Origin of the sequence: Subtercola vilae (genome assembly GCF_004923255.1) — a bacterium.
Classification (GTDB): Bacteria; Actinomycetota; Actinomycetes; order Actinomycetales; family Microbacteriaceae; genus Subtercola; species Subtercola vilae.
On sequence record NZ_QYRT01000033.1, the window covers coordinates 1 to 41,344 of the forward strand.

Annotated in this window: 43 protein-coding genes; 13 read left to right on the forward strand and 30 right to left on the reverse strand. The window is 61.7% G+C overall.

The window, feature by feature from the left end:
* Positions 1-169: 169 nt before the first annotated feature.
* A complete protein-coding gene (gene acs, locus D4765_RS14280) occupies positions 170-2,260 on the reverse strand; it encodes an acetate--CoA ligase (RefSeq protein ID WP_136642975.1) in 2,091 nt (696 codons plus the stop codon).
* A gap of 472 nt (positions 2,261-2,732) precedes the next feature.
* Here acs and D4765_RS14285 point away from each other — a divergent pair, with 472 nt between their 5' ends.
* From D4765_RS14285 to D4765_RS14310, 5 genes are all read left to right on the forward strand, one after another.
* Positions 2,733-3,977, forward strand: a complete 1,245-nt coding sequence (locus tag D4765_RS14285) for a TadA family conjugal transfer-associated ATPase (protein WP_136642976.1) — start codon at positions 2,733-2,735, stop codon at positions 3,975-3,977.
* Positions 3,970-4,956, forward strand: a complete 987-nt coding sequence (locus D4765_RS14290; RefSeq protein WP_136642977.1) for a type II secretion system F family protein — start codon at positions 3,970-3,972, stop codon at positions 4,954-4,956. The genes D4765_RS14285 and D4765_RS14290 overlap by 8 nt, the downstream gene beginning before the upstream one ends.
* Positions 4,957-5,245: 289 nt before the next feature.
* Positions 5,246-5,524: a DUF4244 domain-containing protein gene (locus tag D4765_RS19760; RefSeq protein ID WP_237280455.1), complete on the forward strand. Its 279-nt coding sequence runs from the start codon at positions 5,246-5,248 to the stop codon at positions 5,522-5,524.
* Positions 5,525-5,528: 4 nt separating this feature from the next.
* Positions 5,529-5,894, forward strand: a complete 366-nt coding sequence (locus tag D4765_RS14305; RefSeq protein WP_136642980.1) for a TadE family type IV pilus minor pilin — start codon at positions 5,529-5,531, stop codon at positions 5,892-5,894.
* Positions 5,895-5,971: 77 nt separating this feature from the next.
* A complete protein-coding gene (locus D4765_RS14310; protein WP_161580453.1) occupies positions 5,972-6,349 on the forward strand; it encodes an Rv3654c family TadE-like protein in 378 nt (125 codons plus the stop codon).
* Positions 6,350-6,436: 87 nt separating this feature from the next.
* Here the strand turns inward: D4765_RS14310 and D4765_RS14315 are convergent, their stop codons facing one another.
* Positions 6,437-6,709: a hypothetical protein gene (locus tag D4765_RS14315; RefSeq protein ID WP_136642982.1), complete on the reverse strand. Its 273-nt coding sequence runs from the start codon at positions 6,707-6,709 to the stop codon at positions 6,437-6,439.
* A 249-nt stretch (positions 6,710-6,958) separates the two neighbouring features.
* On the opposite strand from D4765_RS14315, the gene topA reads away from it, so the two are divergent.
* From topA to D4765_RS14350, 7 genes are all read left to right on the forward strand, one after another.
* Positions 6,959-9,937 carry a type I DNA topoisomerase gene (gene topA, locus D4765_RS14320; protein ID WP_136642983.1) on the forward strand — a complete coding sequence of 993 codons (2,979 nt, stop codon included), beginning with the start codon at positions 6,959-6,961 and terminating at the stop codon, positions 9,935-9,937.
* On the forward strand, positions 9,934-10,551 hold the full coding sequence (gene tmk / locus D4765_RS14325) for a dTMP kinase (protein WP_136642984.1): 618 nt from the start codon (positions 9,934-9,936) through the stop codon (positions 10,549-10,551). Before topA ends, tmk begins: the two co-directional genes overlap by 4 nt.
* A gap of 36 nt (positions 10,552-10,587) precedes the next feature.
* Positions 10,588-11,787 (forward strand): DNA polymerase III subunit delta', encoded by a 1,200-nt coding sequence (locus D4765_RS14330; RefSeq protein WP_136642985.1) that lies wholly within the window; start codon positions 10,588-10,590, stop codon positions 11,785-11,787.
* On the forward strand, positions 11,784-13,355 hold the full coding sequence (locus tag D4765_RS14335; protein WP_136642986.1) for an alpha/beta hydrolase: 1,572 nt from the start codon (positions 11,784-11,786) through the stop codon (positions 13,353-13,355). The genes D4765_RS14330 and D4765_RS14335 overlap by 4 nt, the downstream gene beginning before the upstream one ends.
* A gap of 118 nt (positions 13,356-13,473) precedes the next feature.
* Positions 13,474-14,130 (forward strand): TetR family transcriptional regulator, encoded by a 657-nt coding sequence (locus D4765_RS14340; protein WP_136642987.1) that lies wholly within the window; start codon positions 13,474-13,476, stop codon positions 14,128-14,130.
* Between the two features lie 275 nt (positions 14,131-14,405).
* Positions 14,406-15,248: a tyrosine-type recombinase/integrase gene (locus tag D4765_RS14345; RefSeq protein ID WP_136642988.1), complete on the forward strand. Its 843-nt coding sequence runs from the start codon at positions 14,406-14,408 to the stop codon at positions 15,246-15,248.
* A gap of 293 nt (positions 15,249-15,541) precedes the next feature.
* Complete coding sequence (locus tag D4765_RS14350; protein ID WP_136642989.1) at positions 15,542-15,781, forward strand: hypothetical protein; 240 nt, start codon at positions 15,542-15,544, stop codon at positions 15,779-15,781.
* A 116-nt stretch (positions 15,782-15,897) separates the two neighbouring features.
* On the opposite strand, the gene D4765_RS14355 is transcribed toward D4765_RS14350, so the two are convergent.
* The 24 genes from D4765_RS14355 to D4765_RS14470 form a co-directional block, all read right to left on the reverse strand.
* Positions 15,898-18,822, reverse strand: a complete 2,925-nt coding sequence (locus tag D4765_RS14355) for a right-handed parallel beta-helix repeat-containing protein (protein WP_136642990.1) — start codon at positions 18,820-18,822, stop codon at positions 15,898-15,900.
* A 64-nt stretch (positions 18,823-18,886) separates the two neighbouring features.
* Positions 18,887-19,237 (reverse strand): hypothetical protein, encoded by a 351-nt coding sequence (locus tag D4765_RS14360; RefSeq protein WP_136642991.1) that lies wholly within the window; start codon positions 19,235-19,237, stop codon positions 18,887-18,889.
* A 27-nt stretch (positions 19,238-19,264) separates the two neighbouring features.
* Positions 19,265-19,777, reverse strand: a complete 513-nt coding sequence (locus D4765_RS14365) for a hypothetical protein (RefSeq protein WP_136642992.1) — start codon at positions 19,775-19,777, stop codon at positions 19,265-19,267.
* A 30-nt stretch (positions 19,778-19,807) separates the two neighbouring features.
* Positions 19,808-20,677: a GH25 family lysozyme gene (locus D4765_RS14370; RefSeq protein ID WP_136642993.1), complete on the reverse strand. Its 870-nt coding sequence runs from the start codon at positions 20,675-20,677 to the stop codon at positions 19,808-19,810.
* A 9-nt stretch (positions 20,678-20,686) separates the two neighbouring features.
* Positions 20,687-21,307, reverse strand: a complete 621-nt coding sequence (locus tag D4765_RS14375; protein ID WP_136642994.1) for a hypothetical protein — start codon at positions 21,305-21,307, stop codon at positions 20,687-20,689.
* 9 nt (positions 21,308-21,316) lie between these two features.
* Positions 21,317-22,201, reverse strand: a complete 885-nt coding sequence (locus tag D4765_RS14380) for a hypothetical protein (protein ID WP_136642995.1) — start codon at positions 22,199-22,201, stop codon at positions 21,317-21,319.
* The gene (locus D4765_RS14385; protein ID WP_136642996.1) at positions 22,201-23,265 is read right to left on the reverse strand and encodes a hypothetical protein; all 1,065 of its coding nucleotides are present in this window, start codon (positions 23,263-23,265) and stop codon (positions 22,201-22,203) included. The genes D4765_RS14380 and D4765_RS14385 overlap by 1 nt, the downstream gene beginning before the upstream one ends.
* Positions 23,266-23,341: 76 nt before the next feature.
* Positions 23,342-24,109 (reverse strand): hypothetical protein, encoded by a 768-nt coding sequence (locus tag D4765_RS14390; protein WP_136642997.1) that lies wholly within the window; start codon positions 24,107-24,109, stop codon positions 23,342-23,344.
* A 77-nt stretch (positions 24,110-24,186) separates the two neighbouring features.
* Positions 24,187-26,916: a hypothetical protein gene (locus tag D4765_RS14395; RefSeq protein WP_136642998.1), complete on the reverse strand. Its 2,730-nt coding sequence runs from the start codon at positions 26,914-26,916 to the stop codon at positions 24,187-24,189.
* Between the two features lie 219 nt (positions 26,917-27,135).
* Positions 27,136-27,585, reverse strand: coding sequence for a DUF7426 family protein (locus D4765_RS14400; protein ID WP_136642999.1), 450 nt, complete (start codon positions 27,583-27,585; stop codon positions 27,136-27,138).
* A gap of 69 nt (positions 27,586-27,654) precedes the next feature.
* Positions 27,655-28,356 (reverse strand): phage tail tube protein, encoded by a 702-nt coding sequence (locus D4765_RS14405; RefSeq protein WP_136643000.1) that lies wholly within the window; start codon positions 28,354-28,356, stop codon positions 27,655-27,657.
* A gap of 106 nt (positions 28,357-28,462) precedes the next feature.
* On the reverse strand, positions 28,463-28,918 hold the full coding sequence (locus D4765_RS14410; RefSeq protein WP_136643001.1) for a phage tail terminator protein: 456 nt from the start codon (positions 28,916-28,918) through the stop codon (positions 28,463-28,465).
* Positions 28,918-29,268: a hypothetical protein gene (locus tag D4765_RS14415; protein WP_136643002.1), complete on the reverse strand. Its 351-nt coding sequence runs from the start codon at positions 29,266-29,268 to the stop codon at positions 28,918-28,920. Before D4765_RS14415 ends, D4765_RS14410 begins: the two co-directional genes overlap by 1 nt.
* A 329-nt stretch (positions 29,269-29,597) precedes the next feature.
* Positions 29,598-30,047, reverse strand: coding sequence for a hypothetical protein (locus D4765_RS14420; protein ID WP_136643003.1), 450 nt, complete (start codon positions 30,045-30,047; stop codon positions 29,598-29,600).
* 11 nt (positions 30,048-30,058) lie between these two features.
* The gene (locus D4765_RS14425; RefSeq protein ID WP_136643004.1) at positions 30,059-30,349 is read right to left on the reverse strand and encodes a hypothetical protein; all 291 of its coding nucleotides are present in this window, start codon (positions 30,347-30,349) and stop codon (positions 30,059-30,061) included.
* Complete coding sequence (locus tag D4765_RS14430; RefSeq protein WP_201799326.1) at positions 30,349-30,735, reverse strand: hypothetical protein; 387 nt, start codon at positions 30,733-30,735, stop codon at positions 30,349-30,351. The genes D4765_RS14425 and D4765_RS14430 overlap by 1 nt, the downstream gene beginning before the upstream one ends.
* A gap of 18 nt (positions 30,736-30,753) precedes the next feature.
* Complete coding sequence (locus D4765_RS14435) at positions 30,754-31,599, reverse strand: major capsid protein (RefSeq protein ID WP_136643005.1); 846 nt, start codon at positions 31,597-31,599, stop codon at positions 30,754-30,756.
* 18 nt (positions 31,600-31,617) lie between these two features.
* Positions 31,618-32,250 carry a hypothetical protein gene (locus D4765_RS14440; protein ID WP_136643006.1) on the reverse strand — a complete coding sequence of 211 codons (633 nt, stop codon included), beginning with the start codon at positions 32,248-32,250 and terminating at the stop codon, positions 31,618-31,620.
* Between the two features lie 117 nt (positions 32,251-32,367).
* Positions 32,368-32,628 (reverse strand): hypothetical protein, encoded by a 261-nt coding sequence (locus D4765_RS14445; RefSeq protein WP_136643007.1) that lies wholly within the window; start codon positions 32,626-32,628, stop codon positions 32,368-32,370.
* A 10-nt stretch (positions 32,629-32,638) separates the two neighbouring features.
* Positions 32,639-33,700 (reverse strand): phage minor capsid protein, encoded by a 1,062-nt coding sequence (locus tag D4765_RS14450; protein WP_136643008.1) that lies wholly within the window; start codon positions 33,698-33,700, stop codon positions 32,639-32,641.
* Positions 33,678-35,342 (reverse strand): phage portal protein, encoded by a 1,665-nt coding sequence (locus D4765_RS14455; RefSeq protein ID WP_136643009.1) that lies wholly within the window; start codon positions 35,340-35,342, stop codon positions 33,678-33,680. The genes D4765_RS14450 and D4765_RS14455 overlap by 23 nt, the downstream gene beginning before the upstream one ends.
* A gap of 55 nt (positions 35,343-35,397) precedes the next feature.
* Positions 35,398-36,888 (reverse strand): terminase large subunit domain-containing protein, encoded by a 1,491-nt coding sequence (locus D4765_RS14460; protein WP_136643010.1) that lies wholly within the window; start codon positions 36,886-36,888, stop codon positions 35,398-35,400.
* Positions 36,889-37,268: 380 nt separating this feature from the next.
* The gene (locus D4765_RS14465) at positions 37,269-37,760 is read right to left on the reverse strand and encodes a hypothetical protein (protein WP_136643011.1); all 492 of its coding nucleotides are present in this window, start codon (positions 37,758-37,760) and stop codon (positions 37,269-37,271) included.
* A gap of 436 nt (positions 37,761-38,196) precedes the next feature.
* Positions 38,197-38,553: an HNH endonuclease gene (locus D4765_RS14470; RefSeq protein WP_136643012.1), complete on the reverse strand. Its 357-nt coding sequence runs from the start codon at positions 38,551-38,553 to the stop codon at positions 38,197-38,199.
* Positions 38,554-38,599: 46 nt separating this feature from the next.
* Between D4765_RS14470 and D4765_RS14475 the strand changes: the two genes are divergently transcribed.
* Positions 38,600-38,812, forward strand: coding sequence for a hypothetical protein (locus D4765_RS14475; RefSeq protein WP_136643013.1), 213 nt, complete (start codon positions 38,600-38,602; stop codon positions 38,810-38,812).
* A 508-nt stretch (positions 38,813-39,320) separates the two neighbouring features.
* Here the strand turns inward: D4765_RS14475 and D4765_RS14480 are convergent.
* The 4 genes from D4765_RS14480 to D4765_RS14495 are packed head-to-tail and all read right to left on the reverse strand — an operon-like array spanning position 39,321 to position 41,208.
* Complete coding sequence (locus tag D4765_RS14480) at positions 39,321-39,971, reverse strand: DUF7341 domain-containing protein (protein ID WP_136643014.1); 651 nt, start codon at positions 39,969-39,971, stop codon at positions 39,321-39,323.
* Positions 39,964-40,158 carry a hypothetical protein gene (locus tag D4765_RS14485; RefSeq protein ID WP_136643015.1) on the reverse strand — a complete coding sequence of 65 codons (195 nt, stop codon included), beginning with the start codon at positions 40,156-40,158 and terminating at the stop codon, positions 39,964-39,966. Before D4765_RS14485 ends, D4765_RS14480 begins: the two co-directional genes overlap by 8 nt.
* The gene (locus D4765_RS14490; RefSeq protein ID WP_136643016.1) at positions 40,151-40,864 is read right to left on the reverse strand and encodes a hypothetical protein; all 714 of its coding nucleotides are present in this window, start codon (positions 40,862-40,864) and stop codon (positions 40,151-40,153) included. Before D4765_RS14490 ends, D4765_RS14485 begins: the two co-directional genes overlap by 8 nt.
* Positions 40,861-41,208, reverse strand: a complete 348-nt coding sequence (locus D4765_RS14495) for a hypothetical protein (RefSeq protein WP_136643017.1) — start codon at positions 41,206-41,208, stop codon at positions 40,861-40,863. The genes D4765_RS14490 and D4765_RS14495 overlap by 4 nt, the downstream gene beginning before the upstream one ends.
* Positions 41,209-41,344: the final 136 nt, after the last annotated feature.

Consider the following 41,344-nt stretch of genomic DNA (forward strand, 5'->3'; position numbering starts at 1 on the left):
CCTCCCGCCCCCGCCCCCCTCTCGCTCGCGTCTCATCGACTCGGCAAAGTTTGCGGGTGATAGAGCCGCGCACCCGCAGACTTCGCCGACTCGGCGGCGGGAGAGGGCGACCGACCGCCAAGACGGGCGTCGGCCGGGCGGAGGGGCGGCGGGGCTGGCGGAGTGGCGGTCAGCGTGCGATGCTGCCGCTGATGATGTTCATCACCTGGGTGTCGGCGAGGGTGGTGGTGTCGCCGATCTCGCGGCCCTCGGCGAGGTCGCGTAGCAGGCGGCGCATGATCTTGCCCGAGCGCGTCTTGGGCAGCTCGGCGACGATGAACACCTGCCGGGGCCTGGCGATCGCGCCGATCTGGGTTGCGACGTGAACGCGCAGTTCGGCTGACAGCACATCGATCTCCTGCACCAGATCGCCTTCCTGGCTGGCCCGAACGATGACGAAGGCAACGACAGCCTGGCCCGTGGTCTCGTCTGACGCGCCGACGACGGCGGCTTCGGCCACGCGCGGATGCGATACGAGAGACGACTCGATCTCGGCCGTCGAGAGGCGGTGGCCCGACACGTTCATCACGTCATCGACGCGGCCGAGCAGCCAGATGTCGCCGTCGCGGTCGAGGCGGGCACCGTCTCCGGCGAAATAACGGCCAGGGAACTGGCTGTAGTAGGTCTCGACGAAGCGGTCGGGGTCACCCCAGATTCCGCGGAGCATCGACGGCCAGGGCTCGGCAACGACCAGCAGGCCACCGGAGTTCTTCGGTACAGGGTTGCCCTGGTCATCCAGAACCTGAATGTCGAGGCCGGGCAGCGGCACCTGCGCCGAGCCGGGCTTCAAGGTGGTGACGCCTGGGAGCGCGCTGATCATGATGGCGCCCGTCTCGGTCTGCCACCAGGTGTCGACGATGGGGGTCGTGCCGCCGCCGATGACGTCGCGGTACCAGACCCACGCCTCGGGGTTGATCGGTTCGCCCACCGAGCCGAGCAGGCGCAGGCTCGTGAGGTCGAATGCGTCGGGAATCTGCCGGCCGAGTTTCATGAAGGTGCGGATGGCCGTGGGGGCCGCGTACAGGATGCTGACCTTGTATTTTTCGATGATCTCCCACCAGCGGCCCGGGTGCGGGACGTCGGGAGTGCCCTCGTAGATGACCTGGGTGGCACCGTTCGCCAGCGGGCCGTAGACGACGTAGGTGTGGCCGGTGATCCAGCCGACGTCGGCGGTCGACCAGTAGACGTCGGTTTCGGGATGCAGGTCGAAGACGTTCTTGTGGGTGAAGGCGGCCTGGGTGAGGTAGCCGCCGCTGGTGTGCAGGATGCCCTTGGGTTTGCCGGTCGTGCCGCTGGTGTACAGGATGAAGAGGGGATTCTCTGCGGGAAACGGCTGTGCTTCGTGCTCGGGGTTGGCATTCGCCAGCTCGTCGTGCCACCAGAGGTCGAGGTCGGGGTTCCAGTCGACGGGGTTGTTGCCGCGTTTGACGACGAGCACGTTGGTGACGGTGTGGGTGCCGGGGGTGGTGTCGCCTGTGCCTGTTGCCGTGTTCGTGCCGGGCAGGGCGAGTGCGGCATCCACAGCCGGTTTGAGGGGGGAGACCTTGCCTTTGCGCCACCCGCCGTCGGCCGTGATGACGAGTTTTGCGCTCGCGTCGTCGATGCGGGCGCGGAGGCTTTCGGCGCTGAAGCCGCCGAAGACCACCGAGTGCACGGCGCCGATGCGGGCGACGGCCAGCATCGAGATGAGGGCTTCGGGAATCATCGGCAGGTAGATGGCGACGCGGTCGCCCTGGCCGATACCGAGACTGATCAGCACATTCGCTGCCTTCTTGACCTCGGCCGTGAGCTCGGAGTAGGTGAAGCTGCGGCTGTCACCGGGTTCACCCTCCCAGTTCAGTGCGATGCGGTCACCGTTGCCGGCCTTGACGTGTCGGTCGAGGCAGTTGTAAGCCACATTCAGCGTGCCGTCGTCGAACCATTTGGCGAACGGGGGGTTCGACCAGTCAAGTGTTCTGGTGAACGGGGTGTGCCAGTGCAGAAGCGTCTTCGACTGCTCGCCCCAGAATGCGGGCCGGTCGCCGGATGCCCGCTCGTAGAGTTCTTCGGTCGCCACAGCGGTGGCACGAAACTCGTCGCTGGGCGCGAAACGGCGGGTTTCGTGCAGGAGGTTGTCGATGTTCGTGCCGGCGGGGGTGGTGTGGGTGTCGCGGGTGTCGTGGGTGTCGGTTTGTGTGTCGGCCGGGGTGGTGCTCGTGCTGGTGCTCGTCTTTGAGGTCATGGTGCTCCTTCGCTTCCACAAGGATGCTAGTGGGTTTCAGAATGGGGCACGCCAGGTTGCGGCGAATTGCGGGTGGCCCCCGTTCTTTCGTGGAGTACCCCAGTTCGAGTTTTTTTCTGAGAATCTTCTGAAATCGACCGCGTTCGATTTGCGGCCATGTTTCGGATGGGTAAACTCTTTTCTACCAAGCTGATTCTGGTTTGGATGCAACGCAATACTGATTCCCCCCAATCATGCGTTGCTACGGCGGCACCTTTTCCCCCAATAGGTGCCGCCCCCTTCAGTTAACCGGTAGTTTGCGCTTCGCCGCCGCAATGGCGTCCTCTGCCGTCGGTTGTCGCGAGGCTTGGCCCGTCGCGGAGTCTGTGGGGTTGCTCTGGGCTTCTCCTCCACAGCGAGCACCCCGAGCAGTCTCTGCACAGTTCACGGGCTCCCGGATGCCCGAAGCGCTGCCCACTCGTACGGTCGGCAGATGGCAGAAACGGTTGACAGCAGGTATGTGGCGCGCCGGCGCCCTCTTCCCGGGCGCGCGGGCGCCGACGAATTCGGGCCCCTCGCGCGTTTCGTGCGAGACGAGAGCATCACCGACATCTTCGTCAACGGCCCCGCCGACCTCTGGGTCGACCGCGGTTCAGGCCTCGAGCGTGCCGACGACTGGCGGTGCCCCAGCGAAGCCGAACTCCGCGCGTTGGCCGTGCGACTCGTGGCGCTCGGTGGCCGCCACATCGATGAGGCTCACCCGTGCGTTGACGTTCGGCTGCACGACTCCATTCGCCTACACGCGGTGCTGCCGCCCGTGGCGCCGCGGGGCACCCTGCTGTCGATTCGCATACCGGCCCTCTCGATGCTGCACCTCGATGAACTCGAGCTGGCCGGGTTCTTCGGGTCGCCCGCCATTCGGCTGCTCGTCGACGAAGCGGTGGCGAAACGCTCGAACATGCTCGTCACCGGTGCAGGTGGAGCAGGCAAGACGACCTTCCTGTCGGCGCTACTGGGCAGTGCGCCGAAGGAGGAACGCATCGTTGCGATCGAAGACGTCGCCGAGCTGAGGGTCGACCATCCACATTTCGTCTCGCTCGAAGCGAGGCAGCCGAACCTCGAAGGTGCGGGTGGCATCGGGCTCGACCGGCTGCTGAGAGAAGCGCTTCGAATGCGGCCCGATCGCCTGGTGCTCGGCGAGTGCCGGGGGGCCGAGATACGGGAGCTGCTCTCTGCGCTGAACACCGGCCACGATGGCGGCGCCGGAACCCTGCACGCCAACACGCTGCTCGATGTCGCGACTCGCATCGAGGCGCTTGGCGCGCTCGCGGGGTTGAGCCCCGAGGCCGTGGCCCGGCAGGCGGTGAGTGCGATTCACATGATCTTTCACGTCGAGCGCCGAGCTGAAGGGCGGAGGTTGACCCAGGTGGGCCGGTTCGAGCTCGACGGGCAGGGGCGGTTGCGCGTTCGGGAGGTGCGGCCTTCGGGGCAGGAGGTGCTCCCTTCGGGTCATCAGGCGCACAGCGCGGGCCGGGAGGCGTTGCTCGTGGGCGGGGAGGTAGCGTCTGCCAATGATGTCGCCATCGGCGACCGCGCTGTGGGTGTACCCATATCACCCCTTCACGTGATGGGGCTGGTTGCCGGGGCATCTCCGGGGCTGCCGGAGGAGCGGGCGTCCCCGCTTGCCGAGGGCGTGCCGCTCGCCTTCCTGAGTGGCCGGCGGGGGCGGCATGGCTAGGCGGGGTGGCGCCACCAGGCGGGGCGCCACGGCGGTCGGCCACGGCCAGGTCGACGAGGTTGCCGCCGTCGTGCAGCGGCTTGCCGTTCTGCTCGAGGCCGGTGTCGCCCCGACGAATGCGTGGGGCTATCTCGCCGAAGGGGCCGGGCGAGCCGCGGTCGGGCGACGCGGTTCGGTTGCGAGCGCGGTCGGGCTGATCGCGCGGGCGGTGCAGGCGGGGGTTGCTGCCGACAGGGCGATCGGCTCCGCATCGAAGGTCGGAGACCCCCGAACACGCCAGGCCTGGCTGGTGCTTGCCGCCGCGTGGCAGGTCGCGAGCGTGAGCGGAGCCCCGCTCGCGGTCTGCCTGCGCGAAGTGGCGCGCACACTGCTCGAAGTGGGAGAAGTGCACCGATCGATCGACGTCGCACTGGCGGCTCCCATCGCGACCGCCCGGCTCATGGTCTTCCTTCCCCTGGTGGGCATCGGGTTTGGCGCGCTGATGGGGTTCGATTCGCTGCACACGCTGTTCGCGACTCCGCCCGGCGTGGCTTGCCTGGTGGCGGGAGTCGGCTTGCTCGTGGTGTCCCGGCGGTGGAACTCAGCCCTGGTGCGCGCTGCCCAACCGAAAACCATGGTGGCGGGGGTGGCTGTGGAACTGATGGCGGTGGCGATGGGTGGTGGGGCATCCGTCGACCGCGCGCGGCAGGTGATGACCGACGCACTCGAGCTGTATGGCCTGCGCGAGCCGGGTGCAGGTGAGCGAGTGGATGCTGTGGTCGAGCTCTCTCGTCGTGCGGGTGTTCCTGCAGCCGAACTGTTGCGGGCCGAGGCGGCTCAGGTTCGTCGGGCCGCCGTCACCGCCAGCCAGAAGAGGGCGGCCGCACTTTCGGTGCGGCTGATGGTTCCGCTCGGACTCTGCGTGCTGCCCGCCTTCATGCTGCTCGGCGTTGCTCCGCTGCTGCTGGCCGTGATCACATCGACCTTCTCGGCCCTGTGAGAGTGGGCCGTTGGCTCCGCCGGGGTTTCGAATTGCGCAGAAGAAAATTCGGTGACGGTGACGGTGACGGTGACGGAGGTGGCGGTGGCGGTGCCCGGCGTTGGTGGTGGCGGTGCGCTTACGAATTGACCGCTGCGTGCACCGCGGCCCCACTAGCACGGGTGCATAACTCCTCCACAATGCGCGCCATAGCTCGAGTTTCTACCGATCCGGGGTTGGCCGACGAATGCAGCTCGCGCCGGGGCGAAAGTGGAGTCGTCCGGTGAGAAACGACGAGCAGGGAGCACGAATGAGCAGGGTGAAATGGTCGGCGACGGCGACGGCGACGGCGAGGGGGACGGCGAGGGCGAGGGCGACGGCGACGGCGAGTGTCGGCAATTTCGTCAGAGGGATCATGATCGGCGCGAACGAGGCACTGCATGACGATCTGGGGTCGGCGACGGCCGAGTACGCGATAGCCACGATGGCGGCCGTCGGGTTTGCTGGGGTGTTGGTGGTCATCCTGCGAGGCGACGAGGTGCACGCGATGCTGGCCGACATCGTGCGACACGCGCTGACGGTGGGCTGACCGCATGCACAGCTCGAGACTGCGCGCGCTGGTTCGGGATGACCGGGGTACGGTCACGGCCGAACTCGCAGCCGCGCTGCCGGCCGTTGTGCTGGTGCTCGTGCTGGCGCTGGGGGCGTTGCAGGCCTCGGGGTTGCAGGTTCGCGTGGTCGATGCCGCGGCGGTTGCCGCGCGCAGTCTCGGCCGCGGCGATTCGCCGGGCGACGCCGAGGGGCGGGTGACCGCTCTGATCGGGCCGCACGAGCTTTCGAGCGGTGTCGATGGCGAGTTCGTCTGCGTGAGAGTTGCCGCCCCGGTTGTGTTCGTCGCCGGCCGCGTGCCGGGGCTTGAGGTATCGGCTCGATCGTGTGCGTTGACGGGTGGGCGATGAGAATGCGGAGGGGGAGCGCGCAGAGTGGGAGCGTGCCGAGTGGGGGTGCGCAGAGATGGAGAGTGCACAGACAGAGCGTGCAGAGAGGGAGCGCGCGGCGGGCGTTGGCCGATGAGACGGGAGCGGGTTCGGTGCTCTGCGTTGCGATAGTCGCGGTGGTTCTGCTCGTGATCGCGTTGTTGCTCTCGGTGACGAATGCTCTGGCGGTGAAGCACCAGGTTCAGACTTCGGCCGATGCGGCGGCGCTCGCGGCAGCCGATGTTGCGGCCGGGGTTGTGTCTGGGTATCCCTGCGAGGTGGCGGCAGCAGTTGCTGAGAGAGAGGGCGTGGTTCTGGGTTCGTGCCAGATGCAGGGAATGGTCGCCGAGGTCACGGCATCGCGTGTGGTGCTCGGAATCGAGGTCGACGCCAGGTCGCGAGCGGGGCCAGCCGACGGCCGAGCCCCGCCCGTTTGAGAGCCGACGGCCGAGCCCCGCCCGTTTGAGAGCCGACGGCGCCCTGAGCCTTTTCGGCGCGGGGTGCCGAGCCCGGCCCGACGGGTTCTACTCGAAGATGGCCTGCACGAAGCGGTACTCCACCGCCGTCGGGCGTGCCGGGCGGGCGGGTGACGACCCGTTCGACGAGCTGGCATCGTCGCTGCCGTACTCGAAACCGTTGCCCCTGATATAGAGGTACTGTTTGGCGGGCGAATCGGTGGGAATGGTGATGCGGGGTTGAGGCTCGCCCCCGTTTGTGAAACCGGTACGGATGGTTTTGCCCTCGAGAGGCCCGTCGGTCAGCTTTGCGGTGTAGCTCTCAGATGTGGTTGTCGACACTGTGGCCAACTCCTTTCTTTCACGCTCTGCATTGAGCGTCAGCCTTCATCATCCTCCCGAAGCGGCAGAACGCAACCGGGTGAGCTTTCAGGTTCACTGAGCGTTGCCTGACTGTTGAATTAGGTGTTGACGGGTTGATGGTGTGTATGGTGTGCCTGATGGGCCCGTGTGTTCATCAGGCTGGTCACTGCTTCTTACCCTTTATAGGCAGCGTCTAGCCGAAGCAATTCTTAAACCGCAGGGAGCAGAGTGCCAGGCCCGAGAAAGCTCGTCATCGTCGAGTCACCCACCAAGGTGAAGTCCATCGCGCAGTACCTGGGCGAAGGGTATGAGGTTCAGGCCTCAGTAGGTCACATTCGCGACCTCGTCGAGCCAAAGAACCTGCCGCCCGAGCTGAAGAAAGGCTCGCTCGGCAAGTTCTCTGTCGATGTCGAAAACGGCTTCGCTCCCTATTACGTGGTGTCTGCTGAGAAGCGCAAGACGGTCGCCGAGCTGAAGAAAGCGCTCGCGAACGCCGACGAGCTCTACCTCGCAACTGATGAAGACCGCGAGGGCGAAGCCATCGCGTGGCACCTGCTCGAAGTGCTGAAGCCGAAAGTTCCTGTGCGGCGCATGGTGTTCCACGAGATCACGAAAGAGGCCATCGAGCACGCCAGAGACAACACCCGTGACATCGACGAGGCCCTCGTCGATGCGCAGGAGACCCGCCGAATCCTCGACCGTCTCTACGGCTACGAGATCTCTCCGGTGCTGTGGCGGAAGGTCGGCCCCGGCCTCTCGGCGGGCCGCGTGCAGTCTGCCGCGACGCGCCTTGTTGTCGAGCGCGAACGTGAGCGCCTCGCCTTCACCGCCGCGAGCTACTGGGATCTGAACGCCGTACTGGCCGACGCCACCGCGCGTGACGTCACGTCGGCCGACAGCGTGCACTTCGGTGCTCGGTTGGTTCGGGTCAACGGTGAGCGTATCGCCACCGGCCGCGACTTCGACGAGTCGGGTCAGCTGAAGAGCAAGGCGAGCATGCTGAGCGAGCCACAGGCTCGCGCCCTGGCTGATGCTCTCGCAGACCCGCAGGTGGGCATCCACGTGTCGAATGTCGAGTCGAAGCCGTACACCCGGCGACCGGCAGCGCCGTTCACTACCTCGACGCTGCAGCAGGAGGCCGCGCGCAAGCTCCGCTTCTCGGCACGCCAGACCATGAGCGTGGCGCAGTCGCTGTACGAGAACGGGTACATCACCTACATGCGAACCGACTCTCCGTCGCTGTCGCAGCAGGCCTTGAACGCAGCGCGCACGCAGGCCCGCGCCTTGTACGGCGCTGAAACCGTTCCCGACAAGCCCCGCCTCTACACGGGTAAGGGCAAGAATGCCCAAGAGGCCCACGAGGCCGTGCGCCCGGCAGGCGAGACATTCAAGACGCCCTCGCAGGTCGCCGGTGTTCTGCGCGGCAACGACTTCAGGCTCTACGAACTCATCTGGAAGCGAACCGTCGCCTCCCAGATGGCCGACGCCAAGGGTTCGACGGCTTCGGTGACCATCGAAGCGGGCCCGACCCCGGTTGAGGGTCTCACGAAGACGACCACCGCCGAGTTCTCGGCGAGCGGTACCGTCATCACGTTCCGCGGCTTCATGCTCGCCTACGAAGAGAGCCAGGACGAAGAGCGAAACGCCCCCACCGAGCCCACCGAGTCGAAGCTACCGCCGCTGACAAAGGGCCAGGCCCTCACCGCGGTCAGTGTGGATGCGGCCGGTCACGAGACCAGCCCGCCCCCGCGCTACACCGAGGCCAGCCTGGTGAAGACGCTCGACGAGCTCGGAATCGGGCGCCCCTCCACATACGCCTCGATCATCTCGACGATCATCGACCGCGGCTATGTCACGCCGCGCGGCCAGGCGCTCGTGCCCAACTGGATCGCCTTCTCAGTGGTGCGCCTGCTCGAGGAGTATTTCGGCGAACTCGTCGACTACGACTTCACCGCAGAGCTCGAGTCAGACCTCGACAAGATCGCCGGCGGCGAAGAAGACCGCATCGACTGGTTGAACGGTTTCTACTTCGGCACCGAAGGCCACAAAGGTCTGCGCGATGTCATTGACAACCTCGGCGACATCGACGCGCGAGCGATCAACTCGATCGCGCTGTCAGACGACATCACCCTGCGCATCGGCAAATACGGCCCCTATCTCGAGGTGCTCGAAGACGTCGACACGGCCACCGGTGAGGTCACGCCGCCCCGGCGCGTGAACATTCCGCCGGAATTGGCACCGGATGAACTGACCCTCGCCAAGGCCCAAGAACTCATCGACGCCCCCGTCGTCACCGACCGCGTCATCGGCATCAACCCCGAGAACGGCAAAAGCATCGTGGCGAAAGACGGCCGTTTCGGTCCCTACGTCACCGAGCTCGAACCCGAACCGGTAGTCGACATGGAGGCGACGGTCGCGCTCGCCGCCGCCACGGCGGGTCTGCTCGCCGACCCCGCCGCAGCGCCGATCGCCGAGCCGGCAACCGTCACCAAGCCGCTGACCAAGGCTGCCGCAGCGAAGGCTGCGAAAGCCGCAGCAGCAGCCGCGCTGGCCGGAGAGGCCGCCCCGGCGGCCGACTCCAAAACCAAGGCTCCCGCAAAGAAACCGGCCGCCAAGAAGGCTGCTGCCCTGCCCAAAGCCCGCACGGCATCGCTGTTCAAGACGATGGATCTCGCAGCCATCGACCTCGACACCGCGTTGAAGCTGCTGTCGCTGCCCCGCACCGTGGGCGACGATCCCGAGCTCAGCGAAACGATCACGGCGCAGAACGGCAAGTTCGGCCCGTACCTGAAGCGCGGCACCGACACCCGGTCGCTCGAGAGCGAAGACCTCATCTTCGAGATCGACCTGCCAGGAGCACTGGAGTTGTTCGCGCAGCCGAAGTATGGCGCTCGCCGGGCATCCAGCGCCCTCAAAGACTTCGACGAGCCCGACCCCGAGAGCGGCAAGCCCATCAAGATCAAAGACGGCCGGTTCGGCGCCTACGTGACTGACGGTGTGACGAATGCCACGATTCCGAAGGCCGAGACGATCGAGGAGATCGACTTCGACCGCGCTGTGCAGCTGCTCGCTGACAAGCGCGCGAAGGGCCCGGCGAAGCCGAAGGTCGCCGCGAAGCGCGCCACGACCACGCGAAAGGCTCCCGCACGCAAGGCTGCTCCCAAGGCCACCATAAAGGCAGCCACGAAGGCCGCCCCCAAGAAGTGACGGGTCTCTTCGTCACGATCGAGGGCGGCGACGGTGTGGGCAAATCGACCCAGGCCGCGCTGCTCGAGGAGTGGCTCACGGCGGCGGGGCGCACGGTTGTGCGCACGCGCGAACCCGGGGGCACCGACTTCGGGCTCGAGGTACGCGAAATCGTGCTGCACAGCCGCGGGCACATTACGGCGCGAGCCGAGGCGCTGCTCTACGCAGCAGACCGGGCGCAGCACATTGCCACGAAGGTTCGTCCTGCGCTCGAGGCGGGCGATGTGGTGATTCAAGACCGCTACATCGACTCATCGGTCGCCTACCAGGGTGCCGGTCGGGTGCTCGGCGGCGACGACATCAGAAGACTCTCAGAGTGGGCGACCGAAGACCTGGTGCCCGACCTGACGATTCTGCTCGACCTCGACGAGACAGCGGCTCGCGCGCGATTGAACAGTGACAACAAGCGTTTTGATCGGCTTGAGGCCGAGAAAAACGACTTTCATCGCCGCGTACGTGACTCCTTCCTCGCAATTGCCGCGGAGAACCCTCACCGGTTTCTGGTTGTCGATGCAGCCCAGCCACCGATGGTCATCGCCAGGCTCATTCGCGAACGGCTCGAGCCCTTGCTCTGAACGCTGATTGTCAGCACCGCCGGGTAGGTTGTCTGTATGAGCGTGTGGGATGAACTGACGGGCCAGTCGGAGGCCATCGATGTGTTCCGTGCTGCCGCCAGCGGCGCGGCGGCGCCCGTCGACCACACCGCAACCCATGCCTCCACCGGCTCGGGCGCCATGACGCATTCGTGGTTGATCACCGGCCCGCCCGGTTCGGGCCGGTCGAATCTCGCGTATGCCTTCGCCGCGGCCCTGCTCTGCCGCAACGGCGGCTGCGGCGTCTGCGCAGACTGCCGCCAGGTGGCGGCCCGCACGCATCCCGACCTCGCCGTTCTCAGCACCGACCGCGTCATCATCTCGATCGAAGAGGTTCGCACCCTCGTCTCGAGTTCGCAGTACTCGCCCTCGGTCTCCCGCTACCGCGTGATGGTCATCGAAGACGCCGACCGCATGGCCGAGCGAACCTCGAACGTTCTGTTGAAGGCGCTCGAAGAGCCGCCCGAGCGTACGGTGTGGATCCTGTGCGCCCCCAGCGAAGCCGACCTCCTGCCAACGGTACGGTCGCGGGTGCGTTCGGTGCGGCTGCGGGTGCCGAGCGCCACTGACGTGGCCGGTCTGCTCGAACGGCGCGACGGCGTCGAGCCGCAGACGGCGGTTCGTGCGGCCCGCGAGGCGCAGAGCCACATCGGTATGGCGCACCGGCTCGCGACGAATGTCGATGCACGGCAGAGGCGCGCGTCGACGCTCAGCGTCGCCCTGGGCATCCGGAGCGTACCCGATGCGATCATGGGCGCGGCCCGCCTGCTCGAGCTCGCGAAGGCCGATGCCGAGGCCATCACCGAAGAGCGCGATGCCGAAGAGCGCGAGAGCACCCTGCGAAGCCTCGGTGTCGAGCCCGGTCAGGCCGTACCCGCTGCCCTGCGGTCTCAGGTGAAGACGCTCGAAGAAGACCAGAAGCGTCGCGCGACGCGAAGCCTGCGCGACGGTATCGACCGCATTCTCGTCGACCTGCTCTCGCTCTACCGAGACGCCCTGCTCATTCAGCTGGGCGCCGGCCTCGAACTCATCAACGTGGCCATTCAGGGTGAGCTCGACGCGTTGGCTGAGCGCACAGAGCCGGCCGAGACGCTCGCCGTCATGGATGCCATTGCCATTGCTCGTCGCCGCATCTCGCACAACGTCACGCCGGCCCTCTCGCTCGAGGCCATGCTGATCACCCTGACTCACAGCACCAACCGAAAGGCAACACCGTGACCGCACTGTCGTCGAAACGTGGCCGACGCACCCTCGGCATCGTTGCCGTGGCAGCCGCAGCCGCCCTGGTTCTCACCGGATGCTCGACCTGGTTCGGCTCCGGCACGGGCAGTGCCACGGGCCAACCTGCCGCGGGGTCTTCGCCCACCGGTGAAGACGTGGCCGCCAACCTGAAACCCTTCTACGACCAGACTCTCTCGTGGAGCGACTGCGGAGGCGGTTTTCAGTGCGCGAAAGCGACGATGCCGCTCGACTGGGCGAAACCCGGTTCTGACACCATCTCTATTGCGCTCATCAAGCAGCCGGCCAAGGGCAGTACGCGCCTCGGCACGCTCTTCGTGAACCCGGGCGGCCCCGGCGTCTCGGCCATCGACTTCGTGAAGGGCAACGTCGATTTCGCCGTCGACCCGTCGCTGCAGCAGCAGTACGACATCGTCGGCTTCGATCCGCGCGGGGTCGGCGCGTCGACGGCCGTCTCCTGTGTCACAGCGAAGCAGATGGACTCGTACCTCTACGACATCACCCCCGGCGCGCACGGCTCGGCCGAGTGGATCGCTGCGGCCACAGCGACGGCGAAGGCCTTCGGCGCTGGCTGCGCGAGCGGCACCGGCGCGCTTCTCGGCCACATCGACACCGAGAGTACGGTTCGTGACCTCGACGCGCTCCGGGCGGCGGTCGGCGATGCTGGCCTCAACTATCTCGGCTACTCGTACGGCACGTTCATCGGCGGCGAGTACGCGAACCTCTTCCCGAAGAAGGTCAACCGACTCGTGCTCGATGGGGTCGTCGACCCCACCTCGACCGGGTTCGACTCGACCATCGGCCAGGCGAAGGGCTTCGAGGGGGCGCTGCGGGCATACCTCGCCGACTGCCTCGCCGGTTCGAACTGCCCCTTCTCCGGCACCGTCGACACGGCCGCGGCCCAGGTCACCACGCTGTTGAAAGCGGTCGATACCAGCCCCATTCGCGCCGCCGACGGTCGACAGCTGGGCTCGTCGAGCCTTCTTACGGCCATCTTCTACCCGCTGTACGCGAAGTCGAGTTGGCCGTACCTGTCGCAGATGATCGCTGAAGTGAAGCAGGGCAAGGCCGACATCGCCTTCCAGCTCGCCGATGCGTACAACGGCCGAAACTCCGACGGTACATACCGGAACAACCAGACAGAGGCTTTCACCGCCATCAACTGCCTTGACTACCCGGCGGTCACCGACGCGGCAACCATCGCGAAGCAGAACAGCGAGCTCGTTGCGGCCTCTCCCACCTTCGGCCCCTGGTGGACGTATGGCGACATCGGCTGCGCGGCCTGGCCTGTGCCCGCCACGCGCACTCCGGCTCCGATCAGTGATGTGGGTGCCCCGACCATCCTTGTGGTGGGTACCACCGACGACCCCGCGACACCGTACACCGACGCTCAGTCGGTGGCGAAGCAGCTCACCGGGTCGCAGCTGATCACGTACGTTGGCGAGGGCCACACCGCCTACGGAACGTCGTCGTGCGTTCACAAGATCGTCGACGACTACTTCTTGACCGGCACCGCGCCCACCTCAGACCCGCGATGCACGACCTGATGCGCGGCGCGATGCACGACCGGATGCACGACCTGATGGCTGCCCCGATGCCCGACGCGATGTGCCCAGTTGCCGACAAAGACACCGAAATATTGCGGGGTCTGCAATAATCGATGCCGTGACCCTCACCACCAACGAACCGGCCGCAGCCGAGCCGGGGCTCCGCGAGCGCAAACGGCTCGCGACGAGCCGCAGTATTCAGTTGGCCGTTCTCGAACTCAGTCGCGACAGAGGTCTCGACACGGTGACGGTCGACGAGATCAGCCGACACGCTGACATCTCGCCGCGAACGTTCTTCAACTATTTTCCGTCGAAAGAGGCCGCGGTTCTGGGGGAGACCCCGTTCCGGCTCGAGTCGGAGCAGGTCGAGGCGTTCGTCAACGCCGGTTCGAACGAACCGATCTTCGACGGGCTGCTGGCGATCATGCACTCGGTCGCCGTGTCAGACACCGCGGATTTCGAGATGCATCAGCTGCGCAAACTGGTCATTCGCGACTATCCGCACCTTCTGGTACAACGAATCAGCAGCATGCGCGAATTCGAGGTAGATCTGACCGGCGTCGTGGCCAGGCGGCTGACACATGATGCAGAGAGCGCCACCCATGGCGGCGAAATCCCTGATCCCGCCGCCATTCACGATCACGCCCGGCTCATCACCCTGGTGGCCATCGCGGCCATGAGGCACGCGTGGGGAACCTGGGCAGACAGCTCCGACAGCCGACCGATGTCGGTACTTCTGACCAACTCGTTCGCCGAGCTGCGCACTCTCCTATAAGCTTACTTGCTGTGTCGGTGCTTGCATCGGCCAGGCCGCCTTAGCTCAGTCGGTAGAGCGATTCACTCGTAATGAGAAGCGGATCGGTTCGGGTGTTTTGACCCCGTTATTCCCGCGATACATTCCCGCCGCAGCATGAATGCCAGATTCGGAATCGTCTTTGTTCACAAGGTACAACAAACAGTCCCCAATTTTGGGACTGGCCCCCGAATTGGTCGCAGAATAAATTGGCATCCGGGCCGGAACAATTCGCCCGTCAATATGGGGGCAGCAAAATGAGCACCGAACAAATCCTTGCAATGTGGCGTATGTGGCAAGAAGCGCAGGGACTTTCCGACCGCACCATTCACGAGCGGGCATCCACGGTAGGGCGTCTGTTGGCGTTCTCTGGCGTTGAAGCTCTCGGGCTGATGCCAATGCATATACTCGCCTATTGCGCCCGTCCTGGACTCTCTGGGGCCTCACGCGCCACCTATCACGAATCCATCCGGGCATACTGCGCGTGGCTCGTAAAAGCGGAGTTGCGCACCGACAACCCTGCACTGAAAACGCCGTCACCGAAACGGGTAAAGTCACAGCCTCGACCCGTTCAAGATGCTCACGTGAGCGACCTGGTAGCCAGAGCCAACCGGGCGCGCACGCAGACATACATCTTGTTCGCCGCCCTCGCGGGTCTGCGCGTGCATGAGATCGCAAAGCTGCACGGCCGCGACTTTCAGGGCGACATCCTCACGGTCACCGGCAAAGGCGGGAAGACGGCACAGATGCCGCTGCACCCCATTCTGGTAGAAGAAGCGTTTCACTATCCCAGCAATGAGTACTGGTTTCACTCCTACACGGGCGAAGCTGAGCACGTCTCCGCGCACGCAGTTTCGAAAGCGATACGTGACACGATGCGCCGCGCTGGTTTCGTCGGCAAACCTCACCAGCTGCGGCACTGGTATGGCACCACGTTGTTAGCCGAGGGCGCTGATCTGCGAATCGTTCAAACGCTGATGCGGCACGAGTCACCGGCCACGACCGCGATCTACACGCGAGTAGATGTCTCTCAGCAGCGCTCAGCTATGGCGCGGCTGTGTCTGCCTGGGAGTGACACGATTCCACCGCTCGCCGCGTAGAGCCGCTACGGTAATCAGCCACGCAACAAACAAGGGGTACATCTAATACGGAATGACCCCCTGCCCGCTTATGGGGCGTGGGGGTTCAGCGGTATAGTTCCCTCATCTACCTGGGGGGATTCATGCGGAAACTGTTGGTGCCTGTTCTAGCCGTTTTGATGCTCGGTGGTTGCGCGTCTACGACCACCGCGGCACCGGTTGAACCGATGACGGTGAAGGCTGCGTGCACTGATTATGTCTCCTATATTGCGATCCACCCGCAACCTCAGATAGACGCGGGCACGAGCAAGGGTATGACCGATCTTGCAAACTACTTCGGGTCGTTCTCCACCAAACTCTCGGTGCTCTCGCAGGCGGTCGCCCCGAACGACAAACTGTTCTCGGCGGTGCTGTCGGTGGCGTCTGGTGCATACGGGCAGGTTCAAAAGAGCGCCACTTCTGCTGCGGGCGGCGACATGACAGTAAGTGTTGCGTCTGACATCAGCGCGAGTACCGTTGCGATCAAAGATGTGGTTGCCACCTGCAACCAGTGAGTGTCGCGGGCAGGCCCGAATCCGGATTATGAAAGGGCTGTCGTTCCGGTTCAAGCTGTAACGACGAAATAGCCCCGCCCCGAGTCCGAAGACAAGGGGCGGGGCTTTTTCGATTCTCAGGCGCGTATCTCGTAGCCGAACTGGAATGTCAGCGCGGTCTGTGATGCTGCGGGTGCTACTGCGGCGTACAGCGTGAACCCTGTGCCGTCTGACTTCACTGCTCCGTATAGGCCCAACGCTTGCGTTTTCGCGTTGTTCGGAAAGCAGCTGATTACGGCTTGCCGCGCGCCACTCTCCAAGGGTTTCGCGAACGTTACTACGACGATGCCACCCGGCGACGGTGTAGCTCCGCTGCCAAACGAGATGTTGCCCGAATCATCTGCAGCACCGGGCAGCATCACCAAGTTCGCGATCCCGTACTGAGCTGCAGCGGTCGGTGGGGTTATCTGCTTCGTGCTGAGGTGGCCACTGACCTCAAGGTTTCCGAGCACCCGGTACTTGCTCTTCGCTGCTCGGTTGTCTACAACCATCGGGGCTTGCACTGTAGGTGTCTGCACCCCCGAGCTCGGATCGATGACCACACCGGTCTGTGCTGCGGTTGCTGCGTCGATGTAGACGTCACCGCCGTACGTCGATTCGATCAGGATGCCCGCGACCGTGAAGCGGTCGAATGTGCAGCCGATGAACGCGATGTCGTTGCCGTGCACGAGATGCACGAGTACCTGAGACGGCGGCAGATACACGGCCGGAGTCACGCCAGCAGCGCTGATAGCCACTGTTGTGTCGGCCCCGACGAACGCAGTTCCGAAAAAACGGATTCCACCATTCGCGTACGTTCGGGTTGCCTGCTGATCGTGTGCCGTGTTGTATCCCGGGCCGCTGTAGAGCATTCCCCCGAAGAAATTCAGCCCACGAATGTTTCCGAGCCTGATCATTGGTTCGACCGTGTTCGGATGGTTAATTGCCGGCGACTCCAGGTGAGGTCCGAAAATATCTAGCCACTCACTCCAGTAGCTGCCTGAATCGGTTCCGACCGCGAGTTCGAGCGCCACATCGCCGCGTGGCCGTTCGATGGTGAGGCCGAACAGGCGAATATTGTTGACGGTATTGCCCTCGGATGTCCACCGCACCGCTGGGATAGCCGGTGTCGTGATCGTTGCGGTGGGCCCGGTGCCAACGTAGACGCCTGCCTTGCCGCAGTCATCGACGTAGAGGTCTTTCCACTTGTTGTTGTTCTCGCCACGGATGTACAGCCCGATGCCGTTGCAGTTGATGATCCGCACGTTGTCGAGCTTCGTTTCGAAACCGTTTGTGTTCAGCCCGGTGCCAGGCGCACCGTTACCGTCGATGTAGAGATCGGCAATGGCAGTGCCTGAGCCGTTGATCGTGATTACGTCGCCGGTGTCGGTGCTGGTGACGTGCAGGAAACGTGCTGTCGCGCGTCGCCCTGACGCACCGACGCCTGCGGTTGAGAACCTTGAGTGCATGCCGCCCGCCATGACCCTGAGCGAGACGAAATCAGGGATCGACAGACCGGTGATGTGATAGTCGAACGGGGGGAACTGAACAACACCGCCGACCGCTGCGGCCGCGTTGACGGCAGCCTGAAAGTAGGGAGTGTCATCTGTGTATGCGGGGAAGTGATTCGCACCGTACTGGTCGCGGACATCGAAGAAGTGCTCGCCCTTACCCACCGGGCGGACAGCCGCGTCACCCACGGCAACCGTTCCCCAGTTCGGAGTCGGGTACCGGCCGTCGAGACTTGAGAGGGTCTTGTGGCCTGAGACGGGCCACCACGAACCGGAAGAGTCAGCACGGAACTCGACTGTCTCTTTCGGCAGCGCAAGTGGAATGATAACGGAGGCTACGCCCCGCACGTTGCCCGTGATGTTCACGACGTTTGTGGAGGCGTCGGCCTTCTCGACCGACAGTACGGTGCCTTCGGGTTGGCCTGTCGGCAGTGTGCGCGTGAGCACGCCCGCGGTGGCATCGGTCGCGTTGTGCTGCGAGATGACTGCGGGGCTCGATGTGGTGCTCACGGCGGCGATCTTCATGCGGGCGCGCAGCGCGAGGTCAGTTGCAGACCCGGGAGATGCTGCGAGGTTCGCCACAATCGGGTCGTTCGTCGTCGGGATCGCCGCAGCAGTGTTCGATGCTTGCGTGGCCGAGTTGGCGGCAGACGTGGCCGAATTGGCGGCCGCGGTAGCAGAGTTACCCGCCGTGGTGACGGAACCCGCGGCGCTTGACGCGGAGCCCGCCGCAGCGGTTGCGCTTGAGCCGGCCGCGGTAGCCGAACTGGCAGACCCCGCCGCCGATGTTCCAGCGTTCGTAGCGGCAGTAGCAGCAGTGCCAGCAGAGCTTGATGCTACCGACGCCGAACCCGTTGCGCCTGCGGCAGACCCCGCCGCCGAAGTTGCCGAGTTGCCCGCTGACACTGCGGAACTCGCTGCGTTCGTAGCCGACGTAGTGGCGGAGCCCGACGCGCTAGTCGCGGTTGTCGCGGCCGTAGCCGCTGTGCCCGCTGCCGTAGCTGCAGACCCAGCCGATAGTGCCGCCGCGGCGACTGAGTTACCGATGCCCGTAACGGAACCAGCAGCAGTTACAGCGGATGCTGCTGCCTGTGTTGCAGACGTGGATGCCGCTTGGGAGGCGACGACGCTCTGTGCCTGAGCAGTAACAGACGAGCCCGGTGTGATCTGGGTGGTGACCGCAACCATGCCCGTGTAGAAGTCCACAGCCACCGTGGGATCGCCCGCAGGGAACGTCTTCACCGAGGATTGTGTGCCCGCGAACTGCCCGAACTGGTCAGTGGCACCCATCACGAACACCCACTGAACAGGATTCCCTGACCCGTCAGTGTCGTCCATGTTCGTCACCGTCAACGACCCGTTATGAAACGTATACGTCGCCGGCAATGGGAGGTGTTGCACGCCCGAAGAGTCGGTGTAGTTTCGCGCCGGCCCGATCCCAATGTTGGTGTTGTCGGCCAACTTCAGGTTCGGGCCGATGACTGCGGTGATAGTAACGATGCGCTGAGCCACGGAACAACCTTTCGGGCAACAAAAAAGCCGCCCCAGTCAGGACGGCATGAACGATGGAAGGGTGTTACTGGGTTGGCGTGACGAGTCCCGTGATGGGATCGACAGTCACAGCAGCAACAGCCTGCGGGACAAGTGCAGGTGCTGGCGCGAAGAGGGTCCGTACCGCCGCCACAGCATCGGAATGGATCGGGGCGTCGACCACAGGTGCCGCAGCCGGTGTCGCGACGACGTTAGCTACCGCGAGAACGCCGACCGGGGCACCCAGATATGCGAGAACCGAGATCGTCGCGATTAGCCATGAAGGCTGAGCAACCGAAATGGAAGAGAAACCCACCTGGATGCCATACGCGGCGAGAACGGCGATGATGTAGATGCCGTAAATGGTTTTGCGGGCGGTCGCGTTGGTGACGATCACGCCGAGATTTACGCTATTCATGATTGGTCAGTCCTTCTTGTCGATGATGCGATTGGTTGCCGACAACTCAATATGCTCAGTGAGCTTCGCGGCAGTATCGGTGGTGGTCTTTTTCAGTGCAATCGCCTGACGTTTTACATGCCCGATATCACTTTTCACAACGGACACGTCTTCGCGGATTAGGCCTTGACCATCTTTCAGCTCGGCCAGTTCCAGCACGGCCTTAGTTACAGAGTCGTTCAACGACCCGCCACCGTTCGGCCCCACCTGATATGCGATCTTCCTCTGCGTCTTCACAACGTCCTGCAACGTCGCATCCTGACCCTGCAGGGTGGCATCCTGACCTTGCAGGGTGGCGTCGGTGCGTTTCATGAAATCCGGCAGCATCGTCAACGACTGGGTGAACGTCACAGATGCCTGCAAAATACGCCACAAAGCAGGAACGACTTTCACCCCCGCACCAATGACGCCAAGGACAACAGAGACAGCTATCACCCACTGCAGCCACGGCCACGCATCGGAGAAATTGAGACTAGGCAAAATGAGAACCCCTCCCGAGGTGGAAGTGGGTTACGGTTTCGCGTGCGTCGCGTCAGTGAGGTCTTTGATTGTCACAGGCAGCGGCTGCCCGTCCGCCCCCTTGCTGTACGCAGAGAGAAACGTGTAGTTCAGCGCAGACCACGCGGCCTCTTGGAGGTACTGGAAAAACTCGGGGCGCTGGCCGACAGGTGCGACCTTCACGAGGTCGAGCATCGCGCCGGTGACCTGCTCGCGAACAATGCTGGTGATGCTGTCTAGGTCGGTCTGGTTCAGAGGCATGTCTTCATCTCCGGGTTTTGGGGTGAGGTTGAGGTGTTGGGCGAGTGCGGCATCGTTGACCATGTTCGTGTCGACGGAACCCGACAATCCCGCGTGCTGCGCGACTGACGTGTACTGCCAAAGAATTCGGGTAGCCCACGGCCCGTTGCCCGGATCGCTCCCCGGTGTCCCCGTGTTCGCCCCGTAGTTGGCTCCCCATAGCAGTGACCCGTCGTCAGAGACGGCCTTCCACTGCGGCTGAAACAGAAGGCTGGTAGAACCGTAAGTCCATGGCGTCTGCCCAATCTCCCCACGGACGAAACTATTGAACTCAAGAACCTCGGCGGGCCCCCACGCGTTCGGTGATTCCACATCGATTGCAGTTACGTCGCCTGGTTTCCAATCAATGATCGAGAGGTACCATTTCGCAGCCACGGTCGGGTTGACGGGGCCGTTGAACAGGTATGTGCCGAACTGGCGGCCAACGCGGCGACAGTTTTCGCGGTTGTAAATGAGCTTCGAATCTTGAAGCATCCCACCGCCCTCAAGGGTCCCTGCGCGGGCGATAACGAGAGAGATGTCATCCGCGAGACCATCGAAGTTAGGAAAACCTTGGGCGTAGGAAATGTCGATAGCAACCATCAGTGCTCCTTACGGGCCTACGTATGTGGCCCAGATAGATGAACCGTTCTTGTTGATCGAGCCGGTGCCAGCAGCCAGAATGTACGACACCGTGAACGCCAGATCGCCGCCCGTCCACGTGAACGGGGAAACATAGTCGATGTTCCCCGACACCAAATTCACGCCCGCCTGCATGTCAGCAGACAGGTTCGTGGAAGACGCGATGAGGCGAAGGTTTCCCTCGGACTGCGCCGAACCGAACAAGGACAGGTTGCAACCCACCAAGTACTGTCCCGCAGCGGCACCCGTCAAAGTCCCCGCGATCAGGGCGGTTGCGGAACCCGCAGCGAACGTGTCAGTGGCGCTCCCGACCCGCAAGTACTTCCACGACTTGGAGCCGATCAGAATCGATGCGATCTGCCAGCCCGAAGAAGTCATGCGGTATGTGGGCTGGTTCGCGGTGTCCGTCTCCCGGAACTCCAACCCCACCCACGTCACCGTCAACGCAACACGTTGGGCGTGAGTGCCCGCCATGCTGTTGCCCATCAGGGCGGCGAACGCCCCGAGCTCGGTCAGGTCGGCGGCGTCTGCTGGGATGCCCGTCCCCGCATACTGTGGCTCGTTCTTCGGGCCGAGACTGTCATGTGCCACAGTGGACTCCTAATAGCTGGAAGTGATTCGAAGAGCGCCCGATTGGCCGTCTTGGGTGATGCTGGACAGATACGTTTGCCCGCCATGGTTGAGGCCTACCCCCGCGAACCCGCCGCCCGACTTGAGTGAGTCGCCGAACGAGTTGGGAAGCACCAACCAGCCCGGGGTGAGCGGCAACGAAACAGACGCCCCATACGATGGAGCACCGCCCGGGCGTGTCTGGTATGCGTGCAACGAAATGTTCGAGTTCGCCGTCACATTCACCGTTTGCACGGAAATGTAAAGCTCCACCAGCGATATCGCCGCCGAAGCTGGCACAGTGTCAGACACCGAAGAACCAAACGTCCACAGCCCCTGCCAATGATCGGCCGAGATGATCTGTGCCTGATTCCATCCCCCATACGACGACGAATATGAACCCGAATCGCCTCGAGCACGGAACGTATCAACATGGTTCGAAACACCACCGCCCGGCGCTGGCGGTGCGACAGGCGGCAGTGGCGACGTTGACATGGGGGCGACCGCGAACCCGCCGCCCTGCCACAACAACTTCCACATATCACCGACAGTCGGGGTGATGCCCCGCATGAACGGGACAGTCACATTCCCGAAGCTCGTAGACAGCGTGACCAGATTCGCGGCAACCGAAACGACCTGACCCTGACCCGGCTTCGGAACGGCAGAACCGAAAACGTACGGTTGGCCGTCAACATAGAAAACCCACACCGGTTCGTTGATCTCCGGCAGATAAGACCCCACCGTCCGCGCCGGCGTCCGACCACCACCGCAATCGACGTAACAGCCGCTGCTATCAATCGAAACCAGCGTGCCCGCGAATACCGTCACCAACGATTTCTTGGAGAGCAGTTGCAGGATCTGGGTGATGTCATCCATTACTGACCCACCGTCACTGTCGTTTGCTGCGTCGCATCCGTCGTCCGAACGATGTTCGATACGCGGGCGACAAACTTGCTGGTGACGGTCTGGTCGACCTTTCGAACCACCGTCACCACATCGCCGACCTGCCGTAGAGGGTTGAACGTTTCCGTCACCACTACCTTCACCGAGCGCAGCACTGACACCCGAGACAGGTTGTTCTGAACGAAAGCGTCAGCCTGGTCGCTGGTTACGATGAACTGCGACGAGTAGAACTGTGGGCGGCTGCGGTACGGCGAGACGGTTCCATCGCTGTTCCGGGTGCGCAGGGGGCCGTCTGTGATCTCGCCCGACGACAAGACGGACTGCCCGTTGCCCGCATACGACCGGACAACAAGCTTGTTCCGCACCGACGCATTCGACATGCCGCGCACCACGGCAATGAGTGTTCCGTCACCGCCGCTGATCGTGTCAACTGGGGCGGGCCACGTGTTGGGGCGCATCGACACTGTGCCCGCCGAAGTCATGTAAGCGGTCGCATCCAGCACGGTTGCGAGGTCGTACACGGCCTGCAGTTTTTCCTGCTGATACGCAACAGAAGCCGGGATTGTGCCATCAGTGATCGTGCGGGTGATCGGCAACCCGGTGAGGCGCTGAATTTCGTTCCACACGCTCGACAGGTCGGGCGGTGAACCGGGAACATCGAACTTGTCATCAGAAACAGCACCGAAATAGTCAGTGAACGACAAGTCGATACTGTCGCCGCGGGTCAGAATGGCGGTGTTGAACAGGAACGCCTCAGTGACAATATTCGGGGTATCTGATATGAGGAACTGCCCCAACATGACCCGCTCACTGAAACCCGGGCCCGCCGAAACAATCACCGACAGGGACAGCACCGTACCGAACGGCGACAGGATGTCCCCAATATTCTGCGGTGCGATGCTGTCAGCGAAGTCACCCTGATACACGACCGTCAAAGACCCTGTGCATTCGACCTGAGCGCTGTCATCCTCCTGGAATGTGACATTCGTTACGGGAAGGTCTTGCATGATCCGCACGCCGTCATACAAAACATCCACGTAGTATCTGTGATTGAACGAACCCGACGCGAGAACATCGGAAAGGGTTGAGCTGCCGTACCTCATGAGCCCCCTATCAGCCAGCTAAACCGGCCTTGCTGTAGTCGTTATCGCGCTGAATTCGGGTCGCGTACGCCGCAGCTCGTGCGGAACGTGTTGCATAGGCTGCGTCGATGTCCTCGCGCCTCAGAAGAGGAATAACCAGACCCGGGGCCGGTGGCAGAACCTCAGTGACACTCATCTGGTACGTCAGTAACGAGTTGACGCCGCCGATGACAAGGTGAGGCTCCGTACAGGCTGCGAAGAATAGGCGCGGGATCTGCAACGGTGGCGGTGTCCTGATGCACAGCACGGCGGGGTAGTCCGTGGAGTAGCTGCCGAACATCTGCTCAAACGTGGCAACATCGGCCAGGCTCGACAGGCGCACGTTCAGCTGCATTCCGGTGATGCCGTGACGCCTGCCGCCGATCATCCGACCGACCGTGCCGCCCTCAGAGAAAACGACCTGCCCGGGAATAGGCCGCACGATGTCATTGGCCGAATCCATAAGAATTCGAACCTTCACCACCAACCCAGGATTCAGGGGCTGAGAGATTAGCGCATCCGTGTAGTTCAAACCGATAGAAGTTGTCGAGGTGAACCCCAACGACGCACCGGTCACATCGAACTGCTCAGCCTGGTACGTGATCGTCACACCCGGAGGTGTCTCGTAATCCATCACAGCCGCAGTGCCAACGGCGAACAGTTTTACACCGCCGCGCACCTTGTATGTGCGACCTTCGATGATCTTCGAAACATTGATCGTCTGCGTACCCGTTGCGAGAGTGGGGAAGTTGACCAGCACCCTCGCAGCAGGGTTGTTGTCAACGAAAGGGGTGAGTGTTGGCGCGTATGGCATTCAGGCACCCCTTCCATTGACCATCATGCGAGGGCCGTCGCTTTCAAGCCCGCAGACAACGCAACCTGCCGTTGAGCTGCGGCCTTGTTGACAACCAACTGGGCTTCACCGTTCGCCATTTGCCTGATCACCCCGAACAGCGTCCCATCCATATAGATAGGTCGCTCACTCGGTGCCTGGGACTGCGTGCCGGTGGCATTAGATGAGGCAACTGACGGCAACGGCATTCCTGCGTTGATCGCCTTCAGCACTGGCCGCCATGTTGTCGCCTGCCCCTTGCGGTTCGAGATGACTTCCTCACCAGCGGACAGAAGCGTGTGGATCGAGTCAGACGACGCTGACCCGGGGCCGTACGCCGTACCACCCGACGTTCCACCGGCTGCGTGACGTTCGATAGTGCCACCGAACGCTTTCGTGCCCGCCGCCGCGGTGTCTCGAGCATCCGAGTACGTCACCGTGTTATCGGTCGAAATGTGAATCGACTTCGAAGCAGGCAACGAGTTGATCGCATCCCTCGTGGCCTGAATGGCGGCGAGAGCTGCAGCGTTATCAACCTCAACTTTTGTCGGCGGCACTGAGGTTGGGATAGCGAAGATCTTGTCGATGTACGTCTGTACCGCATCACGGTTCTCACCATGGGCGACAGCGTTATCCACAATCGACCGCTTCATGTCGTTCAGCTTGTTCTCGGTGTCCTGCGCAGACCCGCCCTGATCACGGAATGCCTGCGCGGTCGCCTGCGCCGAAGTCGTCAGGTTTAGCAGCTCACCGCGAGCCGCCGTGCCCGCAACTGTGTTCGAATCGAGGCTCGCAGCCCCATCTTTCAAAGCTCCGTTCTGGCCTTGCAGCGAAGACGTAACTGATGCGATTTGAGAGTCGAATTGGTTCTGTGCTTGCGCGTACGAGATCGCCTTACCGTTCAACAGGTCAAGTGACTGCTTCAACAAACCCGCAGCATCATTTTGCAGATACATTTTCGCCGTCGTCTGCTGCGTCTGGTCAGCCATTCCAGCCATAGACGCCGCAGCTGCCTGATATGCCGCGACAGAAACACGAGCCGCAGCAGCGTTGGTCTGAGTCGCCCCGGTCTGGTCTTGGATTGAAGCGGCGTACTGCTGATTCAGTTGCACCTGCGTTTGAATTGCAGCCGACTGCGATGTCATCGCGTCACGCACCGTGCCCGCAGCTACCGCCTGAGCAGCCTGCGACGCGGTCACCTTCGCGCCGGTTTGCAGTGAGCCCTCAAGCACGCCACGAGCTTTGTCTATGATGCCGGTGACCTGCTGGCGGGCAGCGCCATCAGCAAGAGTGGCCTCGGTCAAGGTCTGCGTCGAAATGCCCAGCTTCTGAGCCGCAGTGAATGCGCCTGCATCCTGTAGCGCACGGGCAGCCTTAGCCCGTACGTTCTCACCAATAGCGCCCGTGTCAGCCGTGATCGCAGCCGTATAGTCGACCTGCGACTGAGTGGCAGTGTTGTTCGCCGCCGTCAACGAAATCACTACAGCGGCCAGAGCGGCAACACCAGCGATAACCCAACCGATCGGGCCGATAGCGATATCAGCCGAGACGCCCATAGCCGTGAGTGCAGCACTGATAGCCTCCACCATGGGTGTAACAAACACCCACGCCTTGAACGCCAGAGTGCCCCACGTGATTGCAGAGATCAGCGCCCCAAGAACCTCAACCGGGATAGAAGCGATCGCGTTCGAGATCCCGCCAAGCACAGTGAGACCCACCGCACCCATCGGGGCAAGAGCCTCAAGAATGTGCATCACCGCTGTAGCCAGGGCACCAAGCACCGCCTCCACAGTGGGAAGGTTCTGCATCGCGTAAGCGGTGAACTTCTCGAGCCCACCACCAGACGTCCATGCCCGGAACTTCGCCGACAGACCCTCAATGTACGCACCAGCCGTGAGTAGCAGAGGATTCAAGGTGATCAGCGAAGTAACGGCACCCGAGAACAGGTTCACCGTCGTACGCCCAAGCAGACCCGAGAACTGCGAAATCTCATGATTCAGAACAGGCATCGCATTGTTCGCGGTAGCAGTCATCTGCTGAAACGAGGAAAGGAACTGAACAGCCGACGTTTGCGCCAAAGTATTGAAATCAGACTTCAGAGTCTTGAGCGACGACGAATACGCGACGCCCTCAGCGGAACCCTCCGCCATAGCGGCTTTGATGCCGAAAATCGCTAGGACGCCCGCAGCGCCCATGCCAGCCAGAGCGCCAGCAATGCCAATAGCGCCCGCAGCCAAAGGCGACGCGAGAGGGACAAGGGCGGCAACCGCGGCGATGATCGTCGTGATTTGGCCCGCGTTGTTCTGATTCGCATTCGCAGCCCTGTTCGAAGCGCCCGCAACAACGTCCTGAGACACAGCCTCACGAAGGGCCGAAGTCGATGCCGCGTCCTGCTCCCGGTCAAGAAGCGCCACCGACGCGGCAGCCTCAGCGGCAGCACGACCATGCGCCCGCTCTGCAGCAGTAGCCGCAGCGGTCGCCCCAACAGCACCAGCCGAAGAGCCGCGCACGGTGACGTTCGCATTGGAACTGCCCAACCCCGCCTCAGCAACATGGACAGCCTCAATCGCGGCCAACGCTTCCGAAACATTCGCATCAACCCGGATAGTCGGCTGCATCTGGCCCAACTCGGCGACATCCCGCCGCGTCAGACCGATAGCCTCAATCCACTTCGCCCGGTCAAGATCAAGGATTCCCTTGATAGAACCAACAGTCGTTGCGCCCTCGTTAGCCATTCACTGCCTCCGTGGGTGTTTCGTCTTCGGGTCTGAAATGTTGCCCAAGGGGCGAATCGGGGTCACTGAGCATCCCCGCGATATGAGCCAAGAACCATCGCCACGTACGGGTACGAAATTCGCGCTCAAAATCGACGCCGAGCTTGGTGAACGAGTACACGACGGTCGGCCAAACATCGATGATGTCTGTGACCGCAACCGGCTTCCCGGCAGGCTTCGCTAACTGCTTGGGGAGGTCGTAGCCTTCGAACGCGCCCGTGATGGGGTCTTGGTCGCCCCACCCGTACTTTGCGATCTGCGCGTAGCCCTGTTCGCCTGTGCCGCCCTCTGGATCACCAGTTCGGCTAGCGCTTTTGGGTCGACACCGGCCTCCCATGTAGCCTCTGCGACGTTGCGGCCATACTGGTAGTCGGCGAGAGCCGTTAGCCCGCATCGAGTCGCGAACTGTTCAGGCACGTCATCTTCTATCAGCCGATCCCAGAGCGGGCCGAGCAGCATCTTCCACAACTCCACCGGGCCCTGCTGTGCCGCCTCCGATTCGCTGTCGCGTTGCATCTCGGCCAGCTTCAAACCAGCGGTGATACTCAACGGCGGGCACACGTACTCGGCCTCCTTGTAAGGAAACACGAGCGGGTCAACGTCGAACTCTTCGTACGGGCGTAAAGCCATGAGGATGCTCCTTTGATCGGGGATAACCTGGCCGACCCCATCCCCACAGGGCCGGCCAGGAGACTGCGGTTACGAGCGGGTGTATGCCAGCGCGTTCGAGGTGCCGATACCGTTCGTGACGGTGACAGGCGCAGAGCCGGCAGAACCGGTCGGCATGATTGCGACGAGAACGCTGTCGGAAATGATGACCCACGAGCTTGCGTTGACCCCGCCGAACTTCACACCGGTCGTCGCCATGGTGGTCAGGAATCCCGAACCACCGATGGTGACCTGGGCACCAGCCGCAGCACCAGAAGGTGAAGCCGACGTGACGACAGGAACGACAGGAGCATTGAACGGGTTGGAGATGCGAGTCAACGCACCGTCACCCTTGAATGTCACCGTCACCTCGTCAATATCAGCAACACCCGTCTTCGACTGGTTCCAGTCAACGAGCGCGATACCCGTCCAAGCGTCGAGTCCACCGTTACGGTCGTACCAGCGCGTGTAGAGACGAGCTAATGAACCGAACTGGAATCGGGTCTGGTCGGCGAGAAGCTGGCCCGGGTCAGACGGAATTCCCGCCGTGGTTGGCATGAGTGCCTTGACGACGTTCTGCCAGCCGGTCATGGTTTTCTCAAAACCGTTGAAACCGTTGGTGTCGTACGTGTCGGCGGCTTGAGTGGTCGGGTTCTCGGTTGAGGCGAAGTCGGTGATACCGCCGTACTTCACCCACGTGGTGTTGTCGGTGGAAATATCGACACGGAATCGGCGCGCAAGAGCGACAGACATTGTTGCCTCCTAAAGGCATCAGGGCATGAAAGAAAGCCCCAAGACGGATGCCGAGGGGTCGGAAGGCCGCGGTTGCGGCTACCTGTGGGGGAGGTGGTCTAAAAGGTCACCACGAGCCGCCAGCAGGGCGGTTGGTGGTCGTCGGGGTGGACACGTCGAGGTAGTACTGATCGACTCGCTCGAATCTCTTCGCCGCGTCCTGACCCATCGGGATAGACACGCGCCGGTTCATTTGCACGACCGTGACCCCGCCAAAGATGAGGTTCGTGGTGCCATGAAAAACATCGAACACAGAATCGCCGAGGTTCTCCGTATCGAGCGGCTGGTTTGGAAGTCCACGGAACCGGGCCTGCACCATCACCTGCCCGAAAGCGTTCGTGATATCGTCGCCCTGATTCACCGCCGTCAACGTCATAGCCCGGTCGGGCTTGTCGGGGAGGGCTACGACGTAAATGCCTGTCTGGGATGCCGAATACAGGCCATTTGGGGTGTACGTGAAGCCAATATTTGCGGATGCAGCGAACTTCGCGAGTCCGTCGAGAAGAACAGAGTTGACGCTCATCAGAATGCGCCCCCAAGTTCATCGGCAATGATCTTCATCACCGCGTCTTTTTCTGTGAGCATCGGCTGCTCGAGGTACAGCGCTTGACCCTCGGTGTGCCGGAAGTCAAGCGAGTAGTGCTGATTGCGGGCGTACGGGCCGGGGTAGTAGATCTCAGCGGATTCGCCATCAGGTTTCACTGCCGCCTTGCCACGCAGATCGCCCGTCTCAATGGGTGCTAGTCCCACCGACACGCCCCTGACATGCTCAGCGGCCTTCAGTAGCGCGGGGAGCGACCTTTCAGCGACTCCTGCATCTACCCCGGCGAGCATGGAAAGGAAATCAGAAGCGTCCCACTCCAAACCAGCCATTTTGGCCCCCTACTTGAGTGCTACAGCCGTGTGGTCGACAGGTGAACCGAATCCGTTGTCGCTAGTCGTGATGACCCGTGACGTGCGACCGTCAGTGGTGGTAACCCGCGAGTCAGGCGCAAACAATGCCGAGGTGCCTGGGTAGGTGTAAATCTGGGTGGAGGACACGACTTCTTCGCCTGCACCGTTACGCACAAGAACGGTCTGGTTCTCCACTAGGCATCCGATGGGCGGCGCGAGAATAACAGGCGCGGAAAAAGTGTCGGCACCTAAACCTGTCTGCCCAAGGAACGTCTCAACGGTGACCGTGTGCACAAAAAATCGGGAGATCATCCGAACGTCCAAGCCTGAGGAACGAGAAGGTTTTTACGCCGCAATACGCGGGTAGCTTCAGGAACCAGCCCGGTCACTGCATCCGCTTTCGCCTGCGCAGCAAACAGCGCATCCGCGTACGTCTCGCGCGCCGAACCAATACCAGACGAAGACGCCACCCCAGCAACCATCACGCCACCACTGAGCGGGTCATACCCGAACGCCAACCATGCGGCAACCTGAATGCACGTCGCATCGTTCAACGCTTGCTTCGTTTGCGCATTCGTCGCCAACCCTGTCAAAGGGTCGATTGCGTAATATGCAGACTCGGTGGCATCCAAAACGAGGATCGTGGCAGACCGCAGCAGATTCGCCGCATTCGCCGGGGCAGCCGCACCAGTCCACGCCGCCAAATCAGTCGGAGACGCTAACGCGGCAGGTACAACAAAGTCACCATAGAAAGTCATCAGAACCCCTCTCAGTGACCGTAAAGTTCGATCAGATCCGTTTTCGTCAACGCCTCAGCGTCATCAGGGGTAATCGGTGAATCAGTCTGCTGGGAGGCATGAACTGACCAACCAACCCACTCAGCTTTTGAGGCGTAGGGTGTCGGTTTTTCCCGGATCGCCGATTCCTGATAGGGGGTACCGTCCGCGTTCACACGCTTCAGGTACCCCCTCAGGAGACGATCCTCAATCGGCTCGGAAAGAGGCAACGCCATCGCGAAGATGACGCCGCCCTCCCCGAGGATGTGAACCGTCTTAGACATCAGGCCGACTGCCGCCCATCGATGGTGAACGCCGTGACAGTCATGATGACCGAAGTCTCAATCGTGTACGAACCGTCAGGCTGGGCGAAACGCGCCGACTCGAACGGGCCGATCCATGACGTGCCAGCAGTAGCGATCGATGCGGTGGCCGCACCCTGTCCGCCCGAGACGGCGAGAGGCTGGCTGCCGCCTAGAACAGAGACAGTGCCAGTGCCACCAGAAGCGTTCGAGACGCGGAGCAGCACAACCTTCGAACCGGTGTATGAGATGGTGAAACCGTTACCAGCACCAGCCACAGAGGCAGTACCAGAAGGGTCGGCAGTAGCGTTAGCGCCAGCCGAGGTGACGCCTGTGAGGGCGGTGGGAGTGAGAGTTACGCGAGCCATGAGCTACACCAACCTTTCTTAGGAGACGGTGACGAGAGCACTCGCCAGCGAGTCGGGGCGGACAACCTTGGCACCGTAGAGCCAGAGGCCCTTCACTGCGTCGGAGAACGACGACTGGGGCCGGTAAGCCTCAACCTTGCTGATCTGCTCAGCGAACGTGATGGCACGGTCATTACCGGCGATCACAACCGAGTCAGAACCCGTCGTGGGGGTCTGGTTCGACAGAAGAATGTCGAACCCTGCAGCACGGCCAACAACACCGTTTCGCAGACCTTCGGATGTGCCGGACTCGTTGACCTTGATGAAGCGGTTGTCGCGGAGCAGGCAGCCATGCAGGTCGGGCGAGATCGCAACGGAACGCGACTGCGAAAGCACATTCGCCTTATCGAGCCGAATCTTCAGCGGGACAAGAACCTTGTCGTAGGCGTCAGTCGGGGTCGTAGACGAGTTGACGGTGATCGCGCCGAGCTGGTTGCTCTGCTGGATCGACGTGTAGAACGAGGACAGGTACAGGTCGATGACGTTGGCTGTTGCGAAAGCAGCCTCATCCATCGCCTGCGGGATGACATTGCCCTTCGCCTGACGCTGGTCAACATCATCGACCGCGAACGCGAAGTATTTCGACTGGTCGACCACGAGGGTGCGCTGCGAGTCGTTGACCTGCTCGGGAACGATCACGGTGCTGTTGGGCACGTAGTTGCTGATCGTGGGGCGACCGATCGACGTGATGCGAACGGTATCGCCAGCTTCAGCGATCTCCCCCTCGTAGTCACGGTTGATGAACGCAGAGTAGATGAGGTTCTGACGGAGCGCGACGAGAAGATTCGCGCTCCAAATTTCCGGCCTAAAGCGGTTGATTGACACGATTGTGTCCTTTCGGGGTTAGAGCAAATGCGCGAGCTTGCCCGCTTTGTGGGCTGCTGCGATCTGCTCGGGTTTCATTTGCGCGAGTTGCGCTTCGGTGATTTGGCCTGTCTCCCCGGTCCCGCCGAGTTCCACGCCACTCGCGCCAGCCGCCAGGACTGCTTTGAGATTTGGGTTGGCAGCAACAGCCGCCGTGATCGCAGCTGTGACGGCTGCACCGTCCGCAGGGTCCAGCCCTGAAACGGAAGACATGAATGAGTTGGAATCGAGAAGACGCGACGGGTCGGCACCGGTCGCTGCGGCCGCTTTGAAGATCGCGAGTTCACGGGCCGACTGGGTTGCTGTGGCCTGCGCAGCAGTGAGCGAGGCAGTGAGCGCGGCAGGGTCGGCGGCGGCATCAGGCTTGATCCCGAGCGCGACGGCGAGCTTGTCCGTGAGTTCCTTCTGCGCATTCTCAGCGGCAGTCTTCGCGGCCACTCGCTGGTCGCCTTCGCCTTTGCGCGCGTCGATGATGACCTTCTGCGCCCATGCGGGGAGGTCTGCGACGTTCTCAGCTACCGGGGCAGTCACAACGGGCGCGGTGGGTGTTACCGCATCTAGGGCAGGCGCGGCTGGGGTAGGTGCGGTGGTGGTTGCGGGTGCGTCGGTCATGATGGTTTGTCTCCTTCGAGCGCCAGGCTCTTTCGGTGGTGGGGGAAACCCGTGCCAGACGGGCGTTAAATGCGAAAGGCCCCGCCAGAGTTGACGGGGCCTTTCAAGTTGTGTTGGTTACGGAACGATTGCGCTGAGGACGATGGTGTTCTGATCCTGCGAAACCACAGCCCATGACAGAACTGAGTCGCTGAGCACAATCTCGGGGAGTTGCGGGACGATCTGAATCTGAACGGCCTGCACCTGCTCATTGCCGACACTGAAGATCGGGCTGTCAGTGAGCGGCTGCGGTGCAGCGTCGTTCGTGAGGGTTGCTGTGATCGTCTCTCCCGGATGGTAATTACCATCCGGCTTGTCGTACGTAAGGGTGTAGGTCATGAAAGGCTCCTTAGTTGCCCAAATTGAGTTGTTCTCTGCGTGAAATGCGCACACGGCCCGTCTGGTCAATGAACTGCCGCATGTTGGCCTGCGCCTGCCGAACCGCGAACTTCGCTGCGGTCGTCTGCTCAGGGGTATAAGAGCCCTCAAGTTGGCGCTTCGCTGCCCGCACACCACGTTCGAGTGCTCGTTGCTTCTGCGATTCGTCGTATTTGGCCTGATCGTCGGCGCTCCACACGTGAGGTGGCGGGATCTCCGTCACGCCGGGGAAGTAGCCGACGAGAATATGGCGACAATTCGGGTGAAACAGTCCTGCCGCGGTTGCCTCTTCGATCGTTGACGCGGCAATTTCGTCAGGCGCACCAGCAGTCAAGATTTCGCCCTGCCATGGAGCACACAATGGACACGGGTGGCCGTCATCTGAGACCGTGAAGTACTGCACACCGGCCTGTTGCATCCGATCAAGATGTGAGACGTTGTAGGCCCGCTGTGAGGCTGTTCTGACCGCCATCTCGACATACGCAGATAGCGACCAATTGCGGCCACGCGAATCCGTAAACCCCTCAACGCCTTTGCGGGTGAGATCCTTGTACGCTTTCGCCTGAGACAACGCCGGGGTGAGCCCTTGCACCTGATCGAGTGCAGCATCGGAAGCCACCGACTTGTAAATGTCGTCCGCGAACCGGGTGATGCCGACACTCAATGAGTTCAGTTTCCCCAGCAGATCCTCGCGAATCGCCCGTGCGGAACGTTCCGCGTGCGTCTCATCGAAGAACCGTGGCGGGGTGAGCCCTTTCGGGATCACACCCTCCGCAGCACCATCCTGCGCGGCACGAGTTATGACCCGTTCCACCAACGCCGGAGTATTAGACGCCAAACCAGCCGATGTTTCAGCGGCAGCGCGACGCAGTTTGAACCGCAACAAGTCGCCGACACCGTACTTTGCGATCATTGCCGCGAAAGTTTTGATCAGCGCCGTCTCGGCCTCAAGAAATGTTGCCAACAGAATTGCTGACAGCGCCGCAAGGATGACCTCGAGGGTGTGATCATCATTCGGCTGCTGATCCGTCACCGCTCACCACCGGAGCTTCGGGAGGAACCGCCATCGGGTCAACGACTGTGGGGGCCGCGAACTCTTTCTCCTGAAGCTTGAGTTCGGCGTCCCACATGTCGTCGTTCCAGTCAGGGTGCATGATCTTGATACGTTCGATCCGCGACGCCGACTCGCCCGTGAACAGGGTTTGCACCGTCTGCGCCAAACGCAACTGCGACTCGGTAACAGAATCGGGGAACTCAACCCAGATAGGCGCGTCCACGTTCGGGGTACCGAACACAACCCGGTCCACCGCGAGCAGTTTGGACAACACAGACGACAGGTGAGGGATCGCCGTACGAATCACCCGGCCGCGCATCAGGAACGTGCGCCGTTCGCGCGACTCAATCTCAGTTGCAGTCGTGTCAGCCTGTGTACGCATACCAGACGGCAGGTAGCCGAAAGTTTGCAAAGCAAAACCAGACATTTGCAGGATCTGCTGAATGAGCATCGTCGCCGTGGACTCATACTCTGCCGTGTTGAATGTGGGCTGCAGAACCTGAATTTTGTCGGACATTTTCACGTTCGGGCCAGAGATCTTCTCCGAAACGCCTACGAAAACATCCTGGTCAAGATCGATCACAGCACCCTGACCGGGGCCAGCAGATGACGTCAACGATTTGTCGTAGAACACTTTCGCGCGGGCTGAACGGCGTGCGAGCATCCAGTCAGAGAGCGTTTCCGCCAACTGGTCCATCAGATGTTCTACGCCGTCAAGGCTTGAGCGGCCCAAATACCGGCCCACAGAGTCCGTGCGCCACAACCGGTTCGGGCCGAGGTTCGGAATGTACTCAACACAAAGGCCGGGCGACATCGAATCGACTTGGCCGGCGACCGCAGACGCCTGCGTGAGAACGGACAGCGCGAACGTTTCGGGGCGTGAAGCTAAGTCCACGCGGATGCCGAGTTTGTCGTCTTCGCCCTCATAAAGCCCGTGGATGATGACACCGTATCCGCGAGTGTCGAGTTCGTGTCGCTCGAGGTGACGCCACACCGTATTACCCTCGCGCGCGATGACCCGCCAGAATGTCACAGCAACGAGGCGACCCCAACGGAATTCGGGGAGAGCCTGATCAGCATCCACCACGTCCAAGAATGGTCGATCAGGGATAACAGCCATGTCCCACACCACACGAAGAAAGTGACCACCCAGAACGGCCCCGAGCTCGGCACCCTGCGCGAGAGTTCCGTAGAGCATGTCGTCGGCAAGTTGATTGAGGCGTTCCTGCGTCGGGTTCGCTTCGGATGCAGACGCACCATTACCGTCATTGTCGGTGTCGATACGAACAGTGAATGTCGGCGGTTCCGCATACAACAAGTCCGAGACGGCCTGGCAGATCATCGCAGCGATCGGGACAGGCAGTTTCTCGTTACGGTTCGGGCCTAACGTTCGCTGGCCAACGAACCACCGCTGCAGCGTACGACCAACGGTCGCCTTGAAACCGCCCTGGTCCGATGCGAAGAACCCGGTAGAGTCCTGCGCAACACCGCCACCGTATGCCAACTGCAGCGTCGCAAGCTCGTTCGAGTACCACGCCGACCATTGGCGCATGTGCTGAAAAATGGGGGTCAGATTCTCGGGAGGCCAAATTGCTTTCGGGTCGCTGATGGGGAGAGGCATGGCACCCCTTCCGGGCGGCTACGTAGAGAACCCCAAACGGGGCGAAGAAATGGAGCTACCAGCCCTCACCGGACTCGGAACCCTTCGGATACGAAAAAGCGTCACGATGAAATGCGACCGGGCGGGCATGGACAGGAATCGTCAAGCCGTTCTTTGTCATCACCGTCTCAAGATCAACAGGAACAGGTACGGCGTTCCCGAACACCTCATGTGGGCGAACAGCACCATCAAGCCGCAAAGCCGACACCGCCTGCATGAACGACATCGCAACATCGTCATGGCCAACACGATCAGGGACCGAGATCCGCATTGAACCGCCAGGGAGTTGTTCGAACTCGAGCCCGCGGAGCTGCTTGAGAAGTTCAGGGTCACGAGGCAGCACAAGACGCTTCGATTGCAGAAGGCCCTTGATCATCCCGAAACCCGACTGCTTACGGCGAATATCGGTCACAACCGGGGCGACAGCAGGAAAAAGGCGGGCCTCAGCGAACTTGTCACCCAACATCGTTGTCGGATACTGCCCAACCCCATTCACCTCAGATGCAACAACCGGTAGATAGTACCGTTTGCCGGTCTCCACAACCCGTTCGATGAAATCCGTGTACGCCCACCGGTATTTGTACTCAAACCATGGGATGAACAGCACCAGTTTGTTGCCCAGAAGGCCGCGGTTCAGCCCGTAATCCTCCAAAACTGACACCAACGTCAAAGCGTTCGCGTCATGCGCGTAACCCCAGTCGACACCGCCAGCAGCCGCATACCTGCGATCACTCCACCACTCGAGGTCTTCAGGAGCGCACAACTCGTAATCGGCAACAGCATCCATCAGCTCGGCCTGCCCGAAGAACGCGCCAGAGTCCTCAGTGAACTCACCCATAACCTCACGGGCGAACCACTCAGCCGTACGAGACGCCTTCAACTCATCCAGCAGAGCCTTATCCGCAAGAGGCGAGTTATACGACGACCACTGCCACGACTCATAATTCTCATTCGGCGCATCCATACCCCGCGCCCACAACTGCCGATACCAATGCTCAGACGAACCCCACGGCGACGAAGCAACAACCACCCGGGAACCAGGCCGCGAAATAATCGCAGGCAACGCAGCATCCCAAATCTCATTATCAATAAACCCAGCCTCATCAATGATCAGCAGATCAACTGGCCAACCACGAATCTGCCGAATCGACGCCGGCACGCTCCGAATCGTTGAACCATTCGAGAGGGTCAACAACGACTTGCCGTCATCAATAATCGACCCGCGCAACAACTCCGACCGAGACGCCAACGCCACACAATCCGCCAAAAGCCGCTTAGCGGCCTCCTCACCAGCAGAGACCACCAGAATCAGAATCCCAGCACGAGTAGACGCCTCAAACAAAGACACTTTCGCCAACGTCCGCGACTTACCAACCTGCCGCCCCGCAGCCACAACCCGAAACCGGGCCGAAGACCGCGCAAACGCCAACTGGTAATCCCACATCGGCTCGCCCAGCAAAACATCCGCAAACGCGCCAGGATCGGTCGCCGGAGAATACGTGGTCACGGAACATGCCCCCTGACCACGCGAAGCGTTCGAATTATTTTGTGGCGACCTTGCCCCGCTAAGAGCCGTCCACCACACGGGGCCATCCTTCGGGAGCTACCCGACACCCGGTTACCCACGCTCCCCACCAAGGATTCGAACCTCGTCAAGTTGGCTCAGAACCAACCGTGCTGCCGTTACACCAGCGGGGAATACACCTTCGAGAACGGCGCTCTAAAGCCACAGGAATACTCGAACGTACTAACTAGCCAAACCGGGAAGAAAAGCTGCACAAAGGCATACGCAGACGTTGCCAGAGGGGAATGACGACATGACACTCGAGGGGAAAGTGAAAACGAGAAACACGTTTGATATTTTTCGGGGTATACCGGGCCCGACCGTCAACCATCCTGGGGGGGTGGGGGTGTCCTGCCGGCCTCAGCCTGAGTGCGAAGCTCGGTGAGGATCGTCGCTGCTGATGCTTGCTGTCCTTGCGCTACGTCCTTGCCCAGCCGTGCCGCCGATAACGGATCAAGGCCGAGCCTGCTAGCCCACGTCTGTGCTGTTGCCATCCACTTGCGTAGCAGCTCGAGGGGTGAGGTCTGGCCTGCCTTGGCTGAGCCTGAGACGCTGATGTCCATGCCGTCGACCCACGTGGTAAGTAGCTGTACCTTGGCTTGTGCGGTAGCCCATGACCATAGGGCAGCGCTGAACCGTGCCTGCCCTAGGTATGCGGTTGCTGGGTCTGCTATGACCTCTGCGATGTACTCATGGGCTAGAGGGTCGACACGGGCCGGACTGTAGGTGCCGTGTGTGACGGCGAGCTTGTTGCCCGGCTGGAACGGTGGACGCTGACCTGGGAACGCCGGCGTCCACTCAACATCGTCACTCATCAGCGCTCCTGCAGTAAGCTTGGGTTGTCGCCGTGACCACACCGGTTGGACATCTCGGGTTATCCACAGTCCACCAATGGGAAAGCTCTGTGTCGAAATAACGCTGATAACTGCAATTACGTCAACACGTGCCGATCTGGCAGTCTGCTTAGTCGGTCATGAGTGTTTGCTGTGCCAGTTATCCACAGCCTCAAACACGCGGGGTTACAGAGGATTCAGCCGCTCAAGTAGCCGCGCCGACCACGACTCAGTTATGAGTGGGTTGTTGCGACTATTCCGATGGTGAGCAAGATTGCACCGACGGTGGTGTTGATCGCGTACGTGAGCCATGGGAAGGGTTCACTGGAACATTTGGTGATCTCTGTAATGTGTGCGCTTTCTTCATCCACGTAGTCATCTCGGGTGACTTGTGATCGGCGCATGGCGCTCCTGGGTGTTACTGGGTCAGTAGGTGGTCGAACCTGCGGTTGCGTACCATGTCTACGAAGTTTGCCCGGTATGAGTCCCACCTAAGGTTACTTAGAGCGTTGTTTGCGGGGTTGTCGTCGTAGTGGCAGACGATTTGGCCTTGTGCTGGCTGACCGAGGAACGTGAGTGCGATGAGGCGATGAACGTACATCTTGCGCGTTACGCCTTGGTCGTCTTTGATCGGCGCTGTGAGGTGGCCTGAGGTGTTGCGACCGAACCTGAGTTGCTTGAGCCCTTTGGGGGTAGTTACGCGGATGCTGCCGAGGGTGGAGGCTTCGTAGTTCGTGTGCCCTGGGATCGGCTTCCAGATGGTCTCTGTGCTCATGCGTCTAAGCCTACATCAAACGTCCTGCGTGCTGTACTATTGACGCATGGATATCGATGTGAAACTAGCCGAGCTGACCGATTGGGCCGACTCCGTACGCGATACACAAGCCATCCTGACCGACAACACGCTTGGTAGGGATCTGCGAATGCGTGAGGCTGCGAAGGCTGGTATCGGGCCAAGCGCTATTGGTCAGGCGACAGGGCTCACAAGGTCTCGGGTGAATGCGATCATCGGCAAGAAAGCTTCACGCACCTAGAACCTCGGGCATCCTGCATGCCGTGGGTGCACGCCCTTGGAGAGGAACACCGTCAACGTCCCCACTGCGAGGCGTGTACGGTACCCGAGCTTCACGTACTGATCCCGTGATGAGACTAGGTGTGTCTGGTCGGTGGAGCAGATCGTGAGTGGCATCATTGCCGCCGCCTTAGCTGTGCTTCGCTGAGTGTGCAGGAGTCGAACCTGCATAAATTTTGCCCGGCGTTGACATTGCCTGTATGTCGGCCTTTGAGTTCTCGCTATCCCCGTCGGGAGTGGAACACCGGGACTTTCGTGTGTCTTCTGGCCTTGCAAGCGAGCCGTTGCGTGTGCACGACAGCTACCAGAAGTGTGACCCGCGAAAGTCGAGCCCGGTTTCATTGGGAGAGTGTGGACTGCTTCGCGGGAAGTTAAATGCGAAAAGCCCCCCGCGTTAGCAGAGGGCCTTTCCAGAAGTTCGCGCAATTGTGCCGCGTGACTACAATTAAATCACAGATCGTAAAGTTTCGCTACATAATTGCTTCGGTGTTTCGCCCCTTAGCTTCAAGCTCGAATGCCAGCTCGCGCGGTGACCATGTTGCCGCGCATGCACGACACAGCGACCTGGCGTTGTCCACCAGCATCTCCTCGTCGTCAAGCCTGTAGTAGGTCACGAGCGGGTGAAGGTAGCGCAGGCCGTCACGTGGGCTCCACCAATCCCCGCTGAGGCAAACAGGGCACGCTTCGGGGTGCTCTCGCTCTCGTGGCGGTGCGAGCATGTTGCGGATACGGGCCGCCCACGAGCTGAGCGTCTTGACATGCCACGTCTCCCACTCGGTGGCGTGCTCGGTGCGGAGTGTCGCCACATACCAAGCGTCTAGGTCTGTGCCCATGTTCTTCGTTGGCAACAACTTTTGATCGCGGCACCACGACTTGATTTGCGAACCGATCTTCACCGCCTCGAACAGGGCGGCAGTGTTTAGCATCGACCCCTCAAAAGCAAGAGACGCACCCGATGTGGATGCGCCTCCCATAGACGATTTGATTGCAGCCTCAAGCTGCACGAGTAGTGGTAACTGTTCCACGTCACTCAAGCATTGGATGCCTGCCGTGTTGGTTTGCAGCACCTTCGATCTCGTCGGTCGAGTCAAATTCTGCACGGCGTCGAGTAGGTCAGTCATCAGTCGCTCCTTGAATGGGTACATGCCAGCTCCCGCCGGCGAGGAAAGGTTCACCGATCTGTACGCGCCAGTCGTCGGCGGCTTTACGAATATCGGCCTTCGTCAGGTCTGCGATGTCTTTCGGTTTCACCCGGAACTCGACACCACCACCGACCATGCTGACAAGACGGATACGGCGGTCACGCATGCTTCGCCTCGCGTTTTGTGAGGTACTCGTCAATCACGGCCATGCACTCAGGCCGGTTGCACGCCGCGTTCATCACCCAGCAGGCGCTGTAGCGTCCATGAGTGGCCTCAGATGGTGATGGGCACTCGATGTTCAAGCACGTTCTTGTGCCGTCATGGTGGCCTATCTGGTGGCCTTCACAACTGAGCGTGATCTTCCCGCCCGTGACTTTCGCCCACTTCTTCTCGTAGTCGACGGCCCACCCTTGGCATTTCGACCGCAGATGAAACGTGACCATCGGGCCGAGAATCGCAACCACGTTCTCTTGGAATGAGATTTGCTTCTGCCGTGGTGTGACCGTTTCGAGGCAGGCAGGGCAGCGAAGGAACACGTCGTAACGTTCAGCGCGTTCCATTGCCTCGGCAGCATCACGTTCTGCGGTCACCTCCCGGCAGGGTTGAATGTCGCCGCATTTCACACACACCGAGTAGTGCTCAGGGAGTCGGTCGAATTGGTGATATTTGCCCGCCGACAGGTGAATGTCATTCCGCCCAAGCGCTGTCCAGTCGTCTGCTACCGGGCGCAACCTGACCGAGATACGTGACTCGTCATCCATCGGGCGGATTTCGATCACCCGCCAGGCTTTGAAGTCGTAAGCGACGAGGCCACCCTCAGCGAGTTTGTCGCGGTGGCCGTAGCGGATGCTGTCAAGCGGATACCACTTCACGGTGTCTCCTCTGGGGTAGCGGGGGCTTCAAACCGGATCCAGCATCGGTCTTCGTCTGCGAGGTCGTAAAGCGCGTCGAGAACCGCATCGAAGTGGTCAACGTCGTCGGCGTCTTTGATCTCGTCCCAGAGCTGCCACAACTCGTTCGTGTAGTCTTCGCCGCCCTTCGCGCGGAACCAGTTCGAAGCTTTCAGCGCCCATGCGAAAGCGTTGCGGTTGACCTCGAACGACTCGGCCGGGTCACGCACCGCGAACACTTTGTATGGCCATGCAAGCTTGCCCGCATCTCGGAGAGCGCGTGCTGCGGTTGCGCTGGCGACAATGCTTTCAATTGTTCGTGACATTTTCTACTGCTCCTCTGGGGTTGGGTGGGTGTAAGGGTTGGGGTTTTTGGCGTCGTAACGATCCTGTGCAGCTGAACCCTCATCAGAACGGATGAGCTGCCTCCATATGCCGACTGCTCGCCCTTCCTCCCATGCC

Bases quoted from the DNA above. Each gene is read 5' to 3' on its own strand.
- acs (WP_136642975.1), bottom strand. From the start codon at position 2,260: ATGACCTCAAAGACGAGCACCAGCACGAGCACCACCCCGGCCGACACA.
- D4765_RS14285 (WP_136642976.1), top strand. From the start codon at position 2,733: ATGGCAGAAACGGTTGACAGCAGGTATGTGGCGCGCCGGCGCCCTCTT.
- D4765_RS14290 (WP_136642977.1), top strand. From the start codon at position 3,970: ATGGCTAGGCGGGGTGGCGCCACCAGGCGGGGCGCCACGGCGGTCGGC.
- D4765_RS19760 (WP_237280455.1), top strand. From the start codon at position 5,246: ATGAGCAGGGTGAAATGGTCGGCGACGGCGACGGCGACGGCGAGGGGG.
- D4765_RS14305 (WP_136642980.1), top strand. From the start codon at position 5,529: ATGCACAGCTCGAGACTGCGCGCGCTGGTTCGGGATGACCGGGGTACG.
- D4765_RS14330 (WP_136642985.1), top strand. From the start codon at position 10,588: ATGAGCGTGTGGGATGAACTGACGGGCCAGTCGGAGGCCATCGATGTG.
- D4765_RS14345 (WP_136642988.1), top strand. From the start codon at position 14,406: ATGAGCACCGAACAAATCCTTGCAATGTGGCGTATGTGGCAAGAAGCG.
- D4765_RS14350 (WP_136642989.1), top strand. From the start codon at position 15,542: ATGACCGATCTTGCAAACTACTTCGGGTCGTTCTCCACCAAACTCTCG.
- D4765_RS14370 (WP_136642993.1), bottom strand. From the start codon at position 20,677: ATGGTTGCTATCGACATTTCCTACGCCCAAGGTTTTCCTAACTTCGAT.
- D4765_RS14380 (WP_136642995.1), bottom strand. From the start codon at position 22,201: ATGGATGACATCACCCAGATCCTGCAACTGCTCTCCAAGAAATCGTTG.
- D4765_RS14395 (WP_136642998.1), bottom strand. From the start codon at position 26,916: ATGGCTAACGAGGGCGCAACGACTGTTGGTTCTATCAAGGGAATCCTT.
- D4765_RS14400 (WP_136642999.1), bottom strand. From the start codon at position 27,585: ATGGCTTTACGCCCGTACGAAGAGTTCGACGTTGACCCGCTCGTGTTT.
- D4765_RS14405 (WP_136643000.1), bottom strand. From the start codon at position 28,356: ATGTCTGTCGCTCTTGCGCGCCGATTCCGTGTCGATATTTCCACCGAC.
- D4765_RS14410 (WP_136643001.1), bottom strand. From the start codon at position 28,918: ATGAGCGTCAACTCTGTTCTTCTCGACGGACTCGCGAAGTTCGCTGCA.
- D4765_RS14415 (WP_136643002.1), bottom strand. From the start codon at position 29,268: ATGGCTGGTTTGGAGTGGGACGCTTCTGATTTCCTTTCCATGCTCGCC.
- D4765_RS14420 (WP_136643003.1), bottom strand. From the start codon at position 30,047: ATGACTTTCTATGGTGACTTTGTTGTACCTGCCGCGTTAGCGTCTCCG.
- D4765_RS14425 (WP_136643004.1), bottom strand. From the start codon at position 30,349: ATGTCTAAGACGGTTCACATCCTCGGGGAGGGCGGCGTCATCTTCGCG.
- D4765_RS14430 (WP_201799326.1), bottom strand. From the start codon at position 30,735: ATGGCTCGCGTAACTCTCACTCCCACCGCCCTCACAGGCGTCACCTCG.
- D4765_RS14440 (WP_136643006.1), bottom strand. From the start codon at position 32,250: ATGACCGACGCACCCGCAACCACCACCGCACCTACCCCAGCCGCGCCT.
- D4765_RS14445 (WP_136643007.1), bottom strand. From the start codon at position 32,628: ATGACCTACACCCTTACGTACGACAAGCCGGATGGTAATTACCATCCG.
- D4765_RS14455 (WP_136643009.1), bottom strand. From the start codon at position 35,342: ATGCCTCTCCCCATCAGCGACCCGAAAGCAATTTGGCCTCCCGAGAAT.
- D4765_RS14465 (WP_136643011.1), bottom strand. From the start codon at position 37,760: ATGAGTGACGATGTTGAGTGGACGCCGGCGTTCCCAGGTCAGCGTCCA.
- D4765_RS14470 (WP_136643012.1), bottom strand. From the start codon at position 38,553: ATGAGCACAGAGACCATCTGGAAGCCGATCCCAGGGCACACGAACTAC.
- D4765_RS14475 (WP_136643013.1), top strand. From the start codon at position 38,600: ATGGATATCGATGTGAAACTAGCCGAGCTGACCGATTGGGCCGACTCC.
- D4765_RS14480 (WP_136643014.1), bottom strand. From the start codon at position 39,971: ATGACTGACCTACTCGACGCCGTGCAGAATTTGACTCGACCGACGAGA.
- D4765_RS14485 (WP_136643015.1), bottom strand. From the start codon at position 40,158: ATGCGTGACCGCCGTATCCGTCTTGTCAGCATGGTCGGTGGTGGTGTC.
- D4765_RS14495 (WP_136643017.1), bottom strand. From the start codon at position 41,208: ATGTCACGAACAATTGAAAGCATTGTCGCCAGCGCAACCGCAGCACGC.